The organism is Pseudomonas morbosilactucae, from assembly GCF_023241715.1.
In the GTDB taxonomy this organism is placed as follows: Bacteria; Pseudomonadota; Gammaproteobacteria; order Pseudomonadales; family Pseudomonadaceae; genus Aquipseudomonas; species Aquipseudomonas morbosilactucae.
This window is the reverse complement of record NZ_JALQCW010000058.1, coordinates 1-57,671: the sequence shown is the minus strand read 5'-3', so window position 1 is coordinate 57,671 and position 57,671 is coordinate 1. Positions and strand designations below refer to the sequence as shown.

General features: G+C 64.6%; 41 protein-coding genes and 2 pseudogenes (1 of these 43 running past the window's edge). 17 read left to right on the top strand and 26 right to left on the bottom strand.

Features of this window, described 5'->3' with window-relative positions; all coding sequences use genetic code 11:
* From M1B34_RS20880 to M1B34_RS20865, 4 genes are all read left to right on the top strand, one after another.
* Positions 1 to 11,737, top strand: partial view of a non-ribosomal peptide synthetase gene (locus M1B34_RS20880; protein WP_268266123.1) — the 3' portion only. It extends 1,292 nt beyond the left edge of the window; the window shows 11,737 of its 13,029 coding nt (coding positions 1,293–13,029); the start codon falls outside the window, past its left edge; its stop codon occupies positions 11,735 to 11,737.
* 110 nt (positions 11,738 to 11,847) lie between these two features.
* The gene (locus tag M1B34_RS20875; RefSeq protein ID WP_268266122.1) at positions 11,848 to 12,885 is read left to right on the top strand and encodes a hypothetical protein; all 1,038 of its coding nucleotides are present in this window, start codon (positions 11,848 to 11,850) and stop codon (positions 12,883 to 12,885) included.
* Between the two features lie 49 nt (positions 12,886 to 12,934).
* Complete coding sequence (locus M1B34_RS20870; protein WP_268266121.1) at positions 12,935 to 13,981, top strand: hypothetical protein; 1,047 nt, start codon at positions 12,935 to 12,937, stop codon at positions 13,979 to 13,981.
* 68 nt (positions 13,982 to 14,049) lie between these two features.
* Positions 14,050 to 15,099 carry a hypothetical protein gene (locus tag M1B34_RS20865; protein ID WP_268266120.1) on the top strand — a complete coding sequence of 350 codons (1,050 nt, stop codon included), beginning with the start codon at positions 14,050 to 14,052 and terminating at the stop codon, positions 15,097 to 15,099.
* Positions 15,100 to 15,427: 328 nt separating this feature from the next.
* Here M1B34_RS20865 and dsbG read toward each other — a convergent pair whose 3' ends face one another.
* The 3 genes from dsbG to dsbD are packed head-to-tail and all read right to left on the bottom strand — an operon-like array spanning position 15,428 to position 18,770.
* Positions 15,428 to 16,195 (bottom strand): thiol:disulfide interchange protein DsbG, encoded by a 768-nt coding sequence (gene dsbG, locus M1B34_RS20860; RefSeq protein ID WP_268266119.1) that lies wholly within the window; start codon positions 16,193 to 16,195, stop codon positions 15,428 to 15,430.
* A complete protein-coding gene (locus tag M1B34_RS20855; protein ID WP_268266118.1) occupies positions 16,171 to 17,034 on the bottom strand; it encodes a TlpA disulfide reductase family protein in 864 nt (287 codons plus the stop codon). Before M1B34_RS20855 ends, dsbG begins: the two co-directional genes overlap by 25 nt.
* A complete protein-coding gene (dsbD, locus tag M1B34_RS20850) occupies positions 17,034 to 18,770 on the bottom strand; it encodes a protein-disulfide reductase DsbD (protein ID WP_268266117.1) in 1,737 nt (578 codons plus the stop codon). The genes M1B34_RS20855 and dsbD overlap by 1 nt, the downstream gene beginning before the upstream one ends.
* 153 nt (positions 18,771 to 18,923) lie before the next feature.
* Between dsbD and M1B34_RS20845 the strand changes: the two genes are divergently transcribed.
* The 4 genes from M1B34_RS20845 (at position 18,924) to M1B34_RS20830 (ending at position 22,911) form a co-directional block, all read left to right on the top strand.
* The gene (locus tag M1B34_RS20845; RefSeq protein WP_123328165.1) at positions 18,924 to 19,601 is read left to right on the top strand and encodes a response regulator; all 678 of its coding nucleotides are present in this window, start codon (positions 18,924 to 18,926) and stop codon (positions 19,599 to 19,601) included.
* The gene (locus M1B34_RS20840) at positions 19,602 to 20,927 is read left to right on the top strand and encodes an ATP-binding protein (protein WP_268266116.1); all 1,326 of its coding nucleotides are present in this window, start codon (positions 19,602 to 19,604) and stop codon (positions 20,925 to 20,927) included.
* Positions 20,928 to 21,192: 265 nt separating this feature from the next.
* Positions 21,193 to 22,605 (top strand): aspartate aminotransferase family protein, encoded by a 1,413-nt coding sequence (locus M1B34_RS20835; protein ID WP_268266115.1) that lies wholly within the window; start codon positions 21,193 to 21,195, stop codon positions 22,603 to 22,605.
* Positions 22,606 to 22,686: 81 nt separating this feature from the next.
* Positions 22,687 to 22,911, top strand: a complete 225-nt coding sequence (locus M1B34_RS20830; RefSeq protein WP_123328163.1) for an MbtH family protein — start codon at positions 22,687 to 22,689, stop codon at positions 22,909 to 22,911.
* A 66-nt stretch (positions 22,912 to 22,977) separates the two neighbouring features.
* Here the strand turns inward: M1B34_RS20830 and M1B34_RS20825 are convergent.
* The 10 genes and pseudogenes from M1B34_RS20825 to M1B34_RS20780 form a co-directional block, all read right to left on the bottom strand.
* Positions 22,978 to 23,804: pseudogene (locus M1B34_RS20825) on the bottom strand (class I SAM-dependent methyltransferase).
* Between the two features lie 130 nt (positions 23,805 to 23,934).
* Positions 23,935 to 24,903 carry a metal ABC transporter solute-binding protein, Zn/Mn family gene (locus tag M1B34_RS20820; protein WP_268266114.1) on the bottom strand — a complete coding sequence of 323 codons (969 nt, stop codon included), beginning with the start codon at positions 24,901 to 24,903 and terminating at the stop codon, positions 23,935 to 23,937.
* The gene (locus M1B34_RS20815; RefSeq protein WP_123328160.1) at positions 24,904 to 25,803 is read right to left on the bottom strand and encodes a metal ABC transporter permease; all 900 of its coding nucleotides are present in this window, start codon (positions 25,801 to 25,803) and stop codon (positions 24,904 to 24,906) included. It lies immediately after the preceding gene.
* Complete coding sequence (locus tag M1B34_RS20810) at positions 25,803 to 26,558, bottom strand: metal ABC transporter ATP-binding protein (RefSeq protein WP_123328159.1); 756 nt, start codon at positions 26,556 to 26,558, stop codon at positions 25,803 to 25,805. The genes M1B34_RS20815 and M1B34_RS20810 overlap by 1 nt, the downstream gene beginning before the upstream one ends.
* Positions 26,555 to 27,484 (bottom strand): metal ABC transporter substrate-binding protein, encoded by a 930-nt coding sequence (locus M1B34_RS20805; protein WP_268266113.1) that lies wholly within the window; start codon positions 27,482 to 27,484, stop codon positions 26,555 to 26,557. The genes M1B34_RS20810 and M1B34_RS20805 overlap by 4 nt, the downstream gene beginning before the upstream one ends.
* 34 nt (positions 27,485 to 27,518) lie before the next feature.
* Entirely contained in the window at positions 27,519 to 28,091 is a 573-nt protein-coding gene (locus M1B34_RS20800; protein WP_268266112.1) for a DUF6162 family protein, read from the bottom strand.
* A complete protein-coding gene (locus M1B34_RS20795; RefSeq protein WP_123328156.1) occupies positions 28,088 to 28,435 on the bottom strand; it encodes a hypothetical protein in 348 nt (115 codons plus the stop codon). Before M1B34_RS20795 ends, M1B34_RS20800 begins: the two co-directional genes overlap by 4 nt.
* Positions 28,432 to 28,974, bottom strand: coding sequence for a thiamine pyrophosphate-binding protein (locus M1B34_RS20790; RefSeq protein ID WP_268266111.1), 543 nt, complete (start codon positions 28,972 to 28,974; stop codon positions 28,432 to 28,434). The genes M1B34_RS20795 and M1B34_RS20790 overlap by 4 nt, the downstream gene beginning before the upstream one ends.
* The gene (locus M1B34_RS20785) at positions 28,971 to 30,182 is read right to left on the bottom strand and encodes a PepSY-associated TM helix domain-containing protein (protein WP_268266110.1); all 1,212 of its coding nucleotides are present in this window, start codon (positions 30,180 to 30,182) and stop codon (positions 28,971 to 28,973) included. The genes M1B34_RS20790 and M1B34_RS20785 overlap by 4 nt, the downstream gene beginning before the upstream one ends.
* Before the next feature lie 276 nt (positions 30,183 to 30,458).
* The gene (locus M1B34_RS20780; RefSeq protein ID WP_268266109.1) at positions 30,459 to 30,917 is read right to left on the bottom strand and encodes a VOC family protein; all 459 of its coding nucleotides are present in this window, start codon (positions 30,915 to 30,917) and stop codon (positions 30,459 to 30,461) included.
* Between the two features lie 269 nt (positions 30,918 to 31,186).
* On the opposite strand from M1B34_RS20780, the gene M1B34_RS20775 reads away from it, so the two are divergent.
* The 3 genes from M1B34_RS20775 to M1B34_RS20765 all read left to right on the top strand — a co-directional run bounded on the left by M1B34_RS20775 (position 31,187) and on the right by M1B34_RS20765 (position 33,927).
* Complete coding sequence (locus tag M1B34_RS20775; protein ID WP_268266108.1) at positions 31,187 to 32,410, top strand: SfnB family sulfur acquisition oxidoreductase; 1,224 nt, start codon at positions 31,187 to 31,189, stop codon at positions 32,408 to 32,410.
* Positions 32,411 to 32,413: 3 nt separating this feature from the next.
* A complete protein-coding gene (locus M1B34_RS20770) occupies positions 32,414 to 33,079 on the top strand; it encodes a methionine ABC transporter permease (protein WP_268261550.1) in 666 nt (221 codons plus the stop codon).
* 77 nt (positions 33,080 to 33,156) lie between these two features.
* A complete protein-coding gene (locus M1B34_RS20765) occupies positions 33,157 to 33,927 on the top strand; it encodes a MetQ/NlpA family ABC transporter substrate-binding protein (protein ID WP_123328150.1) in 771 nt (256 codons plus the stop codon).
* 36 nt (positions 33,928 to 33,963) lie between these two features.
* Here the strand turns inward: M1B34_RS20765 and M1B34_RS20760 are convergent.
* The 5 genes and pseudogenes from M1B34_RS20760 to soxR all read right to left on the bottom strand — a co-directional run bounded on the left by M1B34_RS20760 (position 33,964) and on the right by soxR (position 44,768).
* A pseudogene (locus tag M1B34_RS20760) lies at positions 33,964 to 35,297 on the bottom strand (hypothetical protein).
* Positions 35,294 to 41,647, bottom strand: coding sequence for an AAA domain-containing protein (locus tag M1B34_RS20755; protein ID WP_268266107.1), 6,354 nt, complete (start codon positions 41,645 to 41,647; stop codon positions 35,294 to 35,296). The pseudogene M1B34_RS20760 and the gene M1B34_RS20755 overlap by 4 nt, the downstream one beginning before the upstream one ends.
* 15 nt (positions 41,648 to 41,662) lie before the next feature.
* Positions 41,663 to 42,307, bottom strand: coding sequence for a 4Fe-4S single cluster domain-containing protein (locus M1B34_RS20750; protein WP_268266106.1), 645 nt, complete (start codon positions 42,305 to 42,307; stop codon positions 41,663 to 41,665).
* Positions 42,304 to 44,142 (bottom strand): AAA family ATPase, encoded by a 1,839-nt coding sequence (locus M1B34_RS20745; protein WP_268266105.1) that lies wholly within the window; start codon positions 44,140 to 44,142, stop codon positions 42,304 to 42,306. Before M1B34_RS20745 ends, M1B34_RS20750 begins: the two co-directional genes overlap by 4 nt.
* 179 nt (positions 44,143 to 44,321) lie before the next feature.
* A complete protein-coding gene (soxR, locus tag M1B34_RS20740) occupies positions 44,322 to 44,768 on the bottom strand; it encodes a redox-sensitive transcriptional activator SoxR (protein WP_123328145.1) in 447 nt (148 codons plus the stop codon).
* Between the two features lie 106 nt (positions 44,769 to 44,874).
* Between soxR and M1B34_RS20735 the strand changes: the two genes are divergently transcribed.
* Positions 44,875 to 45,270, top strand: coding sequence for an antibiotic biosynthesis monooxygenase (locus M1B34_RS20735; protein WP_268261547.1), 396 nt, complete (start codon positions 44,875 to 44,877; stop codon positions 45,268 to 45,270).
* 2 nt (positions 45,271 to 45,272) lie between these two features.
* Here M1B34_RS20735 and M1B34_RS20730 read toward each other — a convergent pair whose 3' ends face one another.
* From M1B34_RS20730 to msuE, 4 genes are all read right to left on the bottom strand, one after another.
* Complete coding sequence (locus M1B34_RS20730; RefSeq protein WP_268266104.1) at positions 45,273 to 46,373, bottom strand: sigma-54 interaction domain-containing protein; 1,101 nt, start codon at positions 46,371 to 46,373, stop codon at positions 45,273 to 45,275.
* A gap of 23 nt (positions 46,374 to 46,396) precedes the next feature.
* Positions 46,397 to 47,584 (bottom strand): acyl-CoA dehydrogenase family protein, encoded by a 1,188-nt coding sequence (locus M1B34_RS20725; RefSeq protein WP_268266103.1) that lies wholly within the window; start codon positions 47,582 to 47,584, stop codon positions 46,397 to 46,399.
* A 137-nt stretch (positions 47,585 to 47,721) separates the two neighbouring features.
* On the bottom strand, positions 47,722 to 48,870 hold the full coding sequence (ssuD, locus tag M1B34_RS20720; protein WP_123328141.1) for an FMNH2-dependent alkanesulfonate monooxygenase: 1,149 nt from the start codon (positions 48,868 to 48,870) through the stop codon (positions 47,722 to 47,724).
* A 9-nt stretch (positions 48,871 to 48,879) separates the two neighbouring features.
* A complete protein-coding gene (gene msuE, locus M1B34_RS20715) occupies positions 48,880 to 49,443 on the bottom strand; it encodes an FMN reductase (RefSeq protein ID WP_268266102.1) in 564 nt (187 codons plus the stop codon).
* 389 nt (positions 49,444 to 49,832) lie between these two features.
* On the opposite strand from msuE, the gene M1B34_RS20710 reads away from it, so the two are divergent.
* From M1B34_RS20710 to M1B34_RS20695, 4 genes are all read left to right on the top strand, one after another.
* Positions 49,833 to 50,102, top strand: a complete 270-nt coding sequence (locus M1B34_RS20710; RefSeq protein WP_268266101.1) for a hypothetical protein — start codon at positions 49,833 to 49,835, stop codon at positions 50,100 to 50,102.
* Positions 50,103 to 50,203: 101 nt separating this feature from the next.
* Positions 50,204 to 50,818, top strand: coding sequence for a LysE family translocator (locus M1B34_RS20705; protein WP_268266100.1), 615 nt, complete (start codon positions 50,204 to 50,206; stop codon positions 50,816 to 50,818).
* 212 nt (positions 50,819 to 51,030) lie between these two features.
* On the top strand, positions 51,031 to 52,194 hold the full coding sequence (locus M1B34_RS20700; protein WP_268266099.1) for a cysteine desulfurase family protein: 1,164 nt from the start codon (positions 51,031 to 51,033) through the stop codon (positions 52,192 to 52,194).
* A gap of 60 nt (positions 52,195 to 52,254) precedes the next feature.
* Positions 52,255 to 54,057 carry an aminopeptidase P family protein gene (locus M1B34_RS20695; protein ID WP_268266098.1) on the top strand — a complete coding sequence of 601 codons (1,803 nt, stop codon included), beginning with the start codon at positions 52,255 to 52,257 and terminating at the stop codon, positions 54,055 to 54,057.
* Between the two features lie 48 nt (positions 54,058 to 54,105).
* On the opposite strand, the gene M1B34_RS20690 is transcribed toward M1B34_RS20695, so the two are convergent.
* Complete coding sequence (locus tag M1B34_RS20690; RefSeq protein WP_268261540.1) at positions 54,106 to 54,699, bottom strand: 2-hydroxychromene-2-carboxylate isomerase; 594 nt, start codon at positions 54,697 to 54,699, stop codon at positions 54,106 to 54,108.
* Between the two features lie 31 nt (positions 54,700 to 54,730).
* Positions 54,731 to 55,471 (bottom strand): SDR family oxidoreductase, encoded by a 741-nt coding sequence (locus tag M1B34_RS20685; RefSeq protein ID WP_268261539.1) that lies wholly within the window; start codon positions 55,469 to 55,471, stop codon positions 54,731 to 54,733.
* A gap of 92 nt (positions 55,472 to 55,563) precedes the next feature.
* Between M1B34_RS20685 and M1B34_RS20680 the strand changes: the two genes are divergently transcribed.
* On the top strand, positions 55,564 to 56,133 hold the full coding sequence (locus M1B34_RS20680) for a TetR/AcrR family transcriptional regulator (RefSeq protein ID WP_268266147.1): 570 nt from the start codon (positions 55,564 to 55,566) through the stop codon (positions 56,131 to 56,133).
* A gap of 13 nt (positions 56,134 to 56,146) precedes the next feature.
* On the opposite strand, the gene M1B34_RS20675 is transcribed toward M1B34_RS20680, so the two are convergent.
* Both M1B34_RS20675 and rhtA read right to left on the bottom strand, forming a co-directional pair.
* On the bottom strand, positions 56,147 to 56,428 hold the full coding sequence (locus tag M1B34_RS20675; protein WP_268266097.1) for a hypothetical protein: 282 nt from the start codon (positions 56,426 to 56,428) through the stop codon (positions 56,147 to 56,149).
* Positions 56,429 to 56,595: 167 nt separating this feature from the next.
* Positions 56,596 to 57,483 (bottom strand): threonine/homoserine exporter RhtA, encoded by an 888-nt coding sequence (gene rhtA / locus M1B34_RS20670; protein WP_268266096.1) that lies wholly within the window; start codon positions 57,481 to 57,483, stop codon positions 56,596 to 56,598.
* Positions 57,484 to 57,671 lie beyond the last annotated feature (188 nt).

Here is a 57,671-nt window from a genome sequence, read left to right as displayed (position 1 = left end):
GCGCACCGGCGACCTGGGCTTTATCCACCAGGGCGAGGTGTTTATCACCGGGCGCCTCAAGGACATGCTGATCGTTCGCGGCCACAACCTGTATCCCCAGGACATCGAGCAAACCATCGAGCGCGAAGTGGAAGTGGTGCGCAAGGGCCGGGTCGCGGCCTTCGCCGTGCAGGAGCAGGGCCATGAAGGCATCGGCATCGCCGCGGAAATCAGCCGCAGCGTGCAGAAAATCCTCTCCCCCGAAGCGCTGATCAAGACCCTGCGCCAGACCGTGGCCGAGGCCTACCAGGAAGCGCCGAGTGTGGTGGTCCTGCTTAACCCGGGGGCTTTGCCGAAAACCTCCAGCGGCAAGTTGCAGCGTTCCGCCTGCCGCAACCGCCTGGCCGATGGCAGTCTCGACAGCTACGCGGTATTTCCCGATCGCCAGGCCTCTTCAGCGCCGGCCACCGCGCCCTCGGGCTCGGCCTTGCAGGAGCGCATCGCGGCTATCTGGTGCGAGCAATTGCAGGTGGAGCAGGTGGCGGCCGACGACCACTTCTTCCTCCTGGGCGGCAACTCCATTGCCGCGACCCAGGTCCTGGCGCGCCTGCGTGAAGACTTGGGCCTGGAGCTGAACCTGCGCCTGTTGTTCGAGGCCCCGACCCTTGAAGCCTTCAGTGAACAGATCGCACGTCAGCAACAGGATGGCGGCCAGGCCCAGGGCGATATCCAGGCCCTGGCGCGCCAGCAACCCTTGCCCCAATCCCTGGCCCAGAACCGTCTGTGGATCACCTGGCAACTGGACCCGCACAGCCACGCCTACAACATTCCCGGCGGCCTGCGCCTGCGTGGCGAGCTGGATGAACAGGCCCTGCGTGCCAGCTTCCAGCAACTGATCGAACGCCACGAATCCCTGCGCACGCGCTTCTTCGAACGCGACGGCCACGCCTTGCAGCAAGTGGATGCAGCGGCGGAATTCAACCTGCAAGTCATCGACCTCAGCGACCTGCCGCCAGCCGAGCGTGAGGCTCGGGCGCAGCAGATTCGCGAACAGGAAGCCCGCACCCAGTTCGACTTGGAAAAAGGCCCGCTGTTGTGGGTGACCCTGGTGCGCCTGGACGAGGACGAGCATCAGTTGCTGGTGACCTTGCACCACATCATTGCCGACGGCTGGTCGCTGAATGTCCTGATCGACGAGTTCTCGCGATGCTATGCCGCAGCCTCCCAGGGCCAGTCCCTGGAACTGGCGCCCCTGGCCCTGCAATACGCCGATTACGGCAGTTGGCAGCGCCAATGGCTGGCCCAGGGCGAAGGCCAGCGGCAACTGGCCTATTGGCAGCAGCAACTGGGGGATGAGCTGCCTGTGCTCGACCTGGCCACCGATCACCCGCGTTCGGCCCAAGTGCAACGCAGCGCCGCCCGCCATAGCCTGCGCCTGAGTGCGAGCCTGAGCCAGGCCGTTCGCCAGACCGCCCAGGCCCATGACGCCACGCCGTTCATGCTGCTGCTGGCGGCGTTCCAGAGCCTGCTGCATCGCTACACCGGCCAGGGCGATATCCGCATTGGCGTGCCCAATGCCAACCGCCCACGCCTGGAAACCCAAGGCCTGATCGGCTTCTTTATCAACACCCTGGTGCTGCGCGCCGAGCTGGACGGGCGCCTGCCGTTTGCCGAGTTGCTCGGCCGTACCCGTGAGGCGGCCCTGGGTGCCCAGGCCCATCAGGACCTGCCTTTCGAACAACTGCTGGAAGCCTTCCCCCAAGGCCGTGAACAGGGCCTGTTCCAGGTCATGTTCAACCACCAGCAACGGGACCTCAGCGCCTTGCGCCGCCTGCCGGGCCTGCTCGCCGAAGAGCTGCCGTGGCACAGCCGCGAAGCCAAGTTCGATCTGCAACTGCATAGCGATGAAGACCGCAACGGCCGTCTGAGCCTGGCGTTCGACTACGCCGACGAGCTGTTCGAGGCCGCCACCATCGAACGCCTGGCGGAGCATTTTGTCAGCCTGCTGCAACAGGCCTGCGAACGCCCGGACACGGCCCTGGGCGATCTGCCCTTGCTCAGCGCCGCCGAGCACACCCAGCAACAGCACTGGAGCGTGGCACCCGCAGCGCCTGCCAGCCAGTGGCTGCCCGAGTTGCTCAATGAGCAACTGCGCCTGACCCCGGAGCGCACGGCGCTGGTCTGGGACGGTGGGCAACTGAGCTTTGCCGAACTGCATGCCCAGGCTAACCGCCTGGCCCATTACCTGCGGGACAAGGGCGTCGGCCCTGATGTGTGCGTGGCCATCGCCGCCGAGCGCTCGCCGCAACTGTTGATCGGCTTGCTGGCGATCATCAAGGCCGGCGGCGCTTACGTGCCCCTGGACCCGGATTACCCCGCCGAGCGCCTGGCTTACATGCTCAATGACAGCGGCGTCGAACTGCTTCTGACCCAGACCCACTTGCTGCCCCAACTGCCCCAGGCCGAAGGTGTAAGCGCCATCGCCATGGACAGCCTCAAGCTCGACAGCTGGCCGAGCCACGCGCCGGGCCTGCACCTGCAGGGGGACAACCTGGCGTATGTCATCTACACCTCCGGTTCCACCGGCCAGCCCAAGGGCGTGGGCAACACCCACAGCGCCTTGAGTGAGCGGCTGCAATGGATGCAGAGCCGCTACGCCCTCAATGACAGCGATGTGCTGATGCAGAAGGCGCCCATCAGCTTCGACGTGTCGGTGTGGGAATGCTTCTGGCCGCTGATCACCGGCTGCCGCCTGCTGCTGGCGGCGCCGGGAGAACATCGCGACCCCCATCGCATTGCCCAGTTGGTGCAAGCCTATGGCGTGACCACCCTGCACTTTGTGCCGCCGCTGTTGCAGCTGTTTGTCGACGAGCCCCTGGCTGCCCAGTGCGCCAGCCTGCGTCGGGTGTTCTCCGGCGGCGAAGCCTTGCCCACGCAATTGCGCAACCGCCTGCTGGAGCACTTGCCCCAGGTGCAATTGCACAACCGCTACGGCCCGACGGAAACCGCGATCAACGTCACCCATTGGCACTGCCGCCCAGAAGACGGCGAGCGTTCGCCCATCGGCCGGCCTCTGGCCAACGTGATCTGCCGCGTGCTGGACGCCGAGCTCAACCCGGTTCCGGCCGGTGTGCCCGGCGAGCTGTGCATCAGTGGCCTGGGCCTGGCCCGGGGTTACCTGGGCCGTCCGGCGCTGACCGCCGAACGTTTTGTCGTGGACCCCTTGAGTGAAGAGGGCGCGCGCCTGTACCGCACCGGTGACCGTGCGCGTTGGAATGCTGACGGCGCCCTGGAGTACCTGGGCCGCCTCGACCAGCAGGTCAAGCTGCGCGGCTTTCGTGTCGAGCCCCAGGAAATCGAGGCGCACCTGCTGGTCCAGGACGGCGTGGCCCAGGCGGCTGTATTGGTGCGCGAGAGCGCGGCCGGCCCACAGTTGATCGGCTACTACACCGCCCAGGACTCGAGTGAAAGTGAAGAGGCGCAAAACAGCCGCCTGAAAACCGCCCTGGCCGCCGAACTGCCGGAGTACATGGTGCCGGCGCAATTGCTGCGTCTGGACGCAATGCCCCTGAGCCCCAGCGGCAAGCTGGATCGCCGGGCCCTGCCGGAGCCGCAATGGCAGGTACGTGAGCACGTCGAGCCGGTCACCGCGCTGGAGCAGCAGATCGCGGCTATCTGGCGTGAAGTGCTGAGCCAGCAGCGCATCGGCCTGCGGGACGACTTTTTTGCCTTGGGCGGCCACTCCTTGCTGGCCACCCAGATTATTTCCCGCACCCGCCAGGCTTGCGATGTGGAGCTGCCGCTGCGGGCCTTGTTCGAGGCCAGCGAGCTGGGCGACTTTGCCGAGCAGGTGCGGCTGATCCAGGCTGCCGGTCAGCGCAACAGCCAACTGCCGATCGCCCAGGTGGATCGCAGCCAGCCAGTGCCGTTGTCCTATTCCCAGCAGCGCATGTGGTTCCTCTGGCAGATGGAGCCCGACAGCCCGGCCTATAACGTCGGCGGCATGGCGCGCTTTACCGGGGCACTGGATGTCGCGCGCTTCGAAGCGGCCCTGCAAGCCCTGATCATGCGTCACGAAACCCTGCGCACCACGTTCCCCAGCGTCAACGGCGTGGCCCGTCAGCAAGTGCATGGGCAAACCGGCCTGCGCATGGACTGGAAGGATTTTTCCGCCCTGGACGTTGCGGCCCGTGAACAACGCCTGCAGCAGTTGGCGGACAGCGAAGCGCACAAGCCCTTCGACCTGGAAACCGGGCCGCTGCTGCGCGCCTGCATGGTCAAGGCTGGTGAGCAAGAGCATTACCTGGTGCTGACCTTGCACCACATCGTCACCGAAGGTTGGGCCATGGACATCTTCGCCCGGGAGCTCAGCGCCCTGTACGAAGCCTTTATCGATGAGCGCGAGTCGCCCCTGGCACCGCTGCCGGTGCAGTACCTGGATTACAGCGTGTGGCAGCGTGAGTGGCTGGAATCCGGCGAGCGTCAGCGTCAGCTCGATTACTGGACCGGGCAACTGGGCCGCGAACACCCACTGTTGGAATTGCCCAGCGACCGCCCACGGCCGCCGGTGCAAAGTCACCAGGGCGAGCTGTACCGCTTTGATCTGAGCGACGATTTGGCGGCCCGGGTGCGGGCCTTCAACGCCCAGCATGGCCTGACCCTTTTCATGACCATGACCGCGGCCCTGGCCGTCTTGCTCTACCGCTACAGCGGCCAGACCGACCTGCGCATCGGCGCGCCGGTGGCCAACCGTATCCGTCCGGAAAGTGAAGGGCTGATCGGGGCCTTCCTCAACACCCAGGTGCTGCGTTGCCAGCTCGACGGGCAGATGAGCGTCGGCCAGTTGTTCGACCAGGTCCGCCACACCGTGATCGAAGGCCAGTCCCACCAGGACCTGCCCTTCGACCACCTGGTAGAAGCCCTGCAGCCACCGCGCAGCGCCGCGTACAACCCGCTGTTCCAGGTGATGTGCAACGTTCAGCGCTGGGAGTTCCAACAGAGCCGGCAACTGGCGGGCATGCGAGTGGAATACCTGGTCAACGACGCCCGGGCCACCAAGTTCGACCTCAACCTGGAAGTCACCGACCTGGATCATCGTCTGGGTTGCTGCCTGACCTACAGCACCGACCTGTTCGACGAGCCACGCATTGCTCGCATGGCCGGCCATTGGCGCAACCTGCTGGAGGCCTTGCTGGCCGATCCGCAGCAGCGCCTGTGCGAACTGCCATTGCTCGACAACGCCGAACGCCAGGGCCTGCTCGACAGCCTGGGCCGCGAGCCGGGCGAGCATCGCCTTGACCAGTGCATCCAGCGCTTGTTCAGCGAGCAGGCCCGGGTGCGCCAGGACGCCCCGGCCCTGACCTTTGCAGGGCAGACCCTGAGCTACGCCGAACTCGAGCGTCGGGCCAATCGCCTGGCCTGGATGCTCCGTGAGCGCGGCGTGGGCCCGCAAGTGCGGGTCGGCCTGGCCCTGGAACGCTCCCTGGAAATGGTCATCGGCCTGCTGGCGATCCTTAAGGCCGGCGGCGCGTACGTGCCCCTGGACCCGGAATACCCCCTGGACCGCCTGCACTACATGATCGAAGACAGCGGCGTTGGCCTGCTGCTCAGCGACGCGGCGATGTTCAGCGCCCTGGGCGACCTGCCGGTCGGTGTCGGCCGCTGGTGCCTGGAAGAGGATGGCGCGCTTCTGGCCGGCTACCCGAGCGACGAGCCGTCATTCATCAGTCTGCCCCAGCACCAGGCGTACCTGATCTACACCTCGGGTTCCACGGGCAAGCCCAAGGGCGTGGTGGTGTCCCAGGGTGAAATCGCCATGCATTGCCAGGCGGTGATCCAGCGCTTCGGCATGCGCCCGGACGACTGTGAGCTGCACTTCTACTCCATCAACTTCGACGCCGCCACCGAGCGCCTGCTGGTGCCGCTGCTCAGTGGCGCCCATGTGGTGCTGCGCGCTCAAGGGCAGTGGGACGCCGAGGAAATCTGCCAGTTGATCCGCCAGCATGGGATCAACATCCTCGGTTTTACCCCCAGCTACGGCAGCCAATTGGCCCAATGGCTGGCGACCCAGAACCAGACCCTGCCGGTGCGCATGTGCATCACCGGCGGCGAGGCCCTGACCGGCGAGCACCTGCAGCGGATTCGCGCGGCCTTTACGCCGAGCCTGTTCTTCAATGCCTACGGGCCGACCGAAACCGTGGTCATGCCCCTGGCCAGCCTGGCGCCCGAGCAGTTGGCGGACGGCGTGGCCAGCGTGCCCATCGGCACCGTGGTGGGGGCCCGGGTGGCCTACATCCTGGATGCCGACCTGGCCCTGGTTCCCCCGGGTGCCACCGGCGAGCTGTTTGTCGGTGGAGCGGGCCTGGCCCAGGGTTACCACCAGCGGCCGGGCATGAGTGCCGAGCGCTTTGTCGCTGACCCGTTCAGTGCCGACGGCGGTCGCCTGTACCGTACCGGCGACCTGGTGCGCCAATGCGCCGACGGCCAAGTGGAATACATCGGCCGGGTCGACCACCAAGTGAAAATCCGCGGCTTCCGCATCGAACTGGGGGAAATCGAAACCCGCCTGCTGGAGCATGAGGCGGTGCGTGAAGCGGTGGTGCTGGCCCTGGACATGCCGGGGGGCAAACAGCTGGCCGGCTACCTGGTCAGCGACGTGGCCGAGGCCGACGAGGCACAACAGGCCGCCCTGCGTGAAGCACTCAAGGCCCAGCTCAAGACCCAACTGCCGGACTACATGGTGCCGACGCACCTGCTGCTGTTGGCCAGCATGCCGCTGACCGCCAACGGCAAGCTGGACCGTCGGGCCTTGCCGATGCCGGACCCAAGCCTCAATCGCCAGCAATATGTGGCGCCGAGCAACGAGTTGGAGCAGACCCTGGCGCGCGTCTGGTGCGAGGTGTTGAACCTGCAGCAGGTCGGCCTGCATGACAACTTCTTTGAATTGGGCGGCGACTCGATCCTGTCGATCCAGGTGGTCAGCCGGGCACGCCAGTTGGGCATTCATTTCAGCCCGCGCGACCTGTTCCAGCACCAGACCGTGCAAACCCTGGCCGCTGTGGCCAGTCGCAGCCAGCAGGTGAGCGCGGAGCAAGGCTTGCTCAGCGGCGAGTCGGCCCTGACACCGATCCAGCACTGGTTCTTCGACAGTGCCATCCCCGAACGCCAGCACTGGAACCAGGCGTTGCTGCTGGAGCCGACCCAACCCCTGAACGCCCAGCACCTGGAACAGGCACTGTTGGCGGTGCTGGAACAGCATGACGCCCTGCGCCTGCGCTTCACTGAAGAGCAGGGTGCCTGGCGGGCCGAGCACCAGCCGCTGAGCGATGCACCGTTGTTGTGGCAAGTGCGGGTGCCGAGCCTGGCTCACTGCACCGAGCTGTTCGCCGATGCCCAGCGCAGCCTCGACCTGGAACACGGGCCGCTGGTGCGTGCCGTGCTGGCAGACGGGCCCGAAGGCGAGCAACGCCTGTTGCTTGCCATTCACCACCTGGTGGTCGATGGCGTGTCCTGGCGGGTGCTGCTGGAAGACCTGCAAACGGCTTACCGCCAGTTGCAGGCGCAGCAGCCGTTGAGCCTGCCGGCCAAGACCAGTGCCCTGCGGGACTGGGCGGCGCGCTTGCAGGCCTATGCCGGCAGCGAGTCGCTGCGTGAGGAACTGAGCGTCTGGCAGGCGCAGTTGGCGGGCCCGAGCCTGACGCTGCCGTGCGAGCGTCCGCAAGGCGGCCGGCAGCACAAACACGCCCACAGCCTCAGCGTGACCCTGGACGCCGAGTACACCCGGCAACTGCTGCAACAGGCCCCGGCGGCTTACCGCACCCAGGTCAATGACCTGCTGCTGACCGCCCTGGCCCGGGTGCTGTGCCGCTGGACCGGGCAAGCATCGGCATTGATCCAGCTTGAAGGCCACGGCCGCGAAACCCTGTTCGATGACATCGACCTGACCCGCAGCGTCGGTTGGTTCACCAGCGCCTATCCGCTGCGCTTGACTCCACTGCAGATCGAAGAAGCGGCCGGGCAGGGCGCCTCGATCAAGGCCATCAAGGAGCAACTGCGCGGCGTGCCGCACAAGGGCCTGGGCTATGGCGTGCTGCGCTACCTGGCCGATGACCTGTGCCGCCAGACCCTGGCGGGCCTGCCGGCTGCGCCGGTGACCTTCAACTACCTGGGCCAGTTCGACCAGAGTTTCGGCCAGGACGCGCTGTTCCGGCCCCTGGATGAGCCGATGGGCGCGGCCCATTCGCCGGACGCGCCGTTGCCCAACGAACTCAGCGTGGACAGCCAGGTGTATGGCGGCGAGTTGGTGTTGCGCTGGACCTTCAGTGCCGAGCGCTTCGACATCCAGACCATCGATGATCTGGCCCAGGCCTACCTGGGCGAGCTGCAAAGCCTGATCAGCCATTGCCTGAAAGACGAGGCCGGTGGCCTGACGCCGTCGGACTTCCCCCTGGCGCGCCTGACCCAGCCGCAGTTGGACGCCTTGCCGGTGCCGGCGGCGCAGATCGAAGACGTTTACCCGTTGACGCCGATGCAGGAAGGCATGCTCTTGCACACCTTGCTGGAACCCGGCACCGGCCTGTACTTCATGCAGGACCGCTACCGCATCAACAGCGAGCTGGACCCGGAGCGTTTCGCCCAGGCCTGGCAAGCGGTGATCGCCCGTCACGAAGCACTGCGCGCATCGTTCTGCTGGAACGTCGGCGAAGACATGCTGCAGGTTATCCACAAGCCGGGCAGCACGCCCATCGAGTACCTGGACTGGACGGCGGTGGCCGAGGCCGAGCAGGAACCCAAGCTGCAAGCCTTGCTCAAAAGCGAGCGCGAAGCCGGTTTCGATTTGCTCAACCAGGCCCCGTTCCACCTGCGGCTGATCCGGGTCGGCGCGGCGCGGTACTGGTTCATGATGAGCAACCACCACATCCTCATCGATGCCTGGTGCCGCTCGTTGCTGATGAATGACTTCTTCGAGCTGTACACCGCTTTGGGCGAGGGCCGCGAAGCGCAACTGGCCGTGCCGCCGCGCTACCGCGACTACATCGGCTGGCTGCAACGCCAGAGCCTGGCCGAGGCGCGCCAGTGGTGGCGCGACAACCTGCAAGGCTTCGAGCGTACTACGCCGATTCCGAGCGACCGACCTTTCCTGCGGGAACACGCCGGCGACAGCGGCGGCATGGTGGTGGGCGACCGCTACACCCGCCTGGATGCCCGGGACGGCGCGCAACTGCGCGAGCTGGCCCAGCAGCATCAACTGACCATCAACACCTTCGCCCAGGCGGCCTGGGCCCTGGTATTGCGCCGCTTGAGCGGTGATCGCGACGTGCTGTTCGGCGTCACCGTGGCCGGGCGTCCGGTGGACATGCCCGAGATGCAGCGCACTGTGGGCCTGTTTATCAACAGCGTCGCCCTGCGGGTGCAACTGCCGGAAGACGGCCAGCGTTGCAGCGTGCGCCAATGGCTCAGCGCTTTGCTGGACAGCAACATGCAGCTGCGCGAGTACGAATACCTGCCGTTGGTGGCGATCCAGGAAACCAGCGAACTGCCCAAGGGCCAGCCGCTGTTCGACAGCCTGTTCGTGTTCGAGAACGCACCGGTTGAAGTCTCGGTGCTGGACCGTGCGCAAAGCTTGAATGCCACCTCGGATTCCGGTCGTACCCACACCAACTTCCCGCTGACCGCGGTGTGCTACCCGGGGGACGACCTGGGCCTGCACCTGTCCTACGACCAGCGTTATTTCGACGAGTCCACCGTGGAACGCATGCTCGGCGAGTTCAAGCGCCTGCTGCTGGCCCTGGTCCAGGGCTTCCACGGCGACATGGCCGACTTGCCGCTGCTGGGTGACGAGGAGCAGGACTTCCTGCTGCACGGCTGCAATCAGAGCGCGCATGAATACCCGTTGGAGCGCAGCTACGTGGAGCTGTTCGAAGCCCAGGTGGCGACTTATCCACAGCGCATCGCCGCCAGTTGCCTGGATCAGCACTACAGCTACGCCGAGTTGAACCGGCGCAGCAACCGCCTGGGCCATGCCTTGCTGAGCAAGGGCGTGGGCTTCGACCAGCCGGTGGCCCTGCTGGCCGAGCGCGGCCTGGACCTGCTGGGCATGATCATCGGCAGCTTCAAGGCCGGGGCTGGTTACCTGCCCCTGGACCCGGGCCTGCCGAGCCAGCGCCTGGGGCGCATCATCGAGCTGAGCCACACACCGATGCTGGTGTGCACCGAAGCCTGCCGTGAACAGGCGCAGGCCCTGCTGGACGAGTTTGGCTGTGCCGGCCGGCCACGCTTGCTGGTCTGGGATGAGGTGCAGAACGGCGACTATGCCGAGGACAACCCTGGCCGCTACAGCGCCCCGGACAACCTGGCCTACGTGATCTACACCTCCGGTTCCACCGGCCTGCCCAAGGGCGTGATGGTGGAGCAGCGCGGCATGCTCAATAACCAATTGAGCAAGGTGCCGTACCTGCAACTGAGCGAGGCCGATGTGATCGCCCAGACCGCGTCCCAGAGCTTCGATATTTCGGTCTGGCAGTTCCTTGCCGCACCGCTGTTTGGCGCTCGGGTGGACATCGTGCCGAACACCATTGCCCACGATCCCCAGGGCTTGCTGGAGCATGTGCAGGCCCAGGGCATCAGCGTGCTGGAGAGCGTGCCGTCGCTGATCCAGGGCATGCTGGCACACGAGTCGATTCCCCTCGACGGCCTGCGTTGGATGTTGCCCACCGGCGAGGCGATGCCACCGGAACTGGCCCATCAGTGGCTGCTGCGTTATCCACAGATCGGCCTGGTCAACGCCTATGGCCCGGCGGAGTGCTCGGACGATGTGGCCTTCTACCGTGTGGACCTGGCGTCGACCCGTGGCAGTTACCTGCCGATTGGCACTCCCACCGACAACAACCTGTTGTACCTGGTGGACGGTGCCCTGGACTTGGTGCCCCTGGGCGCCGTCGGTGAACTCTGCGTGGCCGGCACCGGGGTCGGGCGCGGTTATGTCAGCGACCCGTTGCGCACCGCCCAGGCCTTTGTGCCGAACCCGTTCGGTGCGCCGGGCGAGCGTCTGTACCGCAGCGGCGACTTGGCACGGCGTCGCAGCGACGGTGTGCTGGAGTACGTCGGGCGTATCGACCATCAGGTGAAAATTCGCGGCTACCGCATCGAACTGGGTGAAATCGAAGCCCGCCTGCACGAGCAACCGGAAGTCCGTGACGCGGCGGTGGCGGTGCAGGAAGGGGTCAACGGCAAGCACCTGGTGGGGTACCTGGTGGAGAGCCAAGGGGCCGGCGAATCGGGCCTGAGTGCCAGCGAGCGACTGGAGCGCATCAAGCAGCGCCTGCGCGTCGAGCTGCCGGAATACATGGTGCCGCTGCACTGGCTGTGGCTGGAGCGGCTGCCCCTGAACGCCAACGGCAAGCTCGACCGCAAGGCCCTGCCGGCCCTGGAGATCGGCCAGTTGCAAAGCCAGGACTACCAGGCGCCGAGCAACGAGCTGCAGCAGACCCTGGCCGACATCTGGGCCGAGGTGCTCAAGGTCGAGCGGGTCGGGGTGCACGATAACTTCTTCGAGTTGGGCGGGCATTCGCTGTTGGCCACGCAGATCGCCTCGCGGGTGCAGAAAACCCTGCAACGCAACGTGCCCCTGCGGGCCATGTTCGAATGCAGCACGGTGCAGGAGTTGGCCGAGTACATCGAGGGCCTGGGGGACAATGCCATCAGTGAGGAAAAGGTCGACCGCCTGAGCGACCTGATGGCCGAGTTGGAGGGCTTGTAACGGCCGGCGTCGGCTTGCCGGTGCTAAGGGCTCCAAACCCTCTGCTATGATCGCGCCCGGCCCAGGTCCAAGTACCTGAGCCGGGCGTTTTCATTCAAGGGTCAGGGACGATGGCAGAACAACTGTATTGGCGTGATATCGAAGATTCCCAGGGGCGCTGGAGCGGCCTGGGCGTCGAGGTCGAGCACCCTCCGGCGGGCCGGCCGGTGTTGCACCTGCGCAGCGGCAGCAATGCCCGTTTCAAGCTGATGCACGACGACACCCCGCTGTTCTGGGCCACCCTGGCGACCGACCACGGCGGTGTCTGGCTGGTGCGCAACCCGGCGCCGGATGCGCCTGATTGCCGATTGATCGCGCCCATCGACTCACCCACTGTCGAACAGCACGCGCAGTTGGCACCTGAGTTGCGGATCAAGGCCTGGAGCCGTTATTTCGTTGCTCGCCTCGGCGAAGGCAACGCGCACTTTCTTACCCCCGGGCATTGGTTGGCCCAGGGCTTGCTGCCGGACGCGAGCGCCCCCCCTCTCAGTCTGGACGGCTGGCGCTTTACCTCCGTCGTGGACCCCCTGAGCCCGTTGCCCCGTTGGTACCTGTACGGCAAAGACTTCCTCGACAACCTGCAACCCCAGACCCTGGAGTGGATCGACTGGTGGCACGGCGGCGGCAAGCTGGTCGGCCTGCACCCCGTCGACCCCCTGGCCGGACGCCTGAAGTGGTGGCGCAAGAAAGCCCGGGAAGGCAGCCTGCCGCCGATCCTGTTGTGGTACGTCGGCGGCCTGGCGTCCTACGTGGTCATCGATGGTCATTACCGCCTGCAAGCGGCGATTGCCGAGAACATTCCCCCGGCCTTTATCGTCCTCAGCGCCACCCAGCTACGAGAAGTCACCCCGTGCCCCGAGCACCAGCAACGGGTGCTGGATTCGTTGAGCAAGCGTGGCGACGCCGTGCCGCGCAACAAACTCATCAGCACCGAAACCCTGAACCGGGTACTGATCCAGGCCTTCGACAACCGCCCGGAGTACCGCAGCGCCACTTACGCCTGGGCCAGCACGGATTCGGAACCGCAGTGGTGCGAAGAAGTACGGCGCTGCCTGACCCAGCAGGGGCTGGACGATCAGGTGGAGGCGGTGATTGCTCGCCATGGGTAAGCAGACGAGTCCGCCCGCCGTCAGGGCCGCACAGCATCAAGGACGACCTATGCAGTCGCTTCACTGGCACGACCTCAAAGACCTGCAAGGCCAGTGGGCCGGCCTGGGGTTTCAGGTCGAGGGCGCCGTGGCCAGGCCGGCCTTGCATGTGCAGGCGTACAGCAACGGGCGGATCAGGTTGATGCTGGGATCAAGCCCACTATTCTGGGCCACCCTGGCGCGCAACTGCAGCGGTTGGTGGCTGGTCAAGAACCCCCATGGCTGGGAGCAGGGCAGGTTGTTGCCGGGCCTTAATGCGGCCGATGTGCAACGCCATGCTCAGTTGGCCCCCGAACAGCGGCTCCAGGCCTGGAGCCGCTTCTTTGTGCGCCAGCTCAGCGAACACCTCGGCGATTTTTTCTACCCGGGGTTTTGGCTGGCCCGCGCCTTGCCCCCCGAGGGCTCAAACCGCCGAGTGATTGAGCGCAACGGGCTATCGGCCTGGTCTTTCAGGCCCATCCATGATGCCCACCACCACCTTCCGGGCTTCGGCCTGGACGGCGCGAATTTTCTCGACACCCAGCAACCCGGCAGCGTGCAGTGGCTGAACTGGGTACCCAGTGGCCTGAAACTGATCACCTTGCACCCGGTGGACCCTGTTGCCGGGCGTTTGAAGTGGTGGCGCAAGACCGCGCGTGAGGGCTGCTTGCCGCCGATCCTGTTGTGGTTCGTCGCCAGCCTGGATTCCTATGTGGTGATCGACGGCCATTACCGTTTGCAGGCCGCCATCGACGAGAACCTGCCGCCGTCGTTTATCGTCCTCAGTGCCACCCAGGTGGACCCCATCAGCCCTTGCCCCGAACACCAGCAGCGGGTGCTGGATTCATTGCTCAAACGGGGCGACGCCCCTGCACGCAATCGCCTGACCTACATCGAAAGCGTTAACGATGCGCTGATCCAGGCCTTCGACGACCGGCCTGAATACAATTGCGTCACCCATGCCTGGGCCAGCACGGATTCGGAACCGCAGTGGTGCGAAGACGTACGGCGCTGCCTCACCGAGCAGGGGCTGGGCGATCAGGCAGAGTCGGTGATTGGCCGCCAGCACCCGCTGTAGAAGGCGGCGATAAGGCTGTTATAGTCGCGCCCGTTTACCGCAGGGCAGCTTAGGCATTAGGGACGATCGTGGAACAGATTTTTTGGCGAGACATCGAGGATTTGGCTGGGCACTGGCAAGGCCTGGGGGTGGACGTGAAGCGCCCGGCCAGCGGCAAGCCGGCCTTGCGCCTGCTCAGTGGCAACAACCGACGCATGCAACTGGTTTTGGGCGAGCACACCCTGCTCTGGGGCACCATGTCCCGCTGCCTTTACGGCGTGTGGCTGGTGCGCAATGACCTGTTGGAACAACTGCCGCAAACCCTGGTGGACCCCATCGACTCGCCCCTGGTGGAGCAGCAGGCCCGCCTTGACCCGGCTCTGCGCCTCAAGGCCTGGAGCCGCTTCTTCGTCGAGCAATTGCTGCGGCACCAGCCGGACTTCTTTTACCCAGGCTACTGGCTGGTGCGGGCCCTGCGCCCGGAATCCCTCAAGCCGATGCGGCCACTGCTGGAGGGCATCGACGCCTGGTACTTCAAGGGTGGCGAAGACGCTCTGAGCCATATGCCGCAGTGGTCGCTCCGCGGTCACACGATCCTCGACAATCAGCAGCCCGGCGCGGCGCGTTGGATCGAGTTGGGGGAGCAAGGGGGCGCGGTGGTCGGCCTGCATGGTGTGGACCCCCAGGCCGGGCGGCTGAAGTGGTGGCGCAAAAAAGCCCGCGAAGGCACCTTGCCGCCCGTGCTGCTGTGGTACGTCAGCGGCCTGAATGCCTACCTGATCCTCGACGGTCATTACCGTTTGCAGGCGGCCATCGATGAAAACCTGCCACCGGAGTTCTTGGTGCTGGGCTCGCCGCGCCTCACCCGTTATCGCCCCAACCCGCAGGAGCAGCAGAAGGTGATGGGTGCCCTGCAGGTGCAGATCCAGCGCAAAAAACTCGAGACCGGGCGCCTCAACCAATTGCTGATCAGCACCTTTGACGACCGGCCTTACCACGGTTTTGGCAGCCAGTCTTGGGCGGGGATCGCGTCGGAACAGGTGTGGATCGATCAGGTCAGCGGTCTTCTTGAGGCGCGGGCCGACACCTGCGAACTGGAAAACATCCTGGCCCGCGAAGGGCCCAACGAATACTACTGATGAGCCTGTCTGGCCCTCTGTCACGGCGTTTAAGGCTGTCTGAAACGGCGCTTGTTCGCTTTCTTTTGTAGCGTTTTTTTCGAGGAACTGCGGACCGCCTGAGTGCGCCTCAAGGTCGGGCGAGTGTATTGGAGCCATCGCTCAAACGATGGCTCGGAAGTGCAAGTCCGGTCATGTCGGCGCACCGTTGTCATAAACAGTCCTGGGTTTTTCTGCCCGTTGTTTCTGCGTTATGGCAGCCGTGCGTGCGCGGGGCTGAAGGCGTTCTGCTCTTGTAGGAGCTGGCTTGCCAGCGATAGGGCCCTCAAGCCAAGCAACTTTTCGCGGTTTATCTCGGGCCGAGGATCTGCGTCAATTTGTCTGGCGAGGGGGCGCCTTGCTGTTGTTGCAGCTCACCTTTGCTGTCCAGGTAGAAGATCGCCGGGGTGGCCGACAGCTCCAGCTCTTGCATCAGCTTCAGATTGGCGTCGAGCTTGGCCTGGACGTCCGCGGGGATCTTGGCCAGGGCTTTCAGCGAACTGGCCTTGCCGGCTTTTTCGTGATCGGCCAGGGCCTTTTTCGGGTCCTTGGCGGCGAGCAGGGCGGCGGATTTACCCGGGCTGTCTTCGCGGATGATGCCCACCATGATGTGCCGCAACTGCACCTTGCCGGCGTTGACCCAGGGCCGCGCCTGTTCCCAGAACAGGTTGCAGTACGGGCAGTTGGGGTCGCTGAACAGGTAGACGATGCGCGGGGCATCGTCTTTGCCGTCGGCGATCCAGTTGCTGTTTTCCATCTTGCCCCAGACTTCCTTGGCCATCGGCGCGTAGACCAGTTTCTGCAGCGGCTCGGCGCTCAGGTCCTTGCCGTTGGCGTCGTACAGGTTGCCCAGCAGCACGTGCTGGCCATCGGCGGTCAGGTACAGGGTCATGCCGCGGTTCTGGTACTGGGCGGCGTAGCCCTTGAGACCGGCCGGGGCGTCGAAGCGGCCGATGATCTTGGCGCCCTTGGCTTCGATCTGGCGGATTGGCGCCGGCAGTTCCTCGGCCTGGGCCAGGGGCACCTGCAGCAGGGCGGCGCCCAGTGAGAGGCTCAGCAGGTGGCGGATGACAGGCATGGCGATTTCCTTGTGGGGGCGGGCGCGTTGGGATTGAGCGGGCCGAAACTTTCCAGGGCCCGGGCCAGGCTGGCTTCGGACAACTCGCCCAGGTGGCTGCCCAGCAATCGGCCATCGGCACTGTAGAACAGGGTGGTGGGCAGGGCCATGGAGCCCACGGCTTTGCCCAGGCGACCGCTGCCATCGAACAGCACGTTGCTCAGGCTCAGGTCCTGGGTGGCCAGGTAGGTGCTGACGCTCTGCATGCTTTCCGCCTGGTTGACGAACAGGAAGGTCAGGTCCGGGCGTTGCTGCTGGGCTTTTTCCAGCACCGGCATTTCCCGCCGGCACGGTGGGCACCAGGTGGCCCAGAGGTTAATCACCAGTGGCCCGCCCTGGTAGTCGGTGAGTTGCACGTTGTCGCCATTGGTGGTGCGCAGGGCCACGTCCGGCAGACGCGAGCCTTGTTCATAGAGGTTCAGGGACAGGCTGGCCAGCAGCCAGAACGCCAGGCCGCTGACCACCCCGGCGGCCAGGGGCCGGCGCAGGGCCGAGCGGCGCCAGCCCCAGGCCAGCGCCGCGACCAGCATGAACAAGACCCCGGGCCAGGCCAGGAAACCACCGTCCCGCAGGTCGACGATCTGCCACAGGTCGTCGCGGTAATGCTTCCAGTACACCAGCACAAAGCTCACGCGCGCGGCGAGCATGCCCAGCAGGAACAGGCTGAACAGCGCCGACTCGGGGTTATCGCCGCCGCGTTTGGCCACACGCCAGCCCACCAGAGTGGCCAGGGCCAGGGCACTGATCAGCAGCAGGTGGTTGAGGGCAATGGCGAAGGTGCCGATGGTAAAGGTCAGCATCAACGAGCTTCCCGGGTCAGGGTCCAGTGTTGGAGGAACTCAGCTGCGCCTACCTCGCCGGTAATCCGCTGGCTGCGTCGTTCTGCGCCGTCCGGGCCGATCCACAGCAGGCTCGGCGGCCCCGGCACTTTATACCGGTTGAGCAGCTCGCGGCTGTCGGCGTTGTCCGTGGTCACGTCCAGGCGCAGCAGGCGCACACCTTGCAACGCGTCGCGGACCTGGGGTTGGGCGAACACGGTTTTTTCCATGACCTTGCACGACACACACCAGTCGGCGTAGTAGTCCAGCAGCACCCACTGGCCCTGGGCCTGGGCGTCGTCCAGGGCCCTTTGCAGGGCAACGGGGTCCTTGAAGGCGGTGAAGTCGGCATGCAGCGCCGGGGCTTCGAGGCGCTGGCCGCTGTACACCTTCAACGGCTGCCACAGGTTGTCGCTGCCACCGGCGGCGCCCACCACCAGCAGGCTGCCCCACAGGCCAAGCAGCCAGGCTCCGGCGCCGATCAGGTGCATGGCGCGGCCCGCAGTCGCCCGGTGCTGCCAGGCGGCATAGGCCAGGACCAGGGCCAGGGCACCCCACAGGCCGATCCACAGTGGGTCCGCCAGCACCGGGCGCAGCATGTAGATGGCGGTGCCCAGGAACAGGAAGCCGAACAGCCCCTTGAGCAGGTTCATCCAGGGGCCGGGTTTGGGTAGGAAGCGGTTGCCCACGGTCACCAGCAACAGCAACGGCAGGCCGATGCCCAGGCCCATGACCAACAGGATCAGCCCGCCGTGCAGGGCATTGCCGCTTTGTGCGATGTACAGCAGGGCGCCGGCCAGGGGCGCGGTCATGCATGGGCCCACCAGCAGGCCCGACAGGGCGCCCAACACTCCCGCGCCAATCAGGCTGCCACCCTGGCGCTGGCGGCTGGCGTTTTCCAGGCGGTCACGCAGGGCCGCCGGCAATTGCAGCTCGAAGACGCCGAACATCGGCAGGGCCAGCAGCACGAACAGCCCGGCGAAGCTGCCCAGCACCCAGGGCTGTTGCAACACCGCTTGCAGGTTGGCGCCGAGCAGGGCCGCCAGCACCCCCATGGCCGCGTAGACCAGGGCCATGCACAGCACGTAGCTGCCGGCCAGGGCCAAACCGCGTCGCGGGCCGGCGCCGCTGCCCACCACCAGGCCGGCGAGGATCGGCAGCATCGGCAACGAACACGGAGCAAAAGCCAGCAACAGGCCCAGGCCGAAGAACAGCAATAGGTTCCAGCCCAGGCTGCGCTGTTGCAGGCCGCTGGCCAGGGCCTGGTCACTGGCCTGGGCAGCGCTTGGTACGGCGCTGGTGGCCGGGTTGCTGCCGAGGTCGACTTCCAGGGTTTGCGGCGGGTAACACAGGCCGGCGTCGGCGCAGCCCTGCCAACCCAGTTTGAGGGTGCCGCTGGCGTTGGCCGGGAGCTTGAGTTCCAGGCCCTGGCGATAGACCTGCTGGTCGCCAAAGTACTCGTCGCTGTGGGCCTCGCCTTCAGGCAGGGCGGGCTTTTGCGCCTCGGGCAGGCCGTCGAATTTCAGGCGCTTCTGGTAGAGGTAGTAACCGTCGGCGATTTGCCAATAGAGCTGGGTTTCCCCCGAGTCCAGGCGCTGGGAGGTGAAGACAAAGGCTTTGCCCACGGGCAGGAATTCAGCCTTGACCTCGAACGGGTTGGCCCCCGCCTGAGCCAGGCTCGACAACAACATGAACAGAACAATAAACAAACGCGCCATGACCCAGCCTTAATACGCGGTAAGTGTGCAGCACAATGGCGGTCGGCGATTAACCGACGATTAAACCGCCACGCCTTGTTCCCTTGGCGGCGCGGGCATAATGTCCGCTTAATCCGCCGCCGTCTTAATCAACGCTTTTCTACGGGTCTCACCATGCACGTACTTGTCTGTGAAGATGATGAGCTGATCGCCAGTGGCATTGTCGCCGGTCTCACCGCCCAGGGCCTGACGGTGGAACATGTCGCCAGTGCGTCGGCGGCCCGCGCCATGCTAGCCGTGGCCGAGTTCGATGTCATGGTGCTGGACCTGGGCCTGCCCGATGAGGACGGCCTCAAGTTGCTCAAGCAGCAACGCCAGCACGGCCTGGAAATCCCGGTGCTGATCCTCACCGCCCGGGATTCGGTGACCGACCGGGTCGACGGTTTGCAAGCCGGGGCCGACGATTACCTGCTCAAGCCGTTTGACCTGCGCGAACTGGCGGCGCGCCTGCACACCCTGTTGCGCCGGGTCGCCGGGCGCAGCGTCAACCTGATCGAACACGGCCGCCTGACCTACGACCCGAGCACTCGGGAAACCCAGCTCGGCGGCCAGCCGGTGGACTTGTCGCGCCGCGAGCAGGCGCTGCTCCAGGCACTGTTGCACAACCGCGGCCGGGTGTTGTCCAGCGAGCAGCTCAAGGACAGCGTCTATGGCTTCAATGACGAATTGGAAAGCAATGCCCTCAACGTGCATATCCATCACCTGCGCCGCAAACTCGGCAACGGCATCGTCGAGACCGTGCGCGGCCTGGGCTATCGCCTGGGGCCGGCCGAGGGCGGGGAGGATGCGTAAGTGATGAGTTTGCGTTTGCGCCTGAGCCTGACGCTGGGCGCTGCGTTCATCCTGATCTGGGCCTTGGCGGCGGCCTGGATGCTCAGCGATCTGCGCAACCAGATGATGTTCTCCCTCGACCAGCGCCTGGTGGCGTCTGCGCGCATGGTCGCCGGCTTGCTGGAGCAGTTGCCGGCGCTGCCGAGCAAGGGCGAGGGCACGCACTTCAGCTCCGAGCAGTTGAATATCCCCGGGGGCATGGCCTGCCAGGTCAGCTCTCTGCGCGGCGAAATTCTCGCCCGCAGCCACAGCACGCCGGACGAAAAACTCGAAGCCGAGAAGATGGGCTTCCACGATCAGATAATCGACGGCGCGCCCTGGCGCACTTTCACCCTGGCCCGGGGCGATTTGCGCATCACCACGGCCGATCGCCAAGTGGAGCGCGAGGCCCTGAACCTGTCGGTGTTGCTGGCGGCCTCGGTGCCGGTTGGCGTGGCCTTGCTCGGTTGCCTGTGGCTGTTATGGCTGGGCATCGGGCAAAGCCTGATGCCGCTCAACCGCATGCGTGACGCGCTGATGCGGCGCAACGCCGACTCCCTGGAGCCGTTGCAGATTCATCCGTTGCCCAGTGAACTGCGGCCGCTGCTGGAAACCCAGAACCAATTGTTCCAGCGCATCGGCAAGACCATCGAGCGTGAACGCCGCCTGACCGGCGATGCGGCCCATGAACTGCGCAGCCCGCTGACGGCAATCAAGACCCACTTGCAGGTAGCGCGCATGACCGAAGGCGCGGCCCGGGACCAATCCCTGGCCCGCGCCGAAGAGGGCGCCGACCGCATGCACCGGACCCTGGAGCAATTGCTGCTGCTGGCCCGAGTGGAAGGCAGCCTGTCGTTTGATGACGGTGTGCAGTGCAGCGCCGAGCAAGTGGCGCGCCTGGCGATCCAGGATGCTGCCGCAGGCGCGCGCCAGCGGGTCAAGTTGCACCTGGGGGAGAAGGCGGGCGACGCGTCAGTGGACATGCCCTCGACCCTGGCCATTGCCGCCTTGCGCAACCTGCTGGACAACGCCCTGCGGCACACGCCGGAGGACTGCCCGGTGGAGTTGAACCTGGAGATCATCGCCGGTCGCCTGCGGTTCCAGGTGCGTGACCATGGCGCGGGGATTCCCCCGGACGACTTGCAGCACCTGACCCAGCGCTTCTGGCGGGACAGCCAGAGCAGCGGCTGCGGCCTGGGCTTGGCGATTGTCCAGGCCATCGTCCAGCGCTGCGATTGCGACCTGCATTTCGACAGCCGCCCCGATGGCCTGCGTGTTGAACTGACGCTGCCAGCCCACCGCGCCTAAGCCCCACGCACTCAAATCCCCCCTTGCCAGCGATAAGGCCCCCAGGACCGCCATCGCCGGCCAACCGGGCGCCTGCAAAGGGCGCTGTTGCCGGTAGGGGGGACGCTGCCTGATTGGCCTTTGTGCAATTTTGCGACCTGAGGGTGTAAATCCTGACTGCGCTGATGCGTTTCCAGAACAGGAAAACCTGTCAGTGCGCACCCTGCTTCGGCTGCGCATCCGGCCGGTGGCCGTTTTGCTCAATTGCAGCGTGAGGGTTCGCGAGATGTCAGCCGTTACCAGCCTTATCCAAGACCCGGCCGTGGGCCTTAGCCCCGCACCGGCGGAAACCCTGTATCAGTTCACCGAGTCGCCTCTGCTGGCCCGCCAGAACCGCCAGGAGTCCAATGCCCGCAGCTACCCGCGGCGCATTCCCCTGGCCCTCAAACGGGCGCGCGGGATTCACGTCGAAGACGTTGAAGGCCGACGTTTTATCGACTGCCTGGCCGGTGCCGGCACCCTGGCCCTGGGGCATAACCACCCGGTGGTGATCGCGGCGATCCAGCAAGTGCTGGCCGACGAGCTACCGCTGCTGACCCTGGACCTGACCACCCCGGTCAAGGACCAGTTCGTCCAGGACCTGTTCGGCCTGTTGCCCGCTGAGCTGGCGGCCGAGGCCAAGATCCAGTTCTGCGGCCCCACCGGCACCGACGCCGTGGAAGCCGCGCTGAAGCTGGTGCGCACCGCCACTGGCCGCAGCACGGTGTTGTCATTCCAGGGCGGCTACCACGGCATGAGCCAGGGCGCCCTGAGCCTGATGGGCAACCTGGGGGCCAAGCGGCCGATTGCCGGTTTGCTGAGCAATGGTGTGCAGTTCCTGCCGTACCCGTACGACTACCGCTGCCCCTTCGGGCTGGGCGGCGCGGAAGGGGTCAAGGTCAACCTGCATTACCTGGAAAACCTGCTCAAGGACCCGGAAGCCGGCGTGCAGTTGCCAGCGGCGGTGATCGTCGAGGCGGTGCAGGGCGAAGGCGGAGTGATCCCGGCGGACCTGGACTGGCTGCGCGGGCTGCGGCGGATTACCGAGGAGGCCGGGGTGGCCTTGATTCTCGACGAGATCCAGAGTGGTTTCGGCCGCACCGGCAAGATGTTCGCCTTTGAGCACGCGGGGATCATTCCCGATGTGGTGGTGATGTCCAAGGCCATTGGTGGCAGCCTGCCGATGGCGGTGATGGTCTACCGCGACTGGCTCGACACCTGGCTGCCCGGCGCCCACGCCGGCACCTTCCGCGGCAATCAGATGGCCATGGCCACCGGTTCTGCGGTGATGCGCTACCTCAAGGAACAGCGCCTGCCCGAGCACGCGGCCGCCATGGGTGACCGCCTGCGCGAGCACTTGCTGATCCTGCAGCGCGATTACCCGCAGTTGGGGGATATCCGGGGGCGCGGGCTGATGCTCGGCGTCGAGCTGGTGGACCCGAGCGGCGCCCTGGATGCCCAGGGCCATCCGCCGTATTTCAGCAAACTGGCGCCTTTGGTGCAGCGCGAGTGCCTCAAGCGCGGCCTGATCCTTGAACTGGGTGGGCGCCACGGCAGCGTGGTGCGCTTCCTGCCGCCGCTGGTGATCAGCGCCGCCGAAATCGATCAGGTGGCGGAGATCTTCAGCAAGGCCGTGGCCGCCGCCGTGGCCAGCCTGTAAATTTTTGCCGGGCTGATCCGTTCCTTCTACACAAGCGCTGTGCCGTGGGCGCAGGCAACCCTATAGCGATGGAGACAAGCAATGACTTCAGTATTTGACCGCGAGGACATCCTCTTTCAGGTAGTGGTCAACCACGAGGAGCAGTATTCGATCTGGCCGGATTACAAGGCTGTGCCGGAAGGCTGGCGCACCGTGGGCAAGAGCGGCCTGAAAAAGGAATGCCTGGCCTACATCGAAGAAGTCTGGACCGACATGCGGCCCCTGAGCCTGCGGCAGAAGATGGACCAGCAGGCCGCCGCCAACTGAGTCGTCGACCCCATGAAAAAGCCCGCCGCACCCTGAGGTGCCGCGGGCTTTTTTGTCGCCGGGGTTTCAGCCCTTGGGTTTGCAGGCCTGCAAGGTGTAGCTCAGGGGCAAGCGCCACGGCGCATCCTTGAGGTGCCATTCCTCCTGCTCGTCGCAGACCATCTGCCCAGGCAGCGCCTCCCACGGAATGCTCTGGTGCTCCACCAGCCCGGTGATCTGCAGGCCGTGCTTGAGCAGCGCACTGATGACTTCGCCCAGGCCGTGGTTCCACTCATAGCTCTGGGTCGCCTTGAGTCGCACCGAGGTTTCGACGTAGGTGCTGTCATCGTTCCAGCTCATGGGCTGGGGCTGTTCGAAGTAGGGCCGGTCCACCACCAGGGCGTCGTGACGGTCTTCATTGATGCTCATCATCATGGGATGCCATCGCGCAGGAACAGCCGGCCGCCGGGCTTGAGCAGGGTACTGACGTTGTGCGCCCAGCGGTCGATGCTGGGCAGCCAGCACAGGGCGCCGATGCCGGTGTAGACCAGGTCGAAACTACCGGTCGGCAAGGCCTCGGCGGCGGCATAGACATCGGATTCGACATAGTCGATCGACGTGCCGCAGCGCTCGGCCAGATGTCGCGCCTCGATCAGGGATGCTGCGGAGAAATCCAGCCCGCTCATCTGCGCGCCCAGGCGGGCCAGGGACAGGGTGTCGGTGCCGATATGGCATTGCAGATGCAATGCCCGCAGCCCACGGATATCCCCCAGCAGGGGCAAGTCAAAACGCACCACGCAGGACAGGTGATGGGGGTCATCGATATAGCGCTGGAACGCGTATTCCTTGGACGCCGCGTGCAACGGCGCGCGCTCGTCCCAGTTGGCTTGATTGAGCTTGAGGTAGTCGCTCATGGGGGTTGGCTTCCTGTCGGTCCTTGAGGGCAAGCGGCAGGTTAGCATTCAGGCGCGGAGCAATTCTTGAGGGATTGTGTAAGCCTGCCACCGGGCTGGGCGCCGGCGACAGGCTTTGACTGCGAGGTCGTCAGGATTTGGCGTTGAGGGCGGTGGTGATTTGCTGGATGTTGCCCTCCAGCTCGGCCAGTGGATCGTCGCTGTCGGTTTTCAGCACCAGCAACTGGCTGCCGGCGGCACTGATGGCTGCCTTCACGGCATCCGACGGCTGGCGGTGATGCAGCACCAGCGCCACATCGTTGTCTTTGAGCTGGGTTTCCAGTGCTTTCAGGGCCTCGGGGGTCCATTCGTTGTCGGCACGGGCATCCACCGCGACCATCTCCAGGTTCAGCCCGCTGGCCAGGTAGCCGAAATGATCGCTGAGGCTCAGCACGCTCAGGTTGTCTGCTTCGCCCAGGCGCGCCTCGCTCTCGGCACTGAGCTTGAGCAGGCGCTGTTTCAGCGCGGCCAGGTTGGCGTCGATCTTCGGTTTGGCTTCAGGCGCCAGGCGCGAAAGGTCCGCTGCCAGCACATCGCCCATGCGCCCAAGGTTGTTGCTGGTCTGCCAGGGCTGGCTGTTGAGGCCATCGGTTTTTCCCGGTTGCACGGCGATGCCCGGCAGGGCTCCATCCACCGGCCGCGCGGCGTCCACTTCAATGATGCGGATGTTGCTGCGCCGGGCATTGGGGTACAGCGGGTCATCGGGCCAGATGGAGCGCAGGCCGATCACCGCATCCGCTTGCAGGGCCAGTTTGTGCAGGGCCGGCGCGCCGCGCCCGGTGAAGTAGGCGGTTTGCCGTGAGCCCGGAAGGTTGCCCGGGGCGGCCCGTTCCAGCTTGACCTCGGTGCCTTGCAGCAGGTGCTGGGCCAGGCCGTAGGTCACGGGCAGGGACGCGAGCACCGTCGGCGCCGGGCTGCTCTTGGCGGCGTGCCGTGCGGTATTGCCCAAACCATTGCTGGCCAGCATGCGCATGGGCTCGTAACGGTCCTGTGCCAGTGCGGTGTTGCCCAAGCCGGCGAGGGCCAAGGCCAATGTCAGGTGACGCAAGGAACTGTGCATTTATCCGATATTCCCTTTGAGGCTGGGGACGGTGCCGCGGGCAATCGCGGCCAGGGCGAAGGCGATGCCGGCCACCAGAATGATCGCGGCGCCGGAGGGCACGGGCAGGTCGAAGACGATCGGCAGCAGGATGCCGCACAAGGTGCTGACCGTGGCGATGGCGACCGAAATCCAGAAAAAGCCTTTCAGTGACTGGCTCAGCAAGCGTGCAGCCGCCGCTGGAATCACCAGCAGGGCGCCCACCAGGATCGCGCCGATGACCTTCACGGCCGCCACGGTGATCAGGGTCACGAGGATCACGAACAGGTAGTCCAGGGACTTCACCGCCACGCCACGTACTGCTGCCAGTTGCGGGTTGAAGCTGGCCAGCATGATGCGGTTGTACAGCGGCAGGCTCAGGCCCAGCACCAGTGCGCCCACCACCAGCAGCACCAGCAGGTCATTGCCGTTGACCGTGAGCACCGAACCAAACAGGACGTTCTCCAGGATGTGCACGTTGATTTTGCCCGCCAGAATCAGCAGCAGGCTGGCACCCAGGGCCAGGGAGACTGAGAGGAACACCCCGATCAGGGTGTCCGGTGCCAAGCCGGTGCGGTTGCGCAGGTAGTTGAGGAGAATGCCGAACAGCAGGCAGTACCCGAACAGGCTGCCGTAAGGGCCGGTGTAGGGTTCGCCGAGCAGAATGCCCACGGCCACGCCGGTCAAGGCTGCGTGCCCCACGGCTTCGGAGAAAAAGGCAAAGCGTTTGACCACCACCAGGGTGCCCAGGCCGCCCAGCACAGGGCCGATCAGCAGACCGGCGAGCAGGGCGTTGACGACAAAACCATAGGCCAGGGCTTCGGGCAGGTAACCCGAAGAGGCCCAGCCCTGGATCATCAGACGAAAGGCTTCATAGCTCATCAGGCAGCACTCCCAGCGGCCGTGTCCACAGCACGAGGATGGGTGGAGAACAGGCTCAGCAGGCGCTCCGGGGTCAGGGTCTGGCGCGCCGGGCCGTCGAACAATACGCGGCGATTGAGCCCGGTGACCCGGTCCGCCAGGCGGCCTACGGCCTCCAGGTCGTGTTCGATCCACAGCAGGGTGATGCCGCTCTGGCGCCAGTCGTTGAGCAGGCGTTCGAAGACCTGGATGCCGGCCTCATCGAGGGCCGACATGGGTTCGTCCAGTACCAGCAGTTGTGGGGCCGGGATCAGCCCCTGGGCCAGCAGCACCCGCTGCCGTTCGCCGCCGGACAAGGCGCCCATGCGCCGCTTGCGCTTGTCCTGCATGCCGACCCGTTCCAGGGCCTCGCCGATGGCCTTGGCGTAATGGCGGCTGAGGCCAAGGAACGCCGGGCGGCGCTGGCACATGGCGGCCATGAAGTCGTCGACGGTCATGGGCAAGCCACGATCGAACTCCAAGGCCTGCGGCACGTAGCCGATCACCCCGGGTTCGGTGGGCCATTGCAGGCGCAGCTGGCCCTGATGGGGCATTTGCCCGAGCAGGGTCTTGATCAGCGAACTCTTGCCGCCGCCGTTGGGGCCGACCAAGGCGTGCACCGTGCCTGGCTGCACCTGGAAGTTCACCTGGTCGAGGATGGTGGTGCGGCCGAGGGTCAGGCTGACGTGGTCGAACTCGATGGCCGGGCCACGAGTGAGGGGTTCACGAGCGGTCATGCGCCTGACTCCTGGATCGCCCGGACCACGGTGTTGAGGTTGCCGGTCATTTCCTTTTCGTATTTGTCGGCGGTGTATTCGCCGTAGGAAATGTGCGACAGCGGGTACAGCTTGACCCCGGATTCGCGCTGGATGGTTTCCACATAGGTGGAGGGGAAATCCATCTCGGAGAAGATCACTTTGACGTCCAGTTCGCGCAGTTGGTCGATGGTCTTCTTCAACTGGCTGGGGCTGGGTTCGATGCCATGGGCCGGTTCCACGACCGCCGTCACCTCCAGGCCGAACTCACGTAGCAGGTAGTCGTAAGCGGCATGCACTGTGGCCACTCGCAGGTCGGCGTTGGGCGCCTGGGTCAGCTTGGCCAGGGCGTCGGCCCGCATCTGCCGCAGGCGCTTGCCGTAGGCCCGGGCGTTCTGGGTGTAAGTCTTGGCGTTGGCCGGGTCCATCTTGCCCAGCTCACGGGCGATGTTGTTGACCTGGGCGATGGACGCGCTGATCGACAGGAAGGTGTGAGGGTTGACCACCTTGCCGGCGCCCCTGGCGGCAACGCCGGTGGCGGCCAGCAGCGGCACGTTTTCGTTGGCTTCGATCACTGGGATGTCCGGACGCTCGCTGGCGGCGATCATGCGGTCGGCGAAGTCATCGTGACCCACGCCATTGAGTACCACCACGTCCAGCCCGCTGATGCGCTTGATGTCTTCGGCCCGGGGCTCGTAGGCGTGGGGGTTGAAGCCGGCAGGAATCAGCGGCACCACTTCGGCCTTGTCGCCGACGATATTGGCGACGTAGCTGTAGTAAGGGTGCAGGGTGATGCCGATGCGCAGGCGCTTGGCCTGGTCGGCGCTGGCCAGGGGGCTGAGCAGCAGGGCCAGCAGGCTGACCAGCAGCACCCGCAGCAGCGGGCGACGTTGCGATGGAGTAGGCATGGGCTAGCGGTCTTCTCTCGGTGAATGCGTGGGTTCAGTGGCGATGCTGGCGAGTCACACCGGCATCGTATTGGGCGATGACCTGCTTCCAGCCGGCGCTGGTCAGCGCGCTGTCACTGAGGTCGTCGGGGGCGCTGAGGGAGGGGCTGCGATTGAGCCAGATGTCCGGCTGGTCACTGTCTTGAGCGCTGATACGCATGACGAAGGAACCGGCGACTTGCGGGTCGTTGCTCAGTCCGACATAGGCCTGGTCTAGCAATTGCCATTGATGATCGCCGCGGCTGACCGAACTGGCGTCCTGGGCGAAGGGGGCAAAGCCTTCGGCGGCCAACTCCTTGGGCGCGGGCAAGGCCTGGGTGTCTTCGCGCAGCAGGCGGATCTCATCCAGGGTTACCCGCAGGTCGGCGTAGATGCCTTGCTCGGAGGCGCTCAGGTCGCGCCGGGCATCCAATTGATGGCTGGCCACGGCACTGACCTCCTGGGTTTCACCGTGCCACAGCACCACGGAGCCGGAGACGGTGAGGATCAACAGGCACAACAGCAGGACATACAGGGTTTCGTGGCCGGCACCGGCGGGGCGTACGACGTGGGTGGTGGGGCTGTTCATGGGGCCTCGATATCCGCTTGGTCGATCTCGACCACGTGGCCGGGGCCCGCATCGAACAATACATAGAACTCGGCCGACGGTTTCTTGAAGGTCAGGGTCGAGTCGCTGCCCAGCTTGCCCGGGACCAGGATGGTTTCGTCATAGCCGATCACGTCCAGGGTCACTCCGGGTGCGCCGCTGCCGTCGGAAAAACCGCCTGTACAACGAATTTGCTCACCCTCGATCTCCTTGCATTCGCACATCGGGTTGTGGGCCAGGACCTGGCTGCAAAAGCCTGTGCTCAACAGCAGCAGGGCGAGGGCGCCGAGCCGCCGCAGGCGGTGGTTAGGTGCGGCGAAAATCATGGTTTGCCTCCTTGTTTGGTGAGCCAGGCAATGGTGGCCGGGGACGCCTGGCTCAGGGGGATAGCCGCCTGGTGCATGCTGCCGTCCCAGCCTTCCATGGTGATCCACAGCTCGGCGTCGGGTTTGGTTTTTTCCGGAATCGGCAACGTCGCGCCCATGCGGTATGGGGTGCCAAAGAAGATCACTCCGGCGGCGCGCAGGCTCCGGGGTTTGCCGATGCGCAGGTAGGTGGCCTTGACCTGCTGGGTGCAGGTGTCACACAGGGCTGCGTTGAAGCTTTTCATGTAGCCGGCCGGACCATTGAGGCGCGGAGCCTCGTTGCGCAGTTCCGCCAGGCGCAGGCTCCAGGGGCCGACCTGGACGCTGCCGACGTCCCGCTCGCCCAGGCCGCTTTCACCGCGGAACAGCGCCGCGTCGGAAAAGTACTTGGGCATAAAGCCCAGGGGGATCAGCAACAGCAGGATGTTCAGGTGGAAGCGCCATTTGTGCCAGAGCTGGCTCAGGCCCGAGGTCGGTGCTGCGGGGGTTGCCTTGCTCACAGGTTGCTCTCCGCGGCTTCGGTATTAAGGGCTGGGGCAGGTTGCTGCGCGTGCTTCACACGGGCCGGCTTGTTGCTGCGCTTGAGGGCATTGGCGGTGGCCAGGGCGGTACGCTTGGTCCAGATCAGCAGGCCGCTGAGGACCATCATGCTCAGCAGCAGGCCGAAGAAGAACCAGATCAGCTTGATCCAGATCCCGCCGAAATCACCGGTGTGCAACGGGCGCATGGATTCGGTGACGAACTCCAGGCCGGTGCGGTCGCTGAGCAGGTGGGAGGTGTCCACCGAACCGTTGTAGGGGTTGATGCTGGCGGTCTGGAACATCAACGGGTACCAGCCACGCCCACCGACAAACAGGTGGCTGTAGGCGTTGCTCGGCAGGCTGATAAAGCTGATGTCGAAGCCGGGGATCTTCTGTGTCGCCAGATTGATGGCCTGGTCCAGGCCGATCATGGGGGCCGGGCTGCCGTCCGCCGAGACGGGCACGGTTTCCCGCGCGATCACCGGCAGCACCGGTTCACTGGAAATGCTGATCTGGTTGTCGGAAAGAATGGCCTGGATCAGGAACCAAGTGCCGGTGATGGAAATCACCGCGATAAACCAGATCGACCAAATCCCGCTCAGGCGGTGGAAATCACCCCAGAAAATCCGCGCACCGTGGCGAAAGCGCAGGGTCGGTTTGAAAAAGCCCTTCCAGAAACGCTTGTAGACCACCAGCCCAGTGACGAGCGAGGCGAGCATGGGCAGGCCCAGGATCGATACCAGGTACCAGCCCCAGCTGAAGCCATTGGTGAAGGGCACCAGCCACCAGCCGTGCAACGCCCGGGTGAAGGCCTGGAAGTTGAACTGCGGGCTGACGCCCTGAATGACGCCGGTGTAAGGGTTGACGTAGACCGTGACCGAACGCCCGTCCGGGTAGCTGACCCTTACGTCCAGGGCGAAGTGTGATTCGTCCGGGGTGATGATGGTTTGCACCAGGGTCTGGGGCTCGGCTTTTTTGATGGCACTGACGATCTGGTCATAGCTCAACGGCTGAGCGTCGTCAGACGGCTTGCTGGCGCGGATGTCCGGGTTGGCCAGCCAGACAATCTCTTGGCTGACCACCGCCAGGGTGCCGGTGACGCAGACAATCAGGACAAAAAACCAGATGGGCAAGGCCAGCCAGCTGTGAACGAGAAACCAGATTTTCGAGCGGGACTTCTTCGACATTGAATGCACGTCTTGTTCGAGGAGTGGAGCGGCGCTGGGACCGTCGGTCTGCCCGGTTGGAAAACCCCGGGCATGACCTTGGCCAACGCGGCCGGCTGCATCTAATTAAGACGAATGAGAATCGTAAAACCTGAACCTCGATATGCAAGGAAATGTTTCAAGGCGTTAAAGCGCCCTGTTTCGGGCGTTTGATCGCAGCACAGGGGCCAGCATTTAGAGGCGTCGGCAAGACGGCACCTGTCTCCTAGTTACTTGCACGGCTGGCCGCGTCTGGGCTCAGTGCTTGAACATCTGCGCTGCGCGTTGGCGGATTTCCTCGGGGCTGAGGTTTTCCTTACGGCTGGAGATAAACCACAGGTGGCCGAACGGATCCTTCAGGGTGCCGCTGCGGTCGCCGTAGAACTGGTCCTTGACCTCGGACGCTACCTGGCCGCCTGCAGCAATCGCGCGGGCGAACAGAAGGTCAACGTCTTCCACATAAAGGTGTATGCCCACGGTGGTCTTGTGACTGTCGGGGCTGCCCAGGGCCATGTCCTCGCAGGGCGTGCCGAGCATGATGGCGGAGTCACCGATGCGCAATTCGGCATGCCCGATGCCGCCATCGGGCATCTCCAGGCGCATGACTTCTGTGGCGCCAAAAGCCTGTTTGTAGAATTCGATGGCCTCGGCGGCGCGTTGGACGCCCATGTAGGGAGTGACGCTGCTATAGCCTTCGGGAATGGGTTTGACGCTCATGACGGTTCTCCTGAGGGGGGGCTCGCTGTCGAGTTCCGATGGATTGACTATAGGCTTGGCCTTGCTGGCCTCGGTCGTGGGCCGACGAGGTGCTGTGGGTGACTCACCAGGCACTGTTCACCCAGCAACAGTGATCCAGCATTTTGCCTGCCCAGCCCTGGCATCGAGGGGGGCTGGAAGGCGCGAGGTCTTGTAAAGGCAGGGGCAGGGGAGTCGGCACAGAAGCTGCAATTACTGGGATTGAACCTTAATTCGCCCGAGAGCGTTGTATGCCTGCCTTGCCTGAATCTGCCGCCTACCCTATCCATGTCCCCGCTGCCCATGTCATTCGCGATGGGGCCGAAGCCATTGCCGTGGCTGAGCGGGTGGCCGCTGTCCTGCTGGAGCAGGACGCCGAGCGTGACCGTACGCGCGAGGTGCCGGCGGCGATTGTGGATTTGTATTCCAACAGTGGCTTGTGGGGCATTAGCGTGCCCCGCGAGTTCGGTGGGGCGCAGGTGTCCTACGCGGTGCTGGCCCGGGTGATTGCGATCATTTCGGCGGCCGATCCGTCCCTGGGGCAGATCCCGCAGAACCACTACTGCTTGCTGGAGGACATCCGCCTGCAAGGCAGTGCCGAACAGCAGGCGCATTTCTTTGGCCTGGCCCTGCAAGGCCATCGGTTTGCCAATGCCTTGTCGGAGACCAGGGGCAAGACCGTGCAAGATATCCAGGCCAGCATCCGTCCCTTCGGCGAGGGGTATGTGGTCAACGGGCGCAAGGGTTACTGCACCGGTTCGTTGTACGCCCACTGGCTGGCGGTGCTGGCCCTGGACGAGGAGCAACGCGCGCAACTGGCGTTTGTCCCGCGGGGGACGCCGGGGCTGGTGGTGATCGACGACTGGGACAGCATCGGCCAGCGCACCACGTCGAGCGGCACGGTGCTGGCGGAAAACCTCCAGGTTCCGGCGTTCAACCTGTTCCCCACTTATCGCTCCTACGAGCACCCGACCCTGGCCGGGCCCTTTGCCCAATTGACCACTGCCGCCATCGACGCCGGGATTGCCCGGGCGGCCCTGCGCGACACCATTGCGTTCGTCCAGCAGCACGCCCGGCCATGGATCGACGCCGGGGTGGACAAGGCCAGTGAGGACCCGCTGACCATCATCCAGGTGGGTGCTCTGGAGATTCGCCTGGAGGCGGCCGAAGCCTTGTTGGAAAGGGCCGGCCTGGCCCTGGATGCGGCGCGTCCGGCGCCTGATGAAGACAACGTCGCTCGGGCCTCCCTGGCGGTGGCCAAGGCCAAGGTGCTGACCACTGAAATTGCCATCGAAGCCAGCAACAAGCTGTTCGAACTGGGCGGCACCCGCTCGACCCTGAAGACGCATAATTTCGATCGCCACTGGCGCAATGCCCGGGTCCACACCCTGCATGACCCGGTGCGCTGGAAGTACCACGTGGTCGGCAACTGGCTGCTCAACGGCGTCAAGCCGCCACGTCACGACTGGTCCTGAGCCATGGCCGAGTTATTCAAGAACATCTATTGGGCCGACATCGGCCAGGCCTGCCTGGACACCCTGAGCATGCTCGGCGCGGCCCTGGCGTTTACCGTGGTGCTGGGGCTGCCCTTGGGCGTGTTGCTGTTTCTCACCGGCAAGCGCCAGTTGCACGAAGCGCTGGGCGTGTATCGGGTGCTGTCGGTGATCGTCAACATGCTGCGCTCGTTGCCTTTCATCATTCTGCTGATCGTGCTGATCCCCCTGACCACCTTGCTGGTGGGCACCTCCCTCGGTGTGCCCGGGACCATCCCGCCCCTGGTGGTGGGGTGCACGCCGTTCTTCGCCCGCCTGGTGGAAACCGCCCTGCGGGAAGTGGATCGCGGGGTGGTCGAGGCGACCCAGGCCATGGGCGGCAGCACCTGGCAGATCATTCGCCACACCTTGTTGCCCGAAGCCCGTGGAGGCTTGCTCGCGGCGGTCACCGTGACGGCCATTGTGCTGGTGGACTACACCGCCATGGCCGGGGTGATCGGCGGCGGGGGCTTGGGCGACCTGGCGATCCGGTACGGTTATCAACGCTTCCAGACCGATGTGATGGTGGTCACCGTGGTGTTGTTGCTGGTGCTGGTACAGGCCCTGCAGATGACCGGCGACCGTTTGGTGGCGCACTACAGCCGACGTTGACCCCCCTTTTTTTAAACCAAAAAACGGCCCCACGTGCGCCCCACGACGGTCACTTGTATCTGCCTTAGGAGCACCGCATGAAAAAGTCCCTGGCCATCCTGGCCGCCGTCCTGTCGTTGAGCGCTCACGCCAATGAAAAACTGATCGTCGGTGCCACCCCGGTGCCCCACGCGGAGATCCTTGAATTCGTCAAACCCGAGTTGGCCAAGGAAGGCGTTGACCTGGACATCAAGGTCTTCACCGACTTTATCCAGCCCAACCAGCAGTTGGCGCTGAAGAACCTGGACGCCAACTATTACCAGTACCGGCCGTTTCTCGATGACTTCAACAAGACCCGGCACACCGACCTGGTGCCGGTGGTGGGTGTGCACATCGAACCCTTTGGTGCCTACTCGACCAGGATCAAGAACATTGCCGAATTGAAGGACGGCGCCACGGTGTCTATCCCCAATGACCCAGTGAACACCGGTCGCGCCCTGGTGCTGCTGCACGAAGCCGGCCTGATCAAACTCAAAGACCCGAGCAACACCCTGGCCACCCAGCGCGATATCGCAGAGAACCCCAAGCACCTGAAAATCCGTGAGCTGGAAGGGGCCTTGCTGGCCCGTTCGGTGAGCCAGGTGGACCTGGCCTTTGTGTTTGCCAACTACGCCCTGGAAGCCGGGATCGACACCAACAGCGCGCTGATCGTGGAGAAGGGCAAGGACCTATACATCGAATTCCTGGTGGCGCGTCCGGACAACATCAACGATCCGCGGATTCAGAAACTGGCCAAGGCGTTGAATTCCGATGCGGTGCGCCAGTTCATCCTGACCCGCTACAAAGGGCAGATTGCACCGGGCTTCTGATGGGGAAACTCAGCGCCCGGTGCTCGCCGGGCGCTGTTACAAGGTCCGCAGCTGACGCACGTCCTGCTGTTCCAGAGCGGCGTCCAGCGCCACTTCCTTAAGTGGCACGGCGCCGACCGCCAGGGCTTTTTCGATGCTCAGGTCATCGCCCTGGGCGGCGAGCAGTGCCTGCAAACGCTGGAATTCGCTGCACCAGATGGTTTCGATGTCCTTGTCGCGCTGGGTGTCGTGGTTGGCCGTCAGTGCCACCGCACGCACTTGCAGGCGGCCATTGTCGGCGCTGCCGCCGACTTCAACGCCGTAGCCCGGGGTCGCGGTCTTGCGCAGTACCACCCGGCCCTTTTCCGCCCAGGCCGTGGCCATGCCTTCGCGCACTTCATAACCCAGGCTGCTCAGGCCTTCCAATACCGCCTGGCGGCGAGCCAGGGCGGCTTGCTGTTGCAGATGCTCGGCGATCAGCGCGGTGCATTGCTCGCTCAGCGCGCTGACTGTTTCCAGATCCTCGGCCGTGCACTGTTGCACCTGCTTCAGCAAGGCCTCCGCGGTCTCGCCCAGCAGGGTCTCGACTTCCGCCGCCAGGTCCTGCAACTGCGCCCAGCGCGCCCGGCGCTCGTTGCAGGCACGGGTGGCGCGGCCAATTCCAGGACCAGGCTGTCGAGCAGCAGGTTGCGTTGCTGGGGCCGGTGTTCCTCTTCGATCAACGTCAGCTTGGCCAAGTACGGTTCGGCGCTGGCGTGGCTGTCGAGGGTTTGCAGGTGGGCGATATGGCGGTCGATGTCCAGCAGGCGGGGTTCACGTTGTTCATGGGCCGCGCGCCATTGGGCCAGGGTCAGCGGTGCGCTGTCGGTTTGCAGGCGGCGGGCCAATTGCTGTTGCGCTTCGCTCAGGCGACTTTCCGCCGGTGCTGTGCTCAAGGCAGCAAAGCCCTGAGCCAGAATGCGTTCGGCCTGCTCGCTGCCTTGGCCGTCCGCCAGGGCTTGCAGTTGCTCCAGCAGTGCGGCTGGCGCGTCCTTGTCGTGCAGGGCCTTGAGCAGGGTCGCGGCATTCTCCCGCAGGCGCCGCTGCCATTGCCGCTGCTCGGTGGCGCGCTGTACCGCCCGCGCTTCACGCTGTGCCAGGTCCCGCTGGAGAAACTCGATCTCGATGGGCACTCGGGTTTGCAGCTCGCGCAGTTGGTCGGCGTCGATCAAGCGCTGTAGCTGGTCGCGACGGGCGTAGGTGGCGGCCTGTTCGCTGGCGTTGAGTTCACCGATCCGCGTGGCGTGCTGTTCCCAGCGGGCGATGGCTGTTTCCAGGCGGCGCAGGTGGCCGGCGCAGATCGCGAGGATTTCTTCGCGGGTGACGATGCGTACGACTTTGGGGCCGCTCATGGGGTGTCTTCCGTGTCGAGGAGGGGCTGCGCTGTTTCGGGCTCGGTGACGGTGACCGGGGTCACCACTGCCAGGCTCAAGGCGCGCTCGATGGCGGCTTGCAGGCGTGCGCGCTCGGCGTCGCCATCCTGGTACCAGCCCTGGGACGAAACCCGATGGATATGGGGAATGGCCCGGCGCAACACCGACGGCCGCCAGATTTCCCGCGAGCGGGCGCGGCTGAGCAGGGCGTGGCGTGGGGTGTCGCACTCGATGCCGATGGCGTAGAGCCCGGTGGCCGGGTTCTCGATGGCGAAATCCAGGCCGAAGGCATCGCCTTCGTTGGCCGGCGCGGCGGTCCAGCCCAGGCTTTGCACAAAGGCCGCCACGGCCTGGGTAAAGCCGTCGCTGTGGGCGCTGTGTTGCAGGCGCACTTCCGGGCGCTCGGTGAGCAAGCGGCCGAGCACGTTCTGGCTGGTGCTGAACTCCCCGGCGGACAGCGCCCTTGCGTATTCCAAGTAGCCCTGCAGGTAGTCCCGGGGGCTGGCCGGCGGGCGCTGGGTGCTGAGCATGTCGGAGATGTCGGCGATTGGCATCGAGGTGATCATCACCACCTTTTTCCGCGCCCGGGTCACCGCCACATTGAGCCGCCGTTCGCCTCCGGTCTGCCCGAGCACGCCGAAGTTGCGGCGGAAGCTGCCCTGGCTGTTACGGCCAAAGGTCGAGGAGAAGACGATGATGTCGCGCTCGTCACCCTGGACGTTTTCCACGTTCTTGACGAACACCGACATGTCTTCGCCGTCTTCACTGCGTTCCCGCTCCTGGCTGTAAGCGGCGCGGAACACCGGGTCTTGCTCGGCGCGGCGTTCCAGGCATTCCTCGATCAGGTCGGCCTGCTTGCGGTTGAAGGTCACCACGCCCACTGACGGCCGCGCCTCGTAAGGTGTCAGCCACAGTTGGGCCAGGTGCTCGACCACGCGCTCGGCTTCCAGGGCGTTGGTCTGTTGCTGGTAGAGGCCGTCGACGCGGATCAGCTCCAGGGGCTTGATGCTGAGGATGTTGGCCTCTGGGTGGCGCACCGGAATGCTCAGGCGGTTGCCATAGAACGAGGCGTTGGAAAAGCCAATCAGCTCGCGGTAGGCCGAGCGGTAGTGGATCTGCAAGGTGGTGGCCGGCAGCGAGCTGCGGGCCAGTTGCAGCAGGTCCGGGCAGTCCTTGATCTCGCGGCGGTTCCAGGTGTCTTCGAATTGCTCGCGCTGTTCTTCGTTGTCCTGGTCGTCGGGCAGGTCGCCGTCGAACAGTTCGGCCTCGTCGCTCTCGACCCGGCTGGAGAAAAACGCCGTCGGCGGCATTTGCTTTTCATCGCCACTGACCACCGTGACCCGCCCGCGATACAGGGTTGGCAGGGCGAACTCCACGGGCATCTGCGAGGCTTCGTCGTAGATCACGATGTCGAACAGGCCGGGCTTGAGGGGCAGCACCCGGCTGGCCACATCGGGGTTCATCAGCCATACCGGGCGCAGGCTCATCAGGCCCAGGCTCGACCCCATCTCGATGAATTCCCGTAGGCGTCGCGAGCGGCGACCGGTCAGGCGCGTCACGTCTTCCCACTGTTTGCGGGTGCCCAAGCGCGCGGCGTCGATGCCTTCGCTGAGCAACTGGCGGTTGAGCAGGCGCATCTGCGCATCGGCTTCGGCCAGGCTGGCGATTTTCGCCGCGGTTTCGCTTTGCTCCAGCATCAGCTCCGGCAGTTGTTGTTCCATGCGGCGCTTCCAGCCCAGGCGCGCCTCGCGATTGAGCAGGCGGCGGACCAGCGCTTCCAGTTGCTCGGGCGGCACGGCATCCAGAGACGCCTGTTGTTCGCGCAGCACGGCGAACAGCTCAAGGTCGGCGGCTGACAGTTGGCCGACCCGGCTGCGGAATTGCTGATAGGCCGCCAGCGTGGGCAGGGCATCGTCCAGGCGGTTCAGCACCAGCAGGTTGCTCTGGTTCTGGCTCACTGCAGTGTGCAGTTGCGCCAACAGCGGTGGCTCCAGCCAGTCGCCCAGGCGTTGCAGGGCGGCGAGGCTGAGCTGGCGCACATTGCAGCGGATAAAGGCCGCGTCGTAGTCGGCCAGCAGGGCGTCCAGGGATTGACGCTCACCCGTGAGGATGGCGGCGTCCACCTGGTCGACCCGTGGCGCTTCGGCCAGGCCCTGGGCCAGGGCGCCGATTTCCTGCAGTTGCCGCAGGTCGTTGCGCACCAGCGGGTGCAGGCTCAGGCCGATGTCGGCGGTGACGTCAGCCAGGCCCAGCTGTTGATGCAACTGGCCGAGCTGGTTGCGCAGCGGGCGCCATTGGTTTTCCAGCAACGCGGCGTTGAGCAAGGCCGGCAGCCGTTGTTCGCCGGCGTTGTCACCGTGTTCGCTAAGGAACCCCAGGACTTTGCTCCGCCGCAGCAGGCGCAGTGGGTTGAGCCGGGCCCACCACGACTGGCCCTGGATCAGGCTGCGGGTGCGCTGCTGCAGCGCGCGCAGTTCGGCGGCCGGCAAGGCGCTGAGGGCCGGGGACAGGTTGGCCAGGTAATGGGCCGGGTCGCACTGTTGCAATTGCAGGTCCAGCTGTTCCAGTGCCTGGATCAGGCCGTCGCCCTGAGGCGTTTCGCCGCCATGGCTGCGAAACAGCGGCAGCCAGCGAGCCAGCAGGTGGCGATGGTTGTCATCAAGGCCGAGCAGGCTTTGCACATGGCCGTCGAGCCAGGCGCGGTAAGGCGCCGGGTCCTCGACCTCGAAGCTTGCCGGGTGCGCTTGCAGGGTCTGCAGGCGCGTGCTTTCGGCGGCCTGGAACGCCCGCAGGCTGCTGTCGAAGGCTTGCAGGCTGGCCTTGTCGGTGGGGAAGGCCTGGACCTGGGCCAGCACGCTGTGTTCATAACGGGCCGGCAACCACAGCCGGGTCAGGGGGGCGCAGGCTTCTTCCAGGCGGGTCAGGTCGGCGATGTCCAGAGCTGCCAGGCGCTGGCGCAGCACCGGCATGTCCAGGGGCGGAGCCCCTTGCTCCAGGCCGATCAGTTCGCCGAGCAGGGTCCGGTAACTCAAGCCCGTGTGTTCATCGAGGCGGTGCAGGCTCTGGTGGAAACGGTCCAGCTCGCCTTCCAGGGCTTCGATGCGCGCCGCCAGGCGTTCACGCTGGCGCAGCCAGGGTTGCTCCAGCACCTCGACCTTGAACAGGGCTTCCAGTTGTTCGCGCACGCTGCGGATCACCGGTTCGCGGTCGCGGTTGATGTCATTGAGCATGACGATACGGTTGCCCAGGCCTTCGGCCACCAGGCGCTTGTGCACCACCTCCAGGGCAGCGTGCTTCTGGCAGACGATCAACAGGCTGCGTTGGCGGCCGATGGCGTCGGCCACCATGTTGACGATGGTCTGGCTCTTGCCGGTGCCGGGCGGGCCCTCTACCAGCAGCCCGGGGGCTTGCCGGGCCTGGAGCACGGCGGCTTCCTGGGACGGGTCGCTGGCCACGGTAAAGAAGCGCTGCAGCTCTGGCACCACCTCCATGGGCGGTGCCTGGGTGCTGCCTTCATTCAGGCGCAGGGCGGTTTCCAAGCCGGTGCCACCGGGCGGCAGGGCCTTGAGCTGGCGCAGGTCTTCGCCAATGGCCTGGCCCATAAAGGCCACGTGGAACAGCACCGCGGCGCAGGCCAACTGGTCCTGGTAGGCCAGCACTTCGGTGGTCGCTGGCGGCAGTGCGCCCAGGACTCGCGAGCGGGCGGTGGCGAGCATGCCGAAGGCGTCCATCACGTCGGCGGCCTTGAGTGCCGAACGCCCCAGCAGTTCGTCGGCGGTCTTGCGCCAGACCTTGCTGGCGTCGATGCCGAGCAGGGTTTCCAGGCCGGGGTTGAGCCGCACTTCTTCGCGTTCGCTGTCGAACACCAGGGACACCTGGCCCCGGCTGCCGACTTCCAGCAGCAGCTTGACCGGCCACAGCAGCAGCGGGGCGATGCGGGTGCGGGTGGTGCCGCGCGGGTCGCGGGTCAGGAGGAAGGGGAAGCCCAGGTACAGGCCGTCGATGCCGGTGTCGCGTTTGTACAGCGAGCTTTGCCGGTACAGGCTGTTCAAGCGCCCCTCCAGCCCGTCGTTGCCAGCGAAGCAGCCCGGGTCCAGAGCAATCGGCTGCGCGTTACGCGCCACCAAGTGATCGAGCAGCGCTGGCGCGGCGCTGCGCTCGCTGTGCAGTTCGTGCAGGTCGACCCGGGCCGTGGTTTTGCCGATGCTCATGCGCACCAGGGGCCCGCGCATCACTACGCTGGCGACCTTCTTCTCGAAGAAATCCAGAATCTGCGACACATAGTGCTGTTTTTGCGGCTCCAGCCATTGCTCGGCCGGGATCGCCAACAGCACCAGGGCCCGGGCCAATGGCATGCGCCGCTCCAGGCGGAACTGCTCGGCCCAGTCGTCGATTGCCGGCACGCCGCAGCGGGCGAAACCACTGATGCGCTCGTCGACATCGCGGTAAATCTGCGGCCGTGGCTGTTCCAGCAAAGCCTGTGCAGCGTCGGTTTCGAAGCTCAGCACCACGGCGTCGCGGGCCAGTTGCGCGGCTTCTTCGAGGATCGCGTCCACCGAGCGGAACTGGCCGATGGCGGCGCTGAGCAGCACGATCAGGTCTTCTTCGCTGATCAACCGGCGGTCCGACAGCGACAGCACGCCGTGGTGCTCACTGTCGGGCAGCAAGCGCTGGCGCTCTTCCCACTGCGCCGCCAGGCGTGCACGGGAGGTAGAGAGCAGGTAGATACGCAACTGGTCTTCGTCCAGCTCGATGGACTGGTGCTGGGCGCGCTGACGCACTTGCTCGGCGCGCACCTTGAGCCGGGTCAGCCAGTGTTCGGTTTCCAGGCGTTCCAGCAGGTCGGGGGCCGGGCCGCTGATCAGGCGATAACCGTCCAGGGGGTGTTCCAGCAGCCAGCCCGGGGTGACGATGTCGCCGCGCTGGATCAAGGGCATTTCCGGGTTCAGCAGCTTGAGCGCGAGCATCAGCCGCACGTCGTCTTCCAGGCCTTCGTGCTGGACCACCTGGCGCAGGCCGGCCAGCAGCTTGGGGGCCAAGCCGGCTTGCTCGGCCCAGGTCACGATCACCCCGCGCAGCAGGTGATCCAGGGCCTGGGCCCAGTGCTGGGCTTCGGCGGCCGCCAGGGCAAACAGCCGGGGTTTGCGAAAGCGCCGGTCGCCCAGGGTCAGGGTCGCGCCTTCGGCGTTGTCTTCTTCGGCGGCCATGGCGGCGGGGGCGCTGACCGCCTCGCCGTTGAGCCAGGCCTGGACCTGCGGCCATTGCCAGCGTTGGTGGCGATCCCGGGCCAGCAGGCCGCGCAGCAGCAGGTCGAGTTGCGGGTCCAGGTCCTCGGGCAGCAGCACGCCGTTGGCGAGGATATGGATCAGGTAGGCATTGGCATTGATGCCGGCAAAGCAGGCGCCCTGGGTCAACTGTTCGAGCAGGATCATGCCCAGGCTCCACCAGTCCGACGCTGCAGCCACGCCGCCGGCAATCGCTTCGGGGGCCATGTAGCGGCTGGTTTCCAGGGGCGAGACGATGTCCAGGTCGAACTCTGACAGGCGCGCCGAACCGAAGCCGCTGATCACCAGGTCCAGCGGTTCGCGGCTGCGCACCAGCAGGGTTGCCGGGCGCAGGTCGCGGTGGCGCAGGCCGGCTTCGCTGAAGGCATGCAGGGCCTGGCCCAGTTCGCGGACGATGTGCTGCACCGCGCTCACGTCGGTGACCACCATCCCCAGGTCGGCCAGGGTGCCGCCGGTGAGTTCTTCGGCCACTTCATAGGCGCGTTCGTCCCAACGGCCGGTGGCGATGATGTCCGGCACGTGCTCGCGGGGCAGGCGCTTGAGCACTTCGTAGACCGCCGGGTCGGGTTCGGCACCGGCCTGGTAGAGGGTCAGCACCGCCTGGTGGGCGTTGTCCAGGTGCTCGGCCATAAAGCGTTCGCGGACCCCGGTGCTGCTGATCTGGCGCAGCAGGCGCCAGCCATCGATCACGGTTTCGCCGCTGGCGGCTGCCGGTTCCGGGCTGGTGCTGGCCGGTACGGGCTCACTGTCGGGGGTGGCAGGTTCGGCGCTGGCTGGGTCGGCGCCGCAGACCAGGCACATCATGTCGCCCGGGTCCATGGGGTGGCCGGCGCTGCAATGCAGGCCAACGGGTGCGGCCTCCAGGGCCTGCTGTTGCTGCGCCAACCGTTCCTGGGTGATCACCGGTTGCGGGTGCCAGCCATCGGGGTGAATGGCCTCGGCGGACAGCTCCCAGCCACAGGGGCGGTGATCCGCCAGTTGGCCTTCGCAAAAGATTTCCGCCAGCGGGCGTGCGGTCTGGCAGTTGGGGCAAAAACGTATCATCGGGGGCAATTCCGGTTAACGGCGGCGTGAGGTATGGGCGCTGATCTGGAGTTGGTGGCCCTGGTCGTGCAACAGGTCGCGCAGGTGCAACAAGTCGTCACGGCGAGGGATGCCGGCCATCCAGACGCTGCCATCGTCATCGAACATCAGGTCCAGGGCCCGGTCGTCAGCCTGCAAGGGACGCTCGTAGGCGCCCAGGCGTTGACGACCCAGCTCGGTGAAAAAAATCAGGCGTTGGTTATCGCTGCCGCGTAGGACCCGCGTTTGCGCCTGTTGTTGCTCGAAGGGGTCGCAAATCAATGCATCGAGCAAACCTTGGGCGCGTTGCAGCAGGGGTTGCAGGGTCTCCAGGGTGTGCCCGCTGTAGACCAGGATGTCGGCCCGGGTGCGTTGGCGCAGGGCGCCGAGCAAGGCCAGCAGGGCCTCGGGCTGGTCGAAGGGTTCGCCGCCCGAAAGGGTGATGCCCTCGGCCTCGACCAGCCAGGGCTGGATGTCCTCCAGCAATTGTTCCAGGGCCAGCGGCTGTTTGCCGGGGCCCCAGGTGTCGGCGGAAATACAGCCCTCGCAGCGGATGCTGCAACCCTGGAACCAGATGCCCAGGCGCCGTCCCGGGCCGAGGGTGGTGACCGGGAAGTGCACCCGCGACAGGCTGATGTTCACAGCGTACGACGTTCCAGCAGCAGGCCTTCAGCGTTCAACTGGCTGATCAGGAAGTGCTCGCCGGGTTGGGCGTCCTGGTCGAACAGGGCCCTGGCCAGCGGGTTGATCAGGTGCGCTTCGAGCTGGTTGCGGATGCCCCGGCCGCCGTTGGACAGGTCATGCAGGCACAGGGCGCGCAGGCTTTGCAGGGAGCCGGCTTCCAGCTCGATGTGCAGCGCCTGGGCGGTGAGGTCGGCCAGGGTATTGCCGACCATCTGGTGGAAGATTTCCCCGGCCACGTCCTCGCGGATGAAGTCGAAGACGATGATGTTTTCGCCGATCCGGTTAAGGATCTCCGGGCGGTTGAGCACCAGTTTGAAGTAGCGCTCGATTTCGCTCAGAACCTTGCCCTGGACCACCGGGAAGGTTTCCCCGGGCAACACGTTGGCCACCCGTTCGCCGTTGTCGCCCTGACGGTAGATACCGAGGTTGGAGGTGAAGACAATCAGCGCCTCGGAAAAATACACCCGGTCGCCCCGGCCCGAGGTGAGCACGCCGTCGTCGAGGATCTGCAAAAACTTGTCGAGGATGCGCGGGTGGGCTTTTTCGATTTCATCGAACAGCACCACGCTGAAGGGTTTTTCGCGGATGGCATTGGTCAGTTCGCCGCCAACGTCGTAGCCGACATAGCCGGGTGGCGCACCGACCAGACGCTGGTCGGCGTGTTCGGCACTGAATTCCGACATATCGAAGCGGATGTATGCGCTTTCATCGCCGAACAGCAGGCTGGTGATGGTTTTCGCCAACTCGGTCTTGCCCACCCCGGTCGGGCCGGCGAGGAAGGCCACGCCCCGGGGGCGGTTGCCCTTGCGGCTGGCACCGACCCCGGTCATGGCGCGCTTGACGATATCCAGCATGTGGGTCACGGCGTGGCTTTGGCCCTTGACCCGCTGGCGGATGAAGTCATCGGCCTGGCGAATCCGCTGACGGTCGATCTTCAACCACGGGTCTTCGGTGACCCCGACCTTGTAGCGCCGCACTGCATCGCCGATGCGCTCCAGGGCCAGGCCTTCGACCCGGGCCAGTTGGGCAATGGCATTGAGGTCGAGCAGCAACAAGCCTTCGGTGTTCTCGGCAAAGGCCTGGGCGGCTTTTTGCTGGGTTTCTTCACTGGCGTCCTGGCTGCCGGCCAGGCCACGTAACAACGCCGGCGCCAGGGCCAGGCGGGCCTGCTGGTCCGGTTTGGAGACGGGAATATGGCGCAGCCGAGGGTTGTCGATCAGCATCCAGTCCGGCAAGTCGCCTTCTTTTTCCACCACCCAGAGAATGCTGTTGAAAAACGGTTTGCGCTGCTCGCCGGCCGGGCGCCCACGGGCCTGGTGGGACAGCACCAGGGCCTGGGTGAAGAGCTGGTGCTCGGCGGCGGTCAGGGCGTCGTTGCGGATGACCAGGCGCGAGGCGAAATCGACAATCAGCGCCAGCGGTTCGCCGGTGCGATTGACCAGCCGTTGCAGGGTGGCGCTGAGCAGGTCGGTGCCGGCTGGCGCGCTGCCTTCCACCGGGGTCAGGCCGAGCTCGCGCAGCAGAGTGTCGGCGATCGCCAGGTCGGCGCCTGGGGGCTGCAGCACTCGAAAGCCGGCCAGTGGGTCCCAACTGATGACCTGGCTGTAGCCGGCCGCCAGCAATTCGTCGCGCAGGTTGAGGTTGAAGGCCTGGGGCGTGATGACCCCGGGCGCCACTTCACTGGCCTGCAGGTCGCGGACGTTGCCGGACAGCACGAATTGACTTTTCAGGGGCAGGAAACGCAGCAGGTCGCGAAGCCAGCGTGGCTTTTCGAAGGAAGCAGTCCGTGGCATGGAGGCGAGACTCGTCGTAGGAGGCAGGCGCCGACCTTAGCATAGGGGCGATTTTGCTGACGATGCCCTCGGAGTTTTCTTGTCTTGGTTTGAGGGCGCTATCGCCGGCACGCCGGCTCCTATAGGAGGGATGGGTGTTGTAGGTGATGGCTTGGCAGCGACGGGCTCTCTGCCCATCTTCAATCCAAATGAATCCCCGGCCCGCGCTCGCCCAGCACGTCGCCAAAGTTGCGCAGCGGGCAGGCTTCCATGGACAGGCAACCGCAGCCGATGCAACCGTTGAGTTGATCACGCAGCCAGATCAGTTGGTTGATGCGGTTGTCCAGGTCATTGCGCCATTGGGCCGAGAGGTTTTTCCAGTCCGCTGCGGTAGGCGCGCGGCCGTCGGGCAAGGCTCGCAGGGCTTCGCCGATGGTGGCCAGCGGAATACCCAGGCGCTGGGCGATTTTGATCAAGGCCACCCGGCGCAGTACTTCTCGATGGTAGCGGCGCTGGTTGCCCGCGTTGCGATTGCTGCTGATCAGCCCCTTGGACTCGTAGAAGTGCAGGGCCGTAACCGCCACGCCGCTGCGCTGGGCGAGCTGGCCGACGGTCAATTCCTTGTGGATGTTGTCTTTGCTGATCATCGCCGGCCCCGGGTAAAAGTTGCTTGACCTCTAGTTAACTCGAGGTTTTACCCTGCGCACCGTCGAATCGCAATCTTTGAGATTTACTGGTCAGTGGGGATGAGCCATGCACGCGCCCGAGAAGAACCGCAGCTTTACGCAATTGATCGAATTTGAAATCGAGCCCCATCAACAGCCCGCGCTGGTGGCGGCGTTGTCCGAGCAGACCGAGCGCCTGGCCCGTTCGTACCGGGGCTTTTTGAGTGCCAGCGTACAGGCCAGCGATGATGGCCGGCGCGTGCTCAATTACCTGCAGTGGCAATCACGGGAGGCCGGCGAAGCGGCCTTTCGCAGTTTTGAAAACGGCGAGCAGGACTTCTGGTACCTGATTCACGCCCATCAGGCCAGGACCGTGACCTTCGGTTCGTTCCAGGTGCTGCGCAGCATCGAGCGCAGCCCGGACAACGCGCTGCACTGCCTGCTGGTGGAGCCGCGACTGGACGCCCAGCACCGGGTCAATTGAGGCTAGATCGACAACTGCAGGGTGCGTTCGCTGGGGCCCTCGATCGGCCGCCGTTTATTCACCGCCAGTTCGCCGATCTTGATCAGCCGGGTGCGCGTGACGTTGCGGCTCAGGCCCAGCAGGTTGGCGGTGTGCACCTGGTTGTAATGGCTGAAGCGATAGGCCGCACGCAGCAGAGCGTCCTCGACTTTTTCATGCAGGGCGCCGGCCTGTTCTTCGAAGAGCTTTTGAAAGGCCCGGTCGAGCAGGGCTTCCGCTGAGTCGTCGTGGCCGCCATGGCTGTCGTCCTGGCGTTCGATGCGCATGTTTGACAGGCGCAGGTCGTCGCGCTCGATGATCCCGTTGCGGCAGATCAACAGGGTGTGGTGAATGACGTTTTCCAGCTCGCGGATATTGCCCGGCCAGCTGTAGCCCTTGAGCTTGTGCTCGGCCTCCTTGCTGATGCTGATGGTGCCGTAGCCCAGGCGCTGACTGTAGGCCTCGATAAAGTGCCGGGTCAGGGGCAGGATGTCGCCGGGGCGATCGCGCAGCGGGCTGAGTTCCAGGCTGACCACGTCCAGTCGGTAGTACAGGTCCTCGCGGAAATGCCCGGCGTTGATGGCTTTTTCCAGTTGCACGTTAGTAGCGGCCAACACCCGCACATCAATGGGGATGCTTTTTCGCGAGCCCAGGCGCACCACTTCCCGCTCTTGCAACACCCGCAACAATTTGACCTGGATGGCCATCGGCAGGTCGCCGATTTCATCGAGGAACAGGGTGCCGCCGTTGGCCTCCTCGAACCACCCGGCCTTGGCGCTGAGGGCGCCGGTGAAGGCACCTTTTTCATGGCCGAAGAGTTCGGCTTCCACCAGGGATTCGGAGAACGCACCGCAGTTCACCGCGACAAAGGGCCGGTTGCGCCGGGCGCTGAGGTTGTGGATGTGCCGCGCCACCAGCTCTTTACCGGTGCCGGTCTCGCCGATGATCAGCACGCTGGCTTCACTGGGCGCGACCTGCTGCAAATGCGCGAGCAAGGCCTGGGATTTCGGGTCTTCGAAGACCTGGGCGGTGGCCCGGATCGAGGTGGCCAGCGCGGGCGAGGGCGGTAACGTCAAAAGTTGCATGGGCACGCTCTATGAATAGAAGGCTAGGAGTAGAAGGTCGGCGTCGGCAGCGACTGGTTCAGCGCCCAGTCGCCCAGTTCATGGAGTTTGTAATCCAGCGGGTCGTGCAGGGTTTGCGTGCGCAGGTTGCGCCAGTGGCGGTCCAGGCGCAGGGACGCATGGGTGGAACGGGCGCCGGTGACTTCGAACAGGCGGCTGCACAGGTCCAGGCCCTGGCGGCTGGTGGCGACCTTGGCGGCGGCGATGGCGGTGGCCAGGTGCCCGCGCTCTTCGGCGCTCAGGCTCGGCCCCTTGGCCCAGGCCTTGTCCAGCAGGTCGGCGGCCCGTTCCACCAGCAAGCGCATGCCTTCCAGGGCCACCCAGAAATCGCCATAGTGACTGAGCACATAAGGGTCTTGGTGGGCTTCCTGGGCGCTGGATTTATGCCAGGCCCGGGTTTCGGTGAGGGTGTATTGCCGGGCTTCCTCAAAGGCCCCTTCGGCGATGCCGAGGAACATATGGGTGAAGGTCAGCTGGGCGATCAATGGGCGCAGGCAGGCGAACGGCGTGCTCAGTGGGCCCGGGTCCAGCAGCAGCTCCGATTCTTCGACCCGCACCCGCTCGAAGCTGGCGCTGCCGCTGTCGGTCTGGCGCTGGCCCATGTTGTTCCAGTCGTTGTGCAGGGTGATGCCGCTGCGCCCGCTGGGGATGGCGGCGATCAGCAATTTGCCGCCGTTGTTTTCATCCACCGCCGAGGCGATGAGCATTTCCGAGTCGCTGGCGCCGGAGCAGAAACTCTTCTTGCCGGAGAACTCGCGCCAGCCACCCAGATTCTTGACCAGGGTGCGGGTGTCCAGCGGGTTGAGGGCGTTGCCCCAGAACCAGTTCTTGCGCGCGGTTTGCTCGAACCAGGGCTGCCATTGCTCGGGCTTGGCGAACAGACGCACCGTGGCCAGCATCAGGTGATGAAAGCCGAAGACGTGGGCGATGGAACTGTCGACCTTGGCGAACTCGCGAACGATGTTCAGGGTGTCGCTCCAACTGGCGCCGAGGCCGCCATATTGGGGCGGAATGCTCAGGGCCAGCAGCCCGCTTTGGCGCAGGGCATCGCGCTGGGCTTTGGGGGTGCCGCCGCGCTCGTCGCGTTCGGCAGCGGTCAGGGCAAACTCGGCGGCCAGTTGGCGGGCGGTCTGCAGGGGGGACAACAGGGCGCTTTGCGGCTTGGCAGTCACGCGGTGTTCCTCGTTCGTGGTCGTTGGGGCGACCAGGGGATAGGGGCAAGCGCGTTGCGCTGATCGCCAGCTGGGCGGCGCGACCTCGTACTGGGTCGGCGCCGGGCAGCGGCGCTAGCGGGCGTGCAGAGGGCGCTTTAGCCGGCCTTCGGGGTGTTGGGCAGCACGTCGTTGGCGATCATTTCGCCGAACGGCCCGGTCAGGTTGGTGATGCCGCGTCCGGCCAGGCTGGCGTAGGGTTCGGGCAACAACGGGAAGACCAGTTCGGCGAAGCGATAGGCCTCTTCCAGGTGCGGGTAGCCCGAGAAGATGAAGCTTTCGATGCCCAGGTCCGCGTATTCCTTGATGCGTGCCGCCACTTGCTCGGGGTTGCCCACCAGGGCCGTGCCGGCGCCACCGCGCACCAGGCCGACACCGGCCCAGAGGTTGGGGGCAATTTCCAGGTTGTCGCGACGCCCGTCGTGCAGGGCAGCCATGCGCCGCTGGCCTTCGGAGTCGAAGCGTGAAAAGGATTTTTGCGCGGCGGCGATGGTTTCGTCGCTGATGTGCTCGATCAGTTTGCCCGCGGCTTTCCAGGCGTCTTCTTCGGTTTCGCGGACGATCACGTGCAGGCGAATGCCGAACTTCACCGTGCGGCCTTTGCGGGCCGCGCGCTCACGCACATCGGCGAGCTTTTGCGCGACGGCGGCCGGCGGTTCGCCCCAGGTCAGGTAGACATCGACCTGATCGGCAGCCAGGTCGTGGGCCGCTTCGGAAGAACCACCGAAGTACAGCGGCGGGTAGGGCTTCTGCACTGGCGGATACAGGGCCTTGGCGTTTTGCACGCGTAAGTGCTTGCCTTCGAAATCCACGGCCTCGCCTTGCAGCACCCGGCGCCAGATTTGCAGGAACTCGTCGGTGACTTCGTAGCGTTCGCTGTGGTCGAGGAAGCTGCCGTCGCCACGGTTTTCATCGGGGTCGCCACCGGTGACCACGTTGATCAGCAGGCGGCCGTTGGACAGGCGATCGAGGGTCGCGGCCATGCGTGCCGAGACGGTGGGGGAGATGATCCCCGGACGAATCGCCACCAGGTAGCGCAAGCGTTCAGTCAGCGGCACCAAGGCCGAGGCGATGACCCAGGAGTCTTCGCAGGAGCGACCCGTGGGGATCAGTACGCCGTGGTAACCGAGGTTGTCTGCGGCCTGAGCCACTTGCTTGAGGTAGTTGAGGGTCACCGGGCGGGCGCCCTGGGTGGTGCCCAGGTAATGGCCGTCGCCGTGGGTGGGGAGAAACCAGAAAACATCCATGACAGGTCCTTAAGCGATTTTCAGCAGATTTTTTGGATGCACGCCGAACAGGGGCGCGGCGCGTTCTGCAGCAAGGCGAATGCGGGCCTTCAAGGGCTCACTGGTTATTTGGTAGTGGGTGAAGTCGGCTTCGGTGGCGTACACGCCGATGGGCAGGGTCAGGGCCTGGAAGAAACTCAGCAGCGGCCGCAATTGGTGATCCAGGACCAGGGCGTGGCGCTCGCTGCCACCGGTGGCGGCCAGTAATACCGGGGTGTCGATCAGGGCGTTGAGGTCGATCAGGTCGAACAGGTGCTTGAGCAGGCCCGGGTAGGAACCGCGGTACACCGGTGCCGCGACGATCAGCAGGTCGGCGTTTTCGATGGCCTTGAGTTCGGCTTCGATCTCGTCCGGCAATTCCTGGCGCGACAGTGCGGCGCCCAATGGCCGGGCGATATCCCCCAGTTCGATCAGCTTGCTTTCGATCGGCAACTGGGTCGCCAGTTCGGCGAGTACGGCTTGGGTCAGCACCAGGGTGCGGGATGGACGCCAGGTACCGCCGGATACCGCAACGACTTGCAATGGACGCGACATGATCAGTTCCTTTTTAAACAGTGGCTCAACGAGCAGTGAGAAGTGTCAGTGCTTGAGCAAGAGCTGTACCAAACCGTCAAGGCCTTGTAACGCGGGGCTTGTGGCGGTTTTGTGGGTGTGGCGCTGCTGTTGGTTGAGCGGTGTTTTGTTGATCGGCTGTTGCCTGGTGAACAGTTGCCCTGGCAACAGTCGAGCAACGGGATGGGCCTGTTATAAAGGGTTGTTGTTATTCCTCAAAAGAGCTTGTTTCCATATTTATAGAACTTTAATGAATATGAAGGGCTGGACTGGGCGGTCAATAGCGACTATCGAGCGTGTTGATTTTTCACCTGCAAGGGCCGCGAGTAGCCTGTGTCCATTGTTCGCAACCCGCTTCCCAGGACTGAGCCATGAACCGTTTTCTCACTGTTTTTTTGCTGCTTGCCGTTTCCGTTCTCGCCGGCTGTGCGAGCCACGTCAGCCCCGAATTGCGCCCTTATACGGCCGAGGAAAGTCGCCAATTGGCGCTTGAGGCGTTGAGCCGGCGCGGGTTGTCGTTCGACGACTACCAGCAGCAAAAAGCTCGTTTGCTCGGCCAGCCGCAACGCCCCGGGGCTTTTGATCAGCAGGGCGAAATGAGTGTGCAGCGCGGTATCAGCCTGTTGGGCCGGCCCAGCTGAGGCACTGTATGGCTGAAAGTTTTCCCCAACTGTCCGTGGGTTTCCGGCGGTGCCTGGGATAGGGTCAAGGCCTGACTGACCCTGCCTGCGGATAGACTTTTATGACGCTCTCGCCTGACCTGTTGTTGGCTTTCGCCTTGTTTGCCCTGGTCACTTCCATCACCCCCGGACCGAACAACACCATGCTCCTGGCATCCGGTGTGAACTTCGGGTTCAACCGCTCCATTCCCCATATTCTCGGTATCAGCTGCGGTTTCTTTGTCTTGGTGCTGGCGGTTGGGCTGGGGCTGGGCGCGGTGTTCGAGGCCTACCCGTTGCTGTACAGCGTGTTGCGCTATGTCGGCGCGGCTTACCTGCTGTACCTGGCGTGGAAAATCGCCTGCTCGGGTCCCATGGCCGAGAACCAGGACGGCCGGGGCCAGCCCCTGGGGTATTGGGGGGCAGCGGCGTTCCAGTGGGTCAACCCCAAGGCGTGGGTCATGGCGGTGGGGGCCATCAGCACCTACACGCCGTTGCAGGGTTATTTCACCAATGTGCTGGTGATTTCCGCGGTCTTTGCCTTGATCAACGCCCCGACCGTCAGCCTTTGGGCGGCCTGTGGCAGCCTGTTGCGCAATGCGCTGCGTAACCCGCGCTGGCTGCGCCTGTTCAATCTGGGCATGGCGGCCTTGCTGGTCATTTCCCTGTATCCGTTGTTGCTGGAAAGCCTGGGTTGATCTGGGCTTCATGCCGGTGCCCGCAGCCTGTTAAGCTCGCGCCAGGAGCGTTCCTACGCACTATTAAATGAAGTTGTCCTTCTTTAACTGCATTTGATCGGGTCTTGCCCGGAGCCTGTCCTGATATGACGTTACCCGGCGTGGTGACTCGGCCAGGCGGGGTGATCTCTGTGCACACTTCGATTCTGGAATAGGCTCTGCGGGTTTTTGCCATGAATGAACGTCCTCTTTATTTCGACTACGCGGCCACCACTCCGGTGGATGAGCGAGTCATCCGGGTGATGGTGGAGTGCCTGGGGTTTTCCGGTAATTTCGGCAACCCGGCCTCCAGTTCCCACGCCTTCGGTCAGCAGGCCCGGCGCAGCGTTGAACGTGCGCGGCAGCAGGTCGCCGATTTGCTGGGCGCCCGTGCCGAGCAGATTGTCTGGACCTCCGGCGCCACCGAGTCGAACAACCTGGCCCTCAAGGGCGTCGCCCAGGCGCGCGGGAGTGCCGGCGGCCACCTGATTACCAGCCAGATCGAACACAAAGCGATCCTCGACACCGCTCGGCAACTGCAGGACGCCGGGGTGGCGGTGACTTATCTGGTGCCGGACGCCGAAGGGCTGATCACGGCGCAAGCGGTCAGCGAAGCCCTGCGTGAAGACACCTTTCTGGTGTCGCTGATGCTGGTCAACAACGAACTGGGCACGGTCAACGACATCCCCGGTATCGGCCAGGTGGTGCGTGAGCATGGCGCCTTGCTGCATGTGGATGCGGCCCAGGGGGCGGGCAAGGTGGCGATCGACCTGGCTCAGTGGCCGGTGGACTTGATGTCGTTTTCCGCCCACAAGATCTATGGCCCCAAGGGTATTGGCGCGCTGTATGTCGGGCCGCGGGCGCAGCAGCGCTTGCAGGCGCAGATCCATGGCGGTGGCCATGAAGGCGGCTTGCGTTCCGGAACCTTGGCCACTCATCAGATCGTGGCCATGGGCGAGGCCTTTGCCTTGGCCCAGGAGCATTTCGACGAAGAGGCGGCGACGGTTGCCCGACTGCGCGAGCGTTTGTTGGAGCAGTTGGCCGACGTGCCGGGCGTGCGTTTGAATGGCAGCGTTAGCCAGCGTATTCCGCACACCTTGAGCCTGACCTTTAATGAAGGCAGTTTCGACCCGTTGGCCCTCAGCGCTTCCATGGCTTTTTCCGCCACCTCGGCCTGTAATTCGGCGAGCAATGCGCCTTCCCATGTATTGCTGGCCCTGGGGCTCGACGCTCGAAGTGCCGGGCGCACCATTCGTTTGAGCCTGGGGCGTTTTACCACTGAACAGGACATCGACCAGGCGGCGCGCCTGCTCAAGGATGCCGTGGCCGCTGCGCCGGCATTCTGGGCCCAGCCTTAGCCTTGAGGGCGGCGAATTGCCCTTCTATCAGAACGATTCAAGCGGTTAGCAGGAGAAACAATGACTACCCAGCCTTTGCCCGTGGTTCCCCAGCGCCTGGCGCAGACCCGTGAGCTGATGCGCCGCGAGGGCATTCATGCCTTGCTGGTGCCGTCGGCGGACCCGCATCTGTCGGAATACTTGCCGGGTTACTGGCAGGGGCGCCAGTGGTTGTCGGGGTTCCACGGCTCGGTGGGTACTCTGATCATCACCGGCGACTTTGCCGGGGTCTGGGCCGATAGCCGTTACTGGGAGCAGGCGGCGAAAGAGCTGGATGGCAGTGGCATCGAGTTGGTCAAGCTGCGTCCGGGCCAACCCGGCCCGCTGGACTGGTTGGCCGAGCACACACCGTCCGCTGGGGTGGTGGCGGTGGATGGAGCGGTGATGGCGGTGGCCGCCGCGCGGACCCTGGGCGCCAAGTTGCAGGAACGCGGGGCGCAGTTGCGCACGGATCTGGACCTGTTGAATGAGCTTTGGAGCGACCGCCCGGCCTTGCCGGACCAACCGATCTATCAACACTTGCCACCCCAGGCCACGGTCAGCCGGGTGGAGAAGCTGGCCCGGGTACGGGAAAGCCTCAAGGAGCGGGGAGCTGATTGGCACTTTATCGCCACCCTGGATGACATCGCCTGGCTGTTTAACCTGCGGGGTGCAGATGTTTCGTTCAACCCGGTGTTTGTGTCCTTCGCCCTGATCAGCCAAGAGCAGGCCACCTTGTTTGTGGCCCTGAGCAAAGTGGATGACGCCTTGCGCGCGGTGCTGGAGCAGGACGGCGTCACCTTGCGTGACTACCACGAGGTGGCGGCGGCCCTGGGTGCGGTGCCGGTGGGCGCGAGCCTGCAGATCGACCCGGCACGGGTCACCGCCGGGTTGCTGAACAATGTGCAGGATGGCGTCCGCTTGGTGGAGGGCTTGAACCCCAGTACGTTGGCCAAGTCGCAGAAAAGCCTGGCGGATGCTGAGCACATCCGTCAGGCCATGGAGCAGGACGGTGCAGCGCTGTGCGAGTTTTTTGCCTGGCTGGAGACGGCCCTGGGCACGGAGCGCATCACCGAGCTGACCATCGATGAGCACCTGAGTGCTGCTCGTGCCCGACGCCCGGGGTTTGTATCGCTGAGTTTCAACACCATTGCAGCGTTCAATGCCAATGGCGCCATGCCCCATTACCACGCCACGCCGGCCGAGCACGCGCTGATCGAAGGTGATGGTTTGTTGTTGATCGATTCCGGTGGCCAGTACCTGGGCGGCACCACCGATATCACGCGCATGGTGCCCATCGGCACGCCGACTGCCGAGCAGAAACGCGATTGCACCCGGGTGCTCAAGGGCGTGATTGCCTTGTCCCGGGCACAGTTTCCGCGGGGCATTCTGTCGCCGTTGCTGGACGCCATCGCGCGCGCGCCGATCTGGGCCGAGGGTGTGGATTACGGGCATGGCACCGGGCATGGCGTGGGGTATTTCCTCAATGTCCACGAGGGCCCGCAAGTGATCGCCTATCAGGCGGCGGTGGCGCCACAGACGGCCATGCAGCCGGGAATGATTACCTCCATCGAGCCAGGGACTTATCGTCCCGGGCGCTGGGGCGTTCGAATCGAGAACCTGGTGTTGAACCGTGAGGCGGGGCAGACCGAGTTCGGTGAGTTCCTGCGTTTTGAAACCCTGACCCTCTGCCCGATCGACACGCGGTGTCTGGAGCCGAGCTTGCTGACCGAGGATGAGCGGGCTTGGTTCAACGCCTATCACGCCGAGGTTTGCGAGCGGTTGAGCCCACTGTTGCAGGGCGCCGCGCTGGAGTGGTTGCAGGTCCGCACGGCGGCGATCTGAGGGAGACGGCGCGCCACCAGCTTTCGGCTGGCTGGCGCGCCGCTGCGCTTAGCCCTCCAGGGCTTCGCGCACGAAGTCCAGCCGGTCCTGGCCGAAAAACAACTGGTCACCCACAAACAGGCTGGGCGCACCGAATACGCCACGCTGCAGGGCGTGCTCGGTCTTGTCCTTAAGCGCGCTCTTAACCGCCTCGTTGTTGCACAGGTCGAGCACCGCATGGGGCTCGAAACCGGCCGCCTCCAGCACCTCGCTGACCACTGCCAGATCGTTGAGGTTGCGCTGGTCGACCCAGAGCGCCTGGAACAGACAATCCAAAAATGCCGTCAGGCGTTCCGGGTGGTGCATCTGCATGCCGGTGACGGCGCGCATCAGCAGCAAGGTATTGATGGGGAAGTGCGGGTTGAAATTAAGCGTCACCCGGTAGCGTTTGGCGTAGCGAGCCAGGTCCTGGAGCATGTAGCGCCCCTTGGCGGGGATGGTGATCGGCGAGGCATTGCCGGTGGTCTTGAAGACGCCGCCCAGCAGCATCGGCTGGTAGATCAGTTGGCTGTCGGTGGCGGCGCAGATCCCTGGCAATTGGGTGTAGGCCAGGTACGAGGTGGGACTGCCGAGGTCGAAGAAAAACTCCACGGATTTGCGCATGGCAAACTCCTTGTCGTGATCGGGGAGGGGCTTACCAGCGTTCGTTCCAGGGCCGCAGGTCGAGCTCGAAGGTCCAGGCATCCCGGGGCTGGCTGTGCAGGTACCAGTAGTTTTCGGCAATGTGTTCGGGGTTGAGGATGCCGTCCTGATCCTTGAGGGCGTACTTTTCCGGGAAATTGTCGCGGATAAAGTCGGTATCGATGGCGCCGTCGACCACCACGTGGGCGACGTGGATGTTCAAGGGGCCCAGCTCCCTGGCCATGCTTTGCGCCAAGGCTCGGATGCCGTGCTTGGCCCCGGCGAAGGCGGCGAAACCTGCCGCACCGCGCAGGCCAGCGGTGGCACCGGTAAACAGAATGCTGCCGCGCTGGCGGGTGACCATGCGCTTGGCCACTTCCCGGGCATTGAGGAAGCCTGAAAAGCACGCCATTTCCCAGATCTTGAAGTATTTGCGCGCGGTCTCTTCAAGGATGCTGCACGGCACATTGGCGCCGATGTTGAACACCATGGCTTCGATGGGGCCGATCTGGGTTTCGATCTGCTCAATCAGCGCGACCACCTCTTCTTCCTTGCGCGCGTCACAGGCAAAGCCCTGGGCTTCACCTCCTACGGCCTGGATGGCGTCCACCAGGGGTTGCAGCTTCTCGGCGCTGCGGCGGGTAACACAGGCGAAAAAGCCTTCAGCGGCAAAGCGCTTGGCAATGGCTCCGCCAGTGGCGTCACCGGCGCCGACCACCAGTACGACTTTTTTATTGTTGGCAGTGTGGGTCATGGGGAATCGCTCTTTGGTAAACGGTCGTTAACTAAACGAACGTTATGCTACGATCCGCCATGCGTCAAGGTGATGAATCGAAGGGGAGCGAGATGCGTTATTCAGCCGATCACAAGCAGGAAACCCGGGAGCGCTTGCTAAAAAGCAGTGCGGTGTCCGCCAAGAAGGAAGGTTTCTCCAGCGTGGGTGTGGATGCATTGATGAAGGCGATCGGGCTCAGTGGTGGGGCGTTCTACAGTCACTTCGCCTCCAAGGATGAGTTGTTCAGCGCGATCGTCGAGCGCGAGCTGAGCCAGAGCCTGGAGCGTTTGGGCGGGCAGGGAGAGCAGAGTCAGGCGCAACTGCGGCGTTGCCTCAAGCAGTACTTAAGCATGGCGCACCTTGAGCAGCCGGGGGCTGGGTGTGCATTGCCTGCGTTGGGTGCGGAAATTTCCCGGGGGAGCCAGGCTGTTCGCCAGCAGGCCGAGGATTGGATTTGTCGTTTACAGCAGGCTTGGGCCGAGACCCTGGGCAGTGACAGTCTGGCCTGGTCGATTCTCTCGCAATGTGTCGGCGCCCTGGTGATCGCACGGATGCTGGTGAGCCCAGGCATTCAGCGCCAGGTGTTGAAGGCCAGTCACGATGAGCTTATTCACCAGCTTGAACATCCGCCCGGCGCTTGAGCCCGGGGGACGTTTACTTGCACATCACGATCATGCTTCGACTGGTATAACCCGCCGGATTCAAGCCGAAGGGGTAATCCCCTGGCTCCTCAGTGCCGTCGCCTGATTTGGCGAGCACCTTGTAGCCGCCGGGGCCGCAGGACTTGTTGGCTCGGGCGTAGCACTTGTCCCAGGAAGAGGACAGGCCGGAGCAGTTGATGTGGAGTCCTTTTTTACCGTGCTTGACCTTGGTCTCCGCGGTCGCTGCGCAGCCTGCAATCGCAAGTACGGCCAACAGTATCAAAAATCGTTTCATCCCCGTCCTTATCGCTAACCTCGGATCTTATGCCCGAGTGTGACTGCATTAACTGTCGTCTTTAGTGTTTGCGATATCCCTGTCCGACATGTCCATGGCCGACGTCCAGTAGCCGGCTAAACATGGCCTAATTGAGCCTCAAATACCAGAGTTGAGTTGAATCTTAATCAATCAGCCGCGACCGGTGGGTGGGATTGGTTACCCATGGTCATGGTGGCGCCGACGGAGGCGCAGATGATGCAGGCAATTGCCATCCACTGTGCCAGCGAAAGGTACTCATGGAGGAACAACAGGCCGGAGAGAGCACCGAAAGCAGGCTCGATACTCATCAGGGTGCCAAAGGTACGTGCTGGCATCCGGGTCAGCGCGACCATTTCCAGGCTGTAAGGCAGGGCGGTGGACAAGACAGCGACGCCCAGGGCGATTGGAATCAAGGAGGGGGTCAGCAGAGCCGCGCCGGCATGGACAATACCGATTGGGGCGATAAACAAGGCGGCGATCATCACGCCCAGCGCTGCGGTTTGAATACCGTTCTCTGCACCGGCCTTTTGCCCGAAGAGAATGTACAGCGCCCAGCAGACTCCGGCGCCGAGTGCATAAGCCGCACCGGTCAGGTCGATACCTGTGCTGGTCGAGCCAGTGGGGATGAGTAGCAGGAGTCCGATGATCGCCAGTCCGATCCATAGAAAGTCGATGGCTCGTCGAGAAGCGTAGATCGCCACTGCCAGTGGGCCTGTGAACTCCAGCGCAACAGCGATTCCCAGGGGGACGGTTCTCAGTGACATATAGAAGAGGAAGTTCATGCCGCCCAAGGCCAGCCCGTAAACGACTACCGTGCGCAATGACTTGGCGCTGAGCTTGGCGCGCCAAGGGCGCAATAGCAGCAGCATGATGATGCTGGCGAAGATCAAGCGCAGTGTTGTTGTGCCCTGAGCCCCCACGATTGGGAACATGCTCTTGGCCAGGGAGGCTCCAGACTGGATCGAGGCCATGGCAATCAGCAGCAGGCCTACCGGGAACAACGTCGAGGCAAGGCTGCGAGGTGGGGTGTTCATGCAGGGTGTCATCCAGGGCAATGTCAGGAGGGTGAGTCTGGATATGATGCTTAACTAAACCGGATTGAGCAATATATTGCTCAATTCTTTGTGATTCTTCTATATAAGGTCAGGATTCAGGTGGAATTTTGGCCAGGCAATAGAAACTTTGAATTAAGGGTTGACGCCAGATTCTATGGGCCTATAAT

Excerpts from the sequence above, each read along its gene's own strand:
- M1B34_RS20855 (WP_268266118.1), bottom strand. The coding sequence starts at position 17,034 with ATGCTGACCTTTACCATCGGCACCTTCGCCATTGCCCTCAACCACCTG.
- M1B34_RS20765 (WP_123328150.1), top strand. The coding sequence starts at position 33,157 with ATGAAAAAGTCCCTGGCCATCCTGGCCGCCGTCCTGTCGTTGAGCGCT.
- M1B34_RS20770 (WP_268261550.1), top strand. The coding sequence starts at position 32,414 with ATGGCCGAGTTATTCAAGAACATCTATTGGGCCGACATCGGCCAGGCC.
- rhtA (WP_268266096.1), bottom strand. The coding sequence starts at position 57,483 with ATGAACACCCCACCTCGCAGCCTTGCCTCGACGTTGTTCCCGGTAGGC.
- msuE (WP_268266102.1), bottom strand. The coding sequence starts at position 49,443 with ATGTCGCGTCCATTGCAAGTCGTTGCGGTATCCGGCGGTACCTGGCGT.
- M1B34_RS20815 (WP_123328160.1), bottom strand. The coding sequence starts at position 25,803 with ATGAGCTATGAAGCCTTTCGTCTGATGATCCAGGGCTGGGCCTCTTCG.
- soxR (WP_123328145.1), bottom strand. The coding sequence starts at position 44,768 with ATGATCAGCAAAGACAACATCCACAAGGAATTGACCGTCGGCCAGCTC.
- M1B34_RS20795 (WP_123328156.1), bottom strand. The coding sequence starts at position 28,435 with ATGATTTTCGCCGCACCTAACCACCGCCTGCGGCGGCTCGGCGCCCTC.
- ssuD (WP_123328141.1), bottom strand. The coding sequence starts at position 48,870 with ATGGATGTTTTCTGGTTTCTCCCCACCCACGGCGACGGCCATTACCTG.
- M1B34_RS20690 (WP_268261540.1), bottom strand. The coding sequence starts at position 54,699 with ATGCGCAAATCCGTGGAGTTTTTCTTCGACCTCGGCAGTCCCACCTCG.
- M1B34_RS20685 (WP_268261539.1), bottom strand. The coding sequence starts at position 55,471 with ATGACCCACACTGCCAACAATAAAAAAGTCGTACTGGTGGTCGGCGCC.
- M1B34_RS20845 (WP_123328165.1), top strand. The coding sequence starts at position 18,924 with ATGCACGTACTTGTCTGTGAAGATGATGAGCTGATCGCCAGTGGCATT.
- M1B34_RS20695 (WP_268266098.1), top strand. The coding sequence starts at position 52,255 with ATGACTACCCAGCCTTTGCCCGTGGTTCCCCAGCGCCTGGCGCAGACC.
- M1B34_RS20835 (WP_268266115.1), top strand. The coding sequence starts at position 21,193 with ATGTCAGCCGTTACCAGCCTTATCCAAGACCCGGCCGTGGGCCTTAGC.
- M1B34_RS20820 (WP_268266114.1), bottom strand. The coding sequence starts at position 24,903 with ATGCACAGTTCCTTGCGTCACCTGACATTGGCCTTGGCCCTCGCCGGC.
- M1B34_RS20680 (WP_268266147.1), top strand. The coding sequence starts at position 55,564 with ATGCGTTATTCAGCCGATCACAAGCAGGAAACCCGGGAGCGCTTGCTA.
- M1B34_RS20830 (WP_123328163.1), top strand. The coding sequence starts at position 22,687 with ATGACTTCAGTATTTGACCGCGAGGACATCCTCTTTCAGGTAGTGGTC.
- M1B34_RS20805 (WP_268266113.1), bottom strand. The coding sequence starts at position 27,484 with ATGCCTACTCCATCGCAACGTCGCCCGCTGCTGCGGGTGCTGCTGGTC.
- M1B34_RS20775 (WP_268266108.1), top strand. The coding sequence starts at position 31,187 with ATGCCTGCCTTGCCTGAATCTGCCGCCTACCCTATCCATGTCCCCGCT.
- M1B34_RS20780 (WP_268266109.1), bottom strand. The coding sequence starts at position 30,917 with ATGAGCGTCAAACCCATTCCCGAAGGCTATAGCAGCGTCACTCCCTAC.
- dsbD (WP_268266117.1), bottom strand. The coding sequence starts at position 18,770 with ATGGCGCGTTTGTTTATTGTTCTGTTCATGTTGTTGTCGAGCCTGGCT.
- M1B34_RS20700 (WP_268266099.1), top strand. The coding sequence starts at position 51,031 with ATGAATGAACGTCCTCTTTATTTCGACTACGCGGCCACCACTCCGGTG.
- M1B34_RS20755 (WP_268266107.1), bottom strand. The coding sequence starts at position 41,647 with ATGATACGTTTTTGCCCCAACTGCCAGACCGCACGCCCGCTGGCGGAA.
- M1B34_RS20870 (WP_268266121.1), top strand. The coding sequence starts at position 12,935 with ATGCAGTCGCTTCACTGGCACGACCTCAAAGACCTGCAAGGCCAGTGG.
- M1B34_RS20785 (WP_268266110.1), bottom strand. The coding sequence starts at position 30,182 with ATGTCGAAGAAGTCCCGCTCGAAAATCTGGTTTCTCGTTCACAGCTGG.
- M1B34_RS20710 (WP_268266101.1), top strand. The coding sequence starts at position 49,833 with ATGAACCGTTTTCTCACTGTTTTTTTGCTGCTTGCCGTTTCCGTTCTC.
- M1B34_RS20735 (WP_268261547.1), top strand. The coding sequence starts at position 44,875 with ATGCACGCGCCCGAGAAGAACCGCAGCTTTACGCAATTGATCGAATTT.
- M1B34_RS20875 (WP_268266122.1), top strand. The coding sequence starts at position 11,848 with ATGGCAGAACAACTGTATTGGCGTGATATCGAAGATTCCCAGGGGCGC.
- M1B34_RS20730 (WP_268266104.1), bottom strand. The coding sequence starts at position 46,373 with ATGCAACTTTTGACGTTACCGCCCTCGCCCGCGCTGGCCACCTCGATC.
- M1B34_RS20810 (WP_123328159.1), bottom strand. The coding sequence starts at position 26,558 with ATGACCGCTCGTGAACCCCTCACTCGTGGCCCGGCCATCGAGTTCGAC.
- M1B34_RS20800 (WP_268266112.1), bottom strand. The coding sequence starts at position 28,091 with ATGAACAGCCCCACCACCCACGTCGTACGCCCCGCCGGTGCCGGCCAC.
- M1B34_RS20745 (WP_268266105.1), bottom strand. The coding sequence starts at position 44,142 with ATGCCACGGACTGCTTCCTTCGAAAAGCCACGCTGGCTTCGCGACCTG.
- M1B34_RS20705 (WP_268266100.1), top strand. The coding sequence starts at position 50,204 with ATGACGCTCTCGCCTGACCTGTTGTTGGCTTTCGCCTTGTTTGCCCTG.
- M1B34_RS20675 (WP_268266097.1), bottom strand. The coding sequence starts at position 56,428 with ATGAAACGATTTTTGATACTGTTGGCCGTACTTGCGATTGCAGGCTGC.
- dsbG (WP_268266119.1), bottom strand. The coding sequence starts at position 16,195 with ATGCCTGTCATCCGCCACCTGCTGAGCCTCTCACTGGGCGCCGCCCTG.